Source organism: Vibrio sp. 378, from assembly GCF_033339435.1.
This window is the reverse complement of record NZ_JAWOUO010000003.1, coordinates 57,672-115,342: the sequence shown is the minus strand read 5'-3', so window position 1 is coordinate 115,342 and position 57,671 is coordinate 57,672. Positions and strand designations below refer to the sequence as shown.

Sequence of the window (57,671 nt, the reverse complement as noted above, 5' to 3'; positions counted from 1 at the left end):
AATCATGCTATAGAGTGTATTTTGAAATTTCTGTGCTAACGAGGTCCAGTCAGTACGGGCACTTTCTAACCCTTTAAATACAATCCGTTCTTGCTCTCCTTCACCGATTAAACCCGCATAGCGCTTTTTCGAGCCAGTTTCTGCGCCACGAATCGTTGGCATAAGGAATCTGCGATAATGGGTTTCATACTCGATTTCCAACATAGATGTTAGGTTGTACTCAGAACGCAGGTGTTTTTGCCACCAAGAGTTGATGTAATCAACTAATTGATTTCCAACAGCGTCAGCTTCTACTTGACTGTATGGTCGATTCAACGACACGAATGTGGAATCCGTATCGCCGTAAATCACTTGATATCCTTGCTCTTCAATCAGCACCTTAGTTTGCTTCATGATTTCATGTCCGCGCATGGTAATACTAGAAGCTAACCGAGTATCAAAGAATCGACATCCCGATGAGCCCAGTACGCCATAAAAGGAGTTCATGATGATTTTGATTGCCTGAGAAAAAGCTTTTTCATTGTTCTTCTTTGCAACATCACGTGCTGCCCAAAGCTTTTCAATCATTTCTGGTAAAAAGTGTTTCGTACGATGGAACTGCCCACCGCGAAAGCCAGGTACAGCCTGATTTTCTTCTTTTCCAATATCGAGCAATAACCCCTCAACTAACCCCATAGGATCAATCAAGAACGAGCGAATAATCGATGGATATAGACTCTTAAAATCCAATACTAAAACAGAATCATATAGGTTAGGGATGGAGTCCATCACGTAACCTCCGGGGCTGGCAATCCAATTTTCAGGGTGTAGGTTTGGGGCAACGTAGCCTGCTCGGTGTATCTGAGGCATGTATAGGTTTGTGAATGCTGCAACCGAACCGCCGACACGATCCAGTTCGACACCAGTGAGACGAGAGCGCTCTATTGCAAAGTCTAGCAGGTGAGTGTGATTGAAAATCTTATTCACTAACACGCAGTCTTGTAAATTATATTTAGCCAGCGATGGTTTGTCGGAGCGGTACATACGATTGATCTCATCCATGCGGTCATGAACGTTATGGATTTCTTTCCCTTCCCCTAAGAGTTCTTGAGATACAGACTCTAATGACCAAGACCGAAAGTGATAAGTCGCCGTTTTTAACGTATCGATACCGTCCATTACAACTCGCCCTGGAATGGAAATAAACCCTTGTTGGCTTTGAGATGAACTTCTGAAAAAGCTGGCTTGGTCTGCTCTACCAAGCATTAGCTTCATGTTGTGCCATTCTGCTCGTTTGTGCAGTAGACGAAAGTCAAAATCAATGACGTTCCAACCGACAATGACATCGGGGTCGAATTGTTTAAACCAAACGATGAGTGCTTCTAGAAGCGCTTTTTCATCCTTAACCCATTGTATCGGTGTCTCCGAAGGTTCTGGTTCTCCGATCATGATAACGCGGGAATCCATGACGCTGTCTAATCCGATTGAGTAAAGAATGCCTTTCTCAGAGCATTCTAGATCTAGCGAGACAACGTTTAACTTCGGCTCATATTGCCCCGCACGGCATTTTGCGCTCTGGACGCGTTGGTAGCCATTGGTGCGAGTCACATTGCCTGTAAACTCGATACTGCCTTTGATAAAACGCTCCATTAGGTAGCGATCGGCGAGGCGAATATCACTTTCATACGTAGTGATATCTTTTTGAGCGAATGTGTCTTTGAGTGCGAGAGCGTCTTTGGTTACATTGGTATAGCAGGCAGCAAGAGGCGTATGTTCAAACGTTTTGAGATCCAAAAGGCGGATGTCGACGAATATGTTTTTTTCTCGTGCGAGTGTCTTTGCTTGCTCTGAGTGTTTCTGAGCGATGAAAAAGACTGGCTTCTCACCATTAATAAGTAACTGAGTAGGACCTGCTTCTGTCGAAAGCCACAGCTCGATTTGAGTTTGACCTTTGATGTCTCGTGCCTGTCGAGTTAGCAGGAAGCCTTGTTGAATATTCAAATGTGAGAAACCTTAGAAAACTTGAAGAACGTTAGTCTAACACTAAGAACTGTGAAAATAACCAGTAAAGAAAGCGTCTCAAATTTTTGCTGGAATTAGTGATTACAAGTTAGTCTTTGGTGCAAGAGGGACAGTGTCATTTTAAGTTATAGCGTGTTTCTCTGGGCAATATGAAACCTAGTTACTTGATTTATTGTACTTAATGTTGTTAATTGTCTTTTCTTAGATTTCGGTTCTGCTCATCACGCTCTAAAATAATAGAGTGGTTTATGAATAAGTTCTTGCTAAAGTTTGCGTTTCAGCACATATTCATAGAAAGCAATTTTTTGTCGATTACGTTAGTATATAGGCAGTCATACTGATATCCACATTTAACAAATAATGGTTATGTGGGTGCAGAACCAATACAAAGTGTGGAGATACAAGTTTGATAAATGTTTTCCTTGTAGATGATCACGAGCTGGTTCGCACAGGGATACGACGTATTATTGAAGACGTCCGTGGAATGAACGTAGCAGGAGAAGCTGACAGCGGTGAAGATGCAGTAAAATGGTGTCGCAGTAATCATGCTGACGTCGTTTTAATGGACATGAACATGCCAGGAATTGGCGGCTTGGAAGCCACTAAAAAAATTCTTCGCGTGAATCCTGATGTGAAAATCATCGTACTTACCGTTCATACAGAAAACCCGTTTCCAACCAAGGTGATGCAGGCAGGTGCGTCTGGTTATTTAACCAAAGGTGCTGGCCCTGACGAAATGGTGAATGCGATTCGTGTAGTTAATAGTGGGCAGCGTTACATCTCGCCAGAGATTGCGCAGCAGATGGCATTGAGTCAATTTTCTCCAGCCTCTGAGAACCCTTTTAAAGACTTATCCGAACGTGAATTGCAGATCATGCTTATGATCACCAAAGGCCAAAAGGTAACGGATATTTCTGAGCAACTTAATTTAAGTCCAAAGACAGTCAACAGCTATCGCTACCGACTCTTTAGTAAATTGGACATTAATGGTGACGTTGAGTTAACTCACTTAGCGATTCGCCACGGAATGCTGGACACCGAGACCCTTTAGCGTGAATCCTCCTTTCGATTCGGCTTCCTTTCTCAAGACAGTAACTCATCAGCCCGGCGTTTACAGAATGTACAACGCCGAAGCTGTTGTAATCTACGTAGGTAAAGCCAAAGACCTTAAAAAGCGCCTTTCAAGCTACTTTCGAAAAAAAGTAGACAGTGAGAAAACTCGCGCGCTTGTCAGTAATATCGCCAAAATAGACGTCACGGTGACTCACACTGAGACAGAAGCGTTGATCTTAGAGCATAACTACATCAAGCAGTATTTGCCGAAATACAATGTGTTGCTGCGAGATGATAAGTCTTACCCTTATATCTTTATTAGCGGTCATAAGCACCCACGGCTTTCTATCCACCGTGGCGCCAAGAAGCGCAAAGGTGAATATTTTGGCCCCTACCCAGATTCTGGTGCAGTAAGAGAAACATTGCATTTGCTGCAAAAGATATTTCCTGTGCGCCAGTGTGAAGACACTGTCTATTCCAACCGAACGCGCCCATGTTTGATGTACCAAATTGGTCGCTGTGCAGGACCATGCGTTAATACCATCATTTCTGATGAAGAATATGCAGAGTTGGTTGGCTTTGTGCGCATGTTTTTGCAAGGCAAAGATCAGCAAGTACTCAAACAGTTGATTGAGAAAATGGAAGTTGCCAGTCAGCAATTGCGCTTTGAAGATGCCGCTAAATTTCGCGATCAAATCCAAGCGATTAGGCGTGTTCAAGAGCAGCAGTACGTCTCAGAAGACAGCATGGATGATATGGATGTACTCGGGTTTGCTCAGGAGAATGGTATCGCGTGTATCCATATCCTGATGATACGCCAAGGCAAAGTGCTTGGTAGCCGTAGCCATTTTCCGAAAATCCCACAAAATACAAGCCAGCAGGAAGTGTTCGATAGTTTTCTGACTCAATACTATTTGAGCCATAACGAAGCACGTACAATTCCTTCTCGTATTATTTTGAATCAAGAGTTGGCAGAAGATATTGCGCCAATACAGAAAGCGTTAAGTGAAGTGGCAGGGCGTAAGGTTCATTTTCATACGTCGCCAACTGGCTCTCGAGCAAGGTATCTCAAGCTTTCGAACACGAATGCACTAACGGCGATTACCACAAAAATCAATCACAAGATGACGATTAATCAGCGTTTTCATGCGCTTCGCGAAACATTGAAGTTGGAGTCTATAGCTCGAATGGAATGTTTTGATATCTCCCATACGATGGGGGAAAGCACGATTGCGTCATGTGTGGTGTTCAACAACGAAGGCCCCGTAAAGCAAGAGTATCGTCGCTACAACATTACTGGGATTACCGGTGGTGATGATTACGCAGCAATGGGACAAGCGTTGGAGCGCCGTTATTCGAAGCAATTGGACGTAGAGAAAATTCCCGACATCATCTTTATCGATGGCGGTAAAGGTCAGTTAAATCGTGCGCATGACATCATTTCGCAATATTGGGGGGATTGGCCAAAGCGTCCCATCATGATTGGTATTGCAAAAGGCGTTACTCGCAAACCAGGTTTAGAAACGCTGATTACAGTCGATGGGGAGGAGTTTCATTTACCAAGCGATGCTCCTGCGCTGCACCTTATCCAACATATTCGTGATGAAAGCCATAACCATGCTATAGCGGGGCACCGTGCTAAGCGAGGTAAAACCAGACGTACGAGTGCACTCGAAGGGATTGAGGGAATCGGCCCTAAACGACGTCAGGCGTTACTCAAGTACATGGGTGGGTTACAAGAACTTAAACGTGCAAGTGTCGAAGAAATCGCCAAAGTACCGGGAATAAGTCACTCTTTAGCAGAAATTATTTTCCAAGCATTGAAACAATAAGGAAAATCGCGCAACATTAAGCCGCAATGTGTAAGAGAATAATAAAATGCGTTTGAATATCCCGAACATTCTGTCTCTTCTTAGACTGTTCCTAATCCCTGTTTTTGTGGTTGTCTTTTATCTACCTTATTCATGGGCACCGTTTGCAGCAGCAATGGTGTTTTGGGTAGCGGGTTTTACTGACTGGCTTGACGGCATGTTGGCCCGTAAACTTGGTCAAACTTCTCGTTTTGGCGCGTTTATTGATCCTGTCGCTGATAAAGTGCTAGTGGCAACGGCATTGATTCTAATCACGGAACATTATCATTCAATTTGGGTGACCATTCCTGCGGTAACGATGATTGCGCGAGAAATCATTATCTCAGCATTGCGAGAATGGATGGCTGAAATCGGTAAGCGAGCAAGTGTTGCGGTATCTTGGGTTGGCAAAGTAAAAACTGTTTCGCAAATGTTCGCCTTATGGGTGTTGATATGGCGTTACGATGAATGGATGGTTTGGCTAGGCTTTGCGGCCTTGTATGTGGCAACTTTCTTGACATATTGGTCAATGATTCAATATTTGGCTGCTGCGAAAGACGATCTGTTGAATGAAGAGCACCATTAAATTCTGATGTTAGAAAGCAGGCTTAATAGCCTGCTTTTTTGTATCTAAGACAATCTACAGCATTTTTTGGCTTCTCTCGCTTTTCAATGCTTGCTAACGGCCATGTTTGCAATTTGTATCTGGGGCTTTTGCTTCGATAGGGTTCTATTTGTGATCTAAGTCTTGTTTTTGTCCTTGGAGAGTCTTAGAGAGGCGAGTCTTCTGATTATTAATACTTCAATGCACGCAACGCACGGCCAGCAGTGTAAGGCGTAGCCAAAGTTTTATGATAAACAAGTGTATTTAAGCGATTTTTAGTATTAAAACTAAGCAATCCATCGTCTTTCGCACAAATTCTAGTCAAACGATTTAAAAAAATAAAAATAGTGTTGACTCGATCGCTCGAATCCGTAGAATGCATCCCGTACCCAAGAGAGCACGGCTCGAAAGGGTGGTGAAAAAGCTTAGCTTTATTCACAAATGAGGCGCCTTGGCAGAGTGGCTATGCAGCGGATTGCAAATCCGTGGACCTCGGTTCGACTCCGGGAGGCGCCTCCATTATTATTTTGAGAGCGAATGGCTTTCGAGAAAAATGCGACACTAGCTCAGTTGGTAGAGCGCAACCTTGCCAAGGTTGAGGTCACGAGTTCGAACCTCGTGTGTCGCTCCAAATTTTATTGATATGGCATTGGCGATATCAGATGGTGTTTTACTTTTCTGTAAAGGCATCACAAAGAATATTTGTGTGCCCTGGTGGTGGAATTGGTAGACACAAGGGATTTAAAATCCCTCGACGTTCGCGTTGTGCCGGTTCAAGTCCGGCCCGGGGCACCATCTCATATTAAATGCGACACTAGCTCAGTTGGTAGAGCGCAACCTTGCCAAGGTTGAGGTCACGAGTTCGAACCTCGTGTGTCGCTCCAGATTTAAGGCCTAACATGAAAATGTTAGGCCTTTTTCGTATTTTTTGAAAATCTCAAACTTCTTTTCTGTCACAGGCTTCGTTAAGTAACGAACCCTTTGTCTCATTGACTCAAGTGATTGCTCATTCTGCCATTGCAAAGCATCTTAGCCATTCCTACTAGCCTATGTTTAAACCATCACTTGTGGAGAATAACCACTCTTAATCCAGGCAAAGCTGTGACGAGAATGCTATCTTTTTAAATGTTCCGGATATAGAAAGGAATGTTTTACGATTAAGCAGTACAACCTTAAACCTCTGTTGGATGAGGTGATGATATCTCAAGAATATTTGTTTAAATAACAGCTGTTTGAGAGAAGCAGAAAAGCATAGCTCATGAATATGAACATGTGAGTTACGATGGGGTATGTTTTGTTGTGATTTACATCACTGCTACTAATATGAAAAATCGTTGCCAGAAGATTTTATTTTGTGATAAATTCGCGCGCAATCTCGGAGCGTAATTAACAACGTTTGATCTCTGGGGGATACGCGTAGTGACCATTCAAGCTGATTGTGACACTGCGTAGGGTAGGTATCGGCAAAGCCTTTTGTCGATAGACGGGATACTAATGCTGTAAACGCGGCATATTAATGGGAAACCCAACATTGAAACCTTTGAATAAACACACACTAATCAGCTTCATACTGCCGAAATGTCCTGTTTTACAAAACGGGTGCATTACAGAACCTTGATTAATCCCTTTTACATATAAAGTCGCGAGTATCGTGGCGGATGATCTGTATTTGTCATTTATGCACTGACAAATGCGGAGGGGTATTCACACCTCCTGTAATTTCATTCTAATGATTATTAATACAGGATACAGAATTATTATAATTCAAGGGATTATGTAGTATGAGCACTGCCTTTGAAGTCGATAGCAATATCGCAAACATTTTTTCGTCTCAGGTTCCTATCGTTGAGGGAACGTATGACTTAACGCCAGATCAGGTATTGATTGATCAGGCTGAGCATGAATCTGAAGTACGTTCTTATCCACGTCGTTTGCCGATCGCAATTAAACAAGCCTTTGGGTGCTTGGTTGAAGATACGCGTGGACAGATCTTTCTAGACTGCCTTGCGGGGGCAGGCACTCTAGCTTTGGGGTATAACCATCCTGAAATAAACCAAGCGCTGAAAGAACAATTAGATTCAGGACTGCCATATCAGACGCTAGATATTGCAACATCAGCAAAAACGACGTTTATTCAATCCGTTAAGTCTTTTCTTCCTCAAGAGTTAAGCGAGAACAGCGTTATCCAATTTTGTGGCCCGTCTGGAGCTGATGCGGTTGAAGCTGCGATCAAGCTAGCGAAACAAACGACAGGTCGTAATACCATGTTTGCTTTCCGTGGTGCATACCACGGTATGACAAACGGTACGATGGGCATGATGGGTAACTTAGGCACCAAAGCTCGTCGAACTGGTTTGATGTCGGATGTGCACTTTATGCCTTTCCCATACAACCTGCGTTGTCCTTTTGGGCTTGGCGGTGATGAAGGTGCTAAAGCAAGTATCCGCTATATCGATCGTCTTTTAAACGATGATGAGTCAGGCATTATGAAGCCTGCCGCGATTATCGTGGAGCCAGTGCAAGGTGAGGGTGGTGTTGTTCCTGCGCCAGCATTCTGGCTACGAGAGTTACGTCGTATTTGTGATGAACACGGTATCTTACTGATCTTCGATGAGATCCAGTGTGGTGTTGGTAAAACTGGCTACAATTTCGCGTTCGAAGAGTCGGGCATTGTTCCAGATATTCTGTGTTTATCAAAAGCAATTGGTGGTGGTTTACCAATGTCGCTATTGGTTATCAACAAGCAACATGATACATGGAAGCCGGGCGAGCACACAGGTACATTTCGTGGTAACCAGCTAGCTATGGTCTCTGGTGCGAAAGCATTAGAAATTATCCAGCGTGATAACCTTGTTGAGCATGCCAATGTTGCGGGTCAGTACCTGCGCTACGGCCTTGAAAGTATTCAAAAGCGTGTGAACTGTATCGCAGAGGTTCGTGGCAAAGGTTTGATGCTAGGCGTGGAGATTAAAACTCCAAACGGTGAGCTCAATAAATTTGGTGAACCTCAAGCGGATAGTGAACTCACACTTTCTATTCAACGCGCAGCACTCGAGCGTGGCTTGATCGTTGAGAAAGGTGGACGCGAAGGCGCAGTAATTCGTTTCCTTCCTCCTCTTATCATCTCGTTTGAGCAAATCGACTTTGCTTTACGTGTATTTGAAGACGCGATTTTAGCCGCTGGCGGTAGTCACATCGAAACTCAGCCACAAGATGAATGGAAGAAGCATTTCATCCACACTGGAGAGATGGGCAGCAATGAATTTGCTTCGGTGATGAATCACACTACTACGGCAATGAAGTCAGTGTTTGAACAAGTGACTGCACCGTATTCAGGTATGGATCCAAAAGCATTGGAAGCAGCGATTCACGACGTTGATCTTGATAATGGAAATGCGCCTCTTAAATCCGTTATCGACGATGCTGCTGATCTGGTCGCGAAAAACGCAATTTTTACTCAACATCCAGATTGTATTGCTCACCTGCATACTCCACCGTTGATGCCAGCGATTGCGGCAGAGGCAATGATTGCGGCTTTGAACCAGTCGATGGACTCATGGGATCAAGCTTCATCAGCGACTTATGTTGAACAGAAAGTTGTGAACTGGCTATGCGATAAATATGAGTTAGGTGAAAAAGCGGACGGTATCTTCACGAGCGGCGGCACGCAAAGTAACCAAATGGGTTTGATGCTTGCGCGAGATTGGATTGCTGACAAACTCAGTGCACACTCAATTCAAAAGCTTGGCCTTCCTGAATACGCAGACAAGCTACGTATTGTATGTTCGAAAAAATCCCACTTCACGGTTCAAAAATCAGCGTCTTGGATGGGATTGGGTGAAAAAGCGGTCATGACCGTCGATGCTAATGCCGATGGAACGATGGATGTCACTAAGTTAGACGAAGTTCTCAATCAGGCCAAAGCAGAAGGTTTGATCCCATTTGCCATTGTTGGTACAGCGGGTACAACGGACCACGGTGCTATTGATGGCTTAGACTTTATCGCCGATATCGCAGCGAAACATGACATGTGGATGCACGTCGACGGTGCATACGGTGGAGCTCTGATTCTAAGTAGCCAAAAAGCGCGTCTGAAAGGTTGTGAGCGTGCACATTCCATCAGCGTAGACTTCCATAAGCTGTTTTACCAAACCATCAGTTGTGGTGCGCTATTGGTAAATGACAAGTCTAACTTTAAATTCCTGCTTCACCATGCAGACTATTTGAACCGCGAACACGACGAACTACCGAACTTGGTGGATAAGTCTATTGCGACAACTAAGCGTTTTGATGCGCTCAAAGTGTTTATGACGATGCAAAGCGTAGGGCCAAAAGCCCTAGGCGATATGTATGATCATTTGCTTGAACAGACGCTTGAAGTGGCGGACATGATTCGAGATAACAAACACTTTGAGTTGTTGGCTGAACCATCACTATCTACGGTTCTGTTCCGCGCGACACATGAATCAGCGGATCTTGATGAACTGAACAAAACGTTGCGCTTAGAAGCGTTAACACGCGGTATCGCGGTATTGGGTGAAACCATTGTCGACGATAAAACTGCATTGAAATTTACGATTTTGAACCCGTGTCTGACGACGGCGGACTTTGAATCTTTGCTCTCAAAAATCAATACGCTAGCGGCAGAGCTAGTTTAACAAAGGTAACGGAAAACTATGGCAATTCTACAGATTGGTGCAGGCGGCGTTGGCTGGGTAGTTGCACATAAAGCAGCACAAAACAACGACGTTCTGGGTGATATCACAATCGCATCACGTACCGTAGGTAAGTGTGAGAAAATCATCGAATCGATTCAGAAGAAAAACAATCTGAAAGATTCAACTAAGAAATTAGAAGCGCGAGCGGTAAACGCGGACGACGTAGATTCTTTAGTTGCTTTAATTAAAGAAGTACAACCTGACTTAGTGATCAACGCAGGTCCTCCTTGGGTGAACATGTCTATTATGGAAGCATGTTACCAAGCTAAAGTGTCATACCTTGATACATCTGTTGCGGTTGATTTGTGCTCTGAAGGCCAACAAGTACCTCAAGCTTACGATTGGCAGTGGGGTTACCGTGAGAAGTTTGAAGAAGCGGGCATTACAGGTATTCTTGGTGCTGGTTTCGATCCGGGCGTAGTATCGGTGTTTGCCGCATACGCAGTGAAGCATCTGTTCGATGAAATCGATACTATCGACGTAATGGATGTAAACGCAGGCGACCACGGTAAGAAGTTCGCAACTAACTTTGATCCAGAAACGAACATGCTTGAGATTCAAGGCGATTCGTTCTACTGGGAAAACGGCGAGTGGAAACAAGTACCTTGTCACTCACGTATGCTTGAGTTTGAATTCCCGAATTGTGGTTCACACAAAGTGTACTCAATGGCGCACGACGAAGTTCGATCTATGCAAGAGTTCATCCCGGCGAAACGCATCGAATTCTGGATGGGCTTTGGTGACCGTTACCTAAACTACTTCAATGTGATGCGCGACATCGGTCTACTCAGCCCAGATCCACTAACGCTTCACGACGGTACGGTTGTTCAACCTTTGCACGTGCTAAAAGCACTACTACCAGATCCAACATCACTCGCGCCAGGCTACACTGGCCTAACGTGTATCGGTACTTGGGTTCAAGGTAAGAAAGATGGTAAAGAGCGCAGTGTATTTATTTACAACAACGCTGATCACGAAGTCGCATACGAAGATGTTGAACACCAAGCTATCTCATACACCACTGGCGTACCAGCGATCACTGCGGCTTTGCAGTTCTTCCGTGGCAAATGGGCAGACAAAGGCGTGTTCAACATGGAGCAGCTAGATCCAGACCCATTCCTAGAAACCATGCCATCTATTGGTCTAGATTGGCATGTTCAAGAACTGGAGCCAGGACAACCTGTTATCCATAAATTGAAGTAAGAATTTAGCGACTCTTATTTGTACGTTTAAGCCGATGCACTTGCGTCGGCTTTGTTCGATTTTATAGTGTCTTTGCTAAGGCGAAGGGACGTAAGGTATCAAAATGCAACAAAACGAACTAAAAACGCCATACTTCATGATCAATGAAGACAAGCTGATTGAGAATCTAGAGAAAGCAAAACAGCTAAAAGACATCTCTGGTGTGAAGCTTGTATTAGCACTGAAGTGCTTCTCAACATGGGGTGTATTCGACATCATCAAGCCTTACCTAGACGGAACAACAAGTTCTGGCCCGTTTGAAGTGAAGCTTGGCTACGAAACGTTCGGTGGTGAGACACACGCATACAGTGTGGGTTACAGCGAAGATGACGTTCGCGATGTGGCGGACATCTGTGACAAGATGATCTTTAACTCTCAGTCACAGCTAGCGGCTTATCGTCATATTGTCGAAGGTAAAGCATCGATTGGCTTGCGCCTAAACCCAGGTGTGAGCTATGCAGGGCAAGACTTAGCAAACCCAGCGCGTCAATTCTCTCGTCTTGGGGTTCAGGCTGATCACATCAAACCGGAAATTTTTGATGGTATTGATGGCGTAATGTTCCACATGAACTGTGAGAACAAAGACGTGGATGCGTTTATCGGCTTACTCGATGCTATTTCAGATCAGTTTGGCGAGTACCTAGATAAGCTGGACTGGGTGAGCATGGGCGGCGGGGTATTCTTCACATGGCCGGGTTATGACATCGAAAAGCTTGGCCTAGCGCTGAAAGCGTTTGCTGAAAAACACGGCGTGCAAATGTACCTAGAACCGGGCGAAGCGATCATTACCAAGACGACTGACCTAGTGGTCACTGTGGTTGATATCGTTGAGAACGTAAAGAAGACGGCGATTGTCGATTCAGCCACAGAAGCTCACCGCTTAGATACGTTGATCTACAATGAGCCAGCGTCAATTCTTGAAGCATCTGAAAATGGTGAACACGAGTATGTGATCGGCTCGTGCTCTTGTTTGGCTGGAGACCAGTTCTGCGTGGCGAACTTCGAACAGCCTCTAGAGATAGGACAGCGTCTGCATATTCTAGATAGTGCCGGTTACACCATGGTGAAACTGAACTGGTTTAACGGTCTACGTATGCCGTCGGTCTACTGTGAACGCTCGAATGGTGACATTCAAAAACTGAATGAATTTGACTACTCTGATTTCAAACGTTCACTGTCTCAGTGGTCAGTGAAATAAAACGTATTGAGTATTAGAACGACAAAGAGCAGCTGAATTGCTGCTCTTTTTATTGGGGAAGCGTTAAAGGTGTGCAGTTAGCTTTCTACAATTACACGAGTGTCTTCACTCAGAGATTCTAACTCATTGGCTATGTCTTCAATTTCTAGCTCGCTAGGCAGTTTTATCGCCATTTTAGCGCTGAATAAGCTAGAGCTTACCCCTCCGCCTCCAGCAATGAATACACGCTGACAATCCATATCTAAAATTGAGATACCTTGATTATCGAGAACGTGAGTAATTTCATTCACAATACCCGCTCTATCGTTGGCATCTAAACGAAGTTGGAAGATAGTGTCTTCACGATATGAATGAGGCTCAGAGTCGACGAACCTAACAACAAGAGTCTGACAAGAAGAGAACGCCTGTTTAACGATGTCGGCATTTTCTCTTGGAAGCTCTACTTTGATGACACCTGCAACTTGGTCTTCGATAAAGTTTACTTTGCTGATCAGCCATTTCCCGCCGTTTTCGTGTGTGATTGCAGCGAGCTCTTTAATCGTGGCGGGTGACGCTTGTCCGACAAAATTAACAATAAATACGGTGTTCATAATGTCCCCTCCTGGAATCAAGGTTTGGACGCAGTACGAATAAACGTGCTACTTAAGTTATTGGAATAAATCCTTTTATTTAGTGTAGGTGCTAAGGGCGGGTAATGTTTGATGAAAGTCAATTTTTAACACTAATTCGTGATGGAAATAATTAAAACAATGTTCAGAGCACAAAAAAGCAGCCATCGTAAGGCTGCTTTTTACCGAGTATCAACTTAGGATTAGAAGGTTACTTTTAACTCGACACCATAAAATTGACTGTCGTAGTTTGCGCCTGCGTCCATGGCGAATTTTGCAACATCTTGGTTTCCAAACCAAGGTGATGAATTGAATTGTAGTTCTGCACTACCGCCCCATGCATCAGTTACCCAATAATGAATATGTCCAACAGGGTTTAAGAAGAAGAGCGAAACATCACCTGCGGTTTCAGAGCCCATAACTTCGCCACCGTTGGCAATAATGTCTTGCTCAGCCGTTAACATCATTTCACCAACAACAGCACCAAAGAACGGTGTGATAAAAATATCCTGCCAAGATGGTACTTCTGCGAACGCCTCTACGCCATACTCCCAAAAGAACGTCGACATAGTTGCGGAGTACAAAAACGACTGAAATTCATTATAGCCAGCGTGACGTGCTGCCGTGTAGTAAACGCCGCCAAAATATGGGTGCATGATGTAGTTGAGGACATGTTCATCGCGATCCCAAACGGGGCCGTCAGAGACATTATCTTTCCACTTTTGCCCCAACTTACTCATGTCTCGGTCTTCTTCGTCCCATTTGGTGATACTTTCTGGAAGAAAAGTCATCATGCCTACGGTCGCGATACTGAGACCTAGAATGGTGTAGGTTTGACCCATCAGATAATCCCAGTCTTTATCTTGAGGGATGATGAGATGTTTAGGCTGAAGCCCTGCGTCAAGGTTTAGCGAATCATCATTATTCTGTTCATACATAACACCGCGATTTTGAGCCTCGAAGGTGTACAGAGTCGTCGTTTCGCAGTAACCTGACAAACAATCAGGTGTGTAAGAAAACTCTGTATGACGGCTTAGGTCATAGTGACTTGCGTGCGCAAGCGCTGACGAAGCCAAGCAAAGGCCTGTTAGAGTCGTCTTGAACATGGATGATTTTGACACAAAGGTCTCCGAGTTAATGGTGTATGTTCGGGCTCGTAATTATCCCTCAAAACATCAATCATTTAAACACTTGACCCTTATTTAGTCCCAACAAACCTCGGCGAGATTTGTCCAAATAAAAAGAAAAATAAGCGCTATAACGAAAATAGGATTGTGCTTACGTTCAGGAGTCAGTTGTGAAAATAGCAATGCTTAGTACTGGTGAGGAAGTCCTCCACGGTGATATTGTTGATACTAATGCGGCATGGTTGTCTAGCCTGTTTTATCAACATGGATTTGGCTTAACAAAGCGCTCAACGGTTGGCGATAGCCTATCGAGTTTGGTTGAAGAGTTTTTAATGCTCAGCTTTAACAACGATGTGGTTATTGTTAATGGTGGTTTAGGCCCTACAACGGATGACATGAGTGCCGCCGCCGCCGCGAGAGCCGCCGATTGTAAACTGGTGCTATTCAAAGAGTGGTTGCAGCATCTAGAAAGTTTGTATGCTCGACGTGGCATCCCTATGCCGGACAGTAATTTAAAGCAAGCAATGCTGCCAGAAACGGCAGAGATATTGGACAACCCGATAGGCACTGCTTGCGGTTTCAAAATGCTGATTAATGATGCCATTTTTTATTTCACACCGGGTGTACCAAGTGAATTTAAGCTCATGGCAGAGACGCAAATTCTTCCCGATCTGAGAAGAGTGTTTCCCGATGTGCAAGGTTCATGTTGTAGCCGAATCTACACGTTTGGTCTGTCTGAATCCGGTATTTCAGATAAGCTAGATCAGCTAAAACTTCCTCAAGGCTATGAGCTAGGGTATCGCTCTTACTTGCCTTTTATTGAAGTGAAACTTTTTGGTCCTTCAGATCAGCTTGAAAAGCGTTTGAAACTCGTACAGATAATTAATAAACACCTTGAGAGTAATACCGTTAGTATTGACTTACCTATGGTTGAAAATGTCGGCCAGTTGTTGGTCGATAAAGGACTAACAGTGTCGACCTCCGAAAAAAGTAGCGGAGGATACTTAACGTACTGGCTAAACGGTGATGAAAACGCTGAAAAGCAACTAGGGCATGGTTGGATACTACCGAGCCTGACTCAAGCGATGGCCAACAGCGGAGATCCATTAGCAGAAACGTTTGCTCTGGCTGGTGCTACACGAGAGAAGTGTGGGACGGATTTATCACTCGTTACTGGCCATATTGAAGAGGGTGTTTTTTCCGTCGCTTTATCGACACCGTCAGGCGAGTGGGGAGCGTTATATAAACTCTCGAAAAAGTATCAGCGCAGTGATCAAGTTAAAGTGATCAGCACGGCAGCACTAGACTTGTTGCGTCGCTACCTAGAACGTAAACCGATGTTTGCGCATTATGCATTTTTAGAGAAAGTTAAAGAGATGCACCTCCCGAGCAGTGCTTTATAACCAAAGCTCTATACAGTAGTCTGAGAGACAAAACACAGAGACAAAAAAGCCAAGGTGATTGCCTTGGCTTTTGCATTTTATACCGTCGAGTCAACGTTATGCGCGCTGCTTTTCTTTCATCGCGTAGTTAACGCCGCTAAGTGACAAATCTGATTTTGCTTTACAGATACAAGGTAATATTTCATCACTTTGTGTGTAAGCCATGGCAAAACCAACATACTCCACTTCACCAGACTCCAATTTGCAGCGACAGGCGCCGCAGTGCCCATCACGGCAGTTATATTCTGGTAATAGGCCAGCTTGCTCCATTGTTTCCAAAATCGTATTGGAAGGGTTGGATTCAATGCTGATCAGTTTGTTGATTTTGAGTGTTGCCATTACAGCTCGAATCCTTCGAAGTCATCTGCGCGAACTTCATTGTCAATTTGACCCACAAGGTAAGAAGAGATTTCTGCTTCTTGAGGCGCAACTTGAACGTTATCTGAAGACAACCAAGCGTTAATCCATGGAATTGGGTTGGTTGTTGCTTCTGGATACGCTGCTGGTAGACCTACCGCTTGCATACGAATATTTGTGATGTATTCAACGTATTGGCTTAGGATGTCTTTGTTTAGACCGATCATAGAGCCATCTTTGAATAGATACTCTGCCCACTCTTTTTCTTGCTCAGCCGCTTCTTTGAATAGGTCAAAACAGTCCTGTTTTGCCTCTTCTGCGATTTGCATGAAAGTGAAGTCATCTTGACCGTTACGTAGCAGGTTGATCATGTGCTGCGTGCCGTTTAAGTGAAGTGCTTCGTCACGAGCGATCAGCTTGATGATTTTCGCGTTACCTTCCATTAGTTCGCGTTCTGCGAAAGCGAAAGAACATGCGAAACTGACGTAAAAACGAATAGCTTCTAATGCGTTAACAGACATCAGACAGATGTACAGCTTCTTCTTAAGATCGTACAGACTAACCTTAACCGTTTCACCGTTAAGGACATGCTCACCTTCACCGTAGCGATGGTAATCATTCGTCGCTTGAATCAAATCGTCGTAGTAGTGCGCGATGTCTTTTGCACGCTTCAGAATGTGCTCGTTCTCAACGATATCATCAAACACTACAGCAGGGTCGTTCACGATGTTACGAATAATGTGTGTGTAAGAACGAGAGTGAATCGTTTCAGAGAAAGACCAAGTCTCAATCCAAGTCTCTAGTTCTGGCAGAGACACAAGCGGCAGCAGTGCCACGTTAGGGCTGCGGCCTTGGATAGAGTCAAGAAGCGTTTGGTACTTCAAGTTAGAGATGAAGATGTGCTTCTCGTGATCTGGCAGTTTGTTGTAATCGATACGGTCGCTAGATACGTCTACTTCTTCTGGACGCCAGAAGAAAGAAAGTTGTTTCTCGATAAGTTTTTCGAAAATCTCAAACTTTTGTTGGTCGTAACGTGCAACGTTTACTGATTGACCTAGGAACATTGGTTCCTTCAATTGGTCATTCTTTTTTTGGTTAAAAGTACTGTAAGCCATAATGCCTCAATTCCTTTTAAACCTCCCCGTAAGGGGGAGGTTATCGATAGTCTGTCTTTACGGGTTCGCTAGGTACGGGAAGATTAAATCTTACAACCGCCGCCAGCACAATCGTCATCTTGTGGTTGAACAGCGTCTTTCTGTTCATCTTTCGCGCCATCACGAGTGTTGTGGTAGTAAAGCGTTTTCACACCAAACTTATACGCTGTTAGCAGGTCTTGAAGTAGTTTCTTCATTGGAACCTTGCCAGTCTCGTAACGTGACGGGTCGTAGTTAGTATTAGCAGAGATAGCTTGGTCAACAAACTTCTGCATAATACCCACAAGGTGCAGATAACCGTCGTTCGAACCGATATTCCAAAGCAGTTCATAGCTGTCTTTAAGTTCTGTGAACTCTGGTACAACTTGCTTCAGGATACCGTCTTTCGAAGCTTTTACTGAAACGTAACCACGTGGTGGCTCAATACCGTTAGTTGCGTTTGAAATCTGAGAAGAAGTCTCAGAAGGCATTAGCGCAGTCAGTGTTGAGTTACGTAGGCCGTGCTCCATAATTTCTTTACGTAGGCTGTCCCAGTCGTAGTGCAGCGCTTCGTCACAAATTAGGTCGATATCTTTCTTATACGTATCAATCGGCAGTAAGCCTTTCGCGTAGTTCGTCTCGTCGAATGAAGGACACTTACCTTGTTCTTTCGCCAGTGCTACAGATGCTTTCAATAGGTAGTACTGCATTGCTTCGAACGTACGGTGAGTTAGGCCGTTCGCGCTACCGTCAGAGTATTTCACGCCATTCTTCGCTAAGTAGTAAGCAAAGTTAATCACACCAACACCTAGCGTACGACGGTTCATAGTCGATTTGTATGCCGCTGGTAGAGGGTAATCTTGGTAATCAAGCAGTGCATCTAACGCACGAACAACAAGATCGGATAGCTCTTCGAAATCATCTAGAGACTTGATAGCACCTAAGTTGAATGCAGAAAGCGTACACAGTGCGATCTCGCCTGAGTCATCTTCAACGTTAGTTAATGGTTTCGTTGGCAGTGCGATTTCTAAACATAGGTTCGACTGACGAACTGGAGCGACTTCAGAATCAAATGGGCTGTGAGTATTACAGTGGTCCACGTTCTGGATGTAGATACGACCCGTTGATGCACGCTCTTGCATTAGCAGAGTGAACATTTCAATCGCTTTAACCGTTTCTTTCTTGATTGAAGGATCGTTCTCGTACTTCACGTATAGACGCTCAAACTCTTCTTGGTTTTCGAAGAATGCGTCGTACAGACCAGGTACATCAGATGGTGAGAATAGCGTAATATTGCCGCCTTCAACTAAACGTTGGTACATCAGTTTGTTTAACTGAACACCGTAGTCCATGTGACGAACACGGTTTTCTTCAACACCACGGTTGTTCTTAAGTACCATTAGTGAGCGTGCTTCACCGTGCCACATTGGGTAGAACACAGTAGCTGCGCCACCACGTACACCACCTTGTGAACAACATTTTACTGCTGTTTGGAAGTACTTGTAGAACGGAATACAACCAGTGTGGAATGCTTCACCACCGCGAATCTCTGAGCCTAATGCACGGATACGACCTGCGTTGATACCAATACCAGCGCGCTGAGATACATAACGAACAATTGAGCTTGCTGTTGCGTTAATAGAATCAAGACTGTCTCCACACTCGATCAGAACACATGAGCTGAACTGGCGAGTAGGGGTACGCACGCCAGACATAATTGGCGTAGGTAGAGAAATCTTAAATGTCGATGTCGCATCGTAGAAACGTTTGATGTAATCAAGACGTGTCGCTTTTGGATATTTCGCAAATAAGCACGCTGCTACAAGGATGTATAAGAACTGAGCACTTTCGTAAATTTGGCCCGTAACACGGTTCTGTACGAAGTACTTACCCTCTAGCTGCTTAACTGCCGCGTATGAGAAGTTTAGGTCGCGTTTATGGTCGAGGTACGCATCAAGTTCGTCGAGTTCTGCTTTTGTGTAGTCTTCTAGAATATGTTGATCGTACTTACCCATATCGACGAGGCGAGACACGTGATCATAAAGCGTTGGTGGCTCGTATTGGCCATACGCTTTTTTACGCAGATGGAATACCGCTAGGCGAGCAGCTAGGTATTGGTAATCCGGAGTCTCTTCAGAGATCAGGTCTGCCGCAGACTTGATGATTGTCTCGTGAATATCTGTCGTTGTGATGCCGTCGTAAAACTGGATGTGAGCGCGAAGTTCTACTTGAGAAACCGAAACATTATCTAGACCTTCTGCAGCCCAAGTGATAACGCGGTGGATTTTATCCAGATCGATACTTTCTTTACGGCCATCACGCTTGGTGACGGTAAGTTGTTGGTTCATTCTGCTTTATTTCCCTAAGAAAACTGATAAAAGCCGTATTTTTGTTTGTTTATGTGCAATATGAGTAAAGCTTGCGGCGGCTTTGTGATCAAAGTCTATCTATATATTGTCGCTTAAACACAACATATAGGGGTTCATTTGTTTGCGGGTTACAAGATAGTGCTATTACACTGATTTATCAAGGTACAGTTCGGGGATGACTTGTGGATAACTGACAAAATGAAAAAAATCAGTAAGTGAACACTAACCGATGAGAAAAGGGCAGACTTGAATGGTTAAAAGTACGGTTTCGAGATCGGTTTAGAAATAACCGCATGCAAAAATATTTTCCTTGATCTTTGGCCGTTTTTATCTACGAAAAATGGCTTGGTCAAAATGGAATCTAGAGCACGAATTTTAGCCATAAAAAGACAAAAAAAGCGGCAACTTTGTGCTACCGCTTCCGATTCATTTTCTTTAAAAAATGTCAATCACAAAACTCATTTTTTAACTTAATAGCGTTCAGTATTTTTTAGTATGAACGATGTAGTTTACATCTACATTACGACCGAGTTTGTAGCTGTCATTTAGAGGGTTGTAATGAAGCCCAGTAATGCCCATTTCCGTCAGGTCAGTTTGGTCTATCATCTTCATCATTTCGGCTGGCTTGATAAACTTATCGTGCTCATGAGTGCCTTCAGGAACAATCTTAAGAAGCTTCTCAGCACCGACAATAGCAAATAAGTACGACTTAATGTTTCGGTTCAAAGTTGAGAAAAACACGTGACCACCGGGTTTGACTAGCGCAGCACAAGAGCGGATAACGGAGAGAGGATCTGGAACGTGTTCAAGCATCTCCATACAAGTCACGACATCGTAAGTTCCTGCGTTTTCTATAGCGTGGTCTTCTATTGTGCTCTGAATGTAGGTCAGTTGAGTACCTGTTTCTAATGCATGTAGTCGCGCGACTTCTAATGGTTCTTTACCCATATCAAGTCCAGTCACAATAGCGCCTTCTTTTGCCATGCTTTCAGCAAGAATGCCACCACCACAGCCGACATCAAGTGCGCGCTTGCCAAACAAGCCATTTGCTTTTTCAAGTACATAGTTCAAACGAAGTGGGTTAATTTGATGAAGTGGCTTAAACTCGCCTTCTAAATCCCACCATCGAGAAGCCATGTCCTCGAATTTCTTAATTTCACTTGGGTCGACGTTTTGTGCTTTAGTCATAATTGGTTTTATTGCATTCAATCTGAGTCCTTTAGAGGGCGCCAGTATACTCCAACGTTTTATACCCAAACAACCTCGATGTGCTTAGTTAAGGGACAATGACAGAGTTCACTGGCGCGGCAATAGCGACAGGTTCCTGTATTTTTGAAAGCGCTCGCTATTGTTTTTGGTTCATCCTTGAACTGGTGCCAGTGACAATAACTCTAAAACCTGCATTTTCGCGTTGTGTAGTTAAAGGAATTTACCTCGCTTTTCCGCGTAAAGAGTCCGATTTTGCTCAATGTTGACCGAAATATAACCACTAATCAGAAAGATATGGGATTAGTGTGCAAATTCTCGACATTTGATTCATAACCAAGCTCACAACCTGATAAAAGGAGAGGGAAAGTGATGCCGAAGTGATGAATTGTGTGTTATATTTTTGCACCTTACACGTATCGTAATTACGATCAGATAATAGAGGGATAATGGCTCTATGAGCGATTTAGCTAAAGAGATCACGCCCGTAAACATTGAAGATGAGCTTAGAGGTTCATACCTAGACTACGCGATGTCAGTCATCGTGGGTCGTGCTCTTCCAGATGTGCGTGATGGCCTAAAACCAGTACACCGCCGCGTTTTATTCGCGATGAACGTACTAGGCAACGATTGGAACAAACCATATAAAAAATCAGCCCGTGTTGTCGGCGACGTAATCGGTAAATATCACCCACATGGTGATAGTGCTGTGTACGACACAATCGTACGTATGGCTCAGCCGTTCTCGCTTCGTTACATGCTGGTCGATGGTCAAGGTAACTTTGGCTCGATCGATGGCGACTCTGCTGCGGCAATGCGTTACACCGAAGTTCGAATGGCAAAAATTGCCCATGAACTATTGGCTGACCTAGACAAAGAAACCGTAGACTACGTACCAAACTACGACGGTACTGAGCAGATCCCAGCGGTTCTTCCAACTAAAATTCCAAACCTATTGGTTAACGGTGCTTCTGGTATCGCAGTAGGTATGGCAACCAACATCCCGCCTCATAACCTTGGCGAAGTGATTGATGGCTGTCTTGCATACATCAATAATGAAGAAATCACTATTGATGAACTAATGGATTACATTCCTGGTCCTGATTTCCCAACGGCGGCGCTTATCAGCGGTCGTAAAGGCATTGTAGACGCGTACAAAACAGGTCGTGGCAAAATCTACATGCGTTCGAAAGCGGACATCGAAGTGGAGAAGAATGGTAAAGAGACCATTATCGTCACTGAAATTCCTTACCAGGTGAACAAAGCTCGCTTGATCGAAAAGATCGCTGAGCTAGTTAAAGATAAGAAAGTAGAAGGTATCAGTGCACTGCGCGACGAGTCAGATAAAGACGGTATGCGCATTGTTATTGAGTGTAAGCGCGATGCTGTGGGCGAAGTAGTTCTAAACAATCTTTACGCTCAGACTCAGCTGCAAACCACTTTCGGTATCAATATGGTGGCTCTAAACAATGGCCAGCCACAGCTATTCAACCTAAAAGATATGTTGAAGTGCTTCGTTGATCACCGTCGTGAAGTTGTGACACGTCGTACTATCTTCGAACTGCGTAAAGCTCGTGAACGTGCTCATATCCTTGAAGGTTTAGCTCTAGCGCTTGCTAACATTGATGAAATCATTGAGCTTATCCGTAAGGCACCTACACCGGCTGAAGCAAAAGCGGGTCTTATCGCTCGTGGTTGGGATTTAGGCAACGTTTCAGCAATGCTAGAGCGTGCTGGTACAGATGCTGCGCGCCCTGAATGGCTAGAGCCTGAATACGGTATTCGTGATGGTCAGTACTTCCTGACTGAGCAACAAGCACAAGCTATCCTAGATCTACGTTTACATAAACTAACAGGTCTAGAACACGAGAAGATTCTTGGCGAATACAAAACACTTCTAGAAGAAATCGCTGAACTCATGCATATCCTTGCGAGCACTGAGCGTTTGATGGAAGTTATCCGTGAGGAACTTGAAGCGGTTCGTGACGGCTTTGGTGACGCTCGTCGTACAGAAATCACAGCTGCGAGCCATGATATTGACATGGAAGAGCTGATCGCACGTGAAGACGTTGTAGTTACTCTATCTCACGGTGGTTACGTTAAGTACCAAGTACTGAGCGACTACGAGTCACAGCGCCGTGGTGGTAAAGGTAAGAGTGCGACTAAGATGAAAGATGAAGACCATATCGAGCGTCTTCTAGTGGCGAATACCCACGATAACATTTTGTGTTTCTCTACTCGTGGTAAGACATACCGCCTGAAAGTTTACCAATTGCCTCTAGCGAGCCGTACTGCGCGTGGTAAGCCAATTGTGAACATCCTTCCACTCGAAGAAGGTGAGCGCATTACCGCAATTCTGCGTGTTGATGAATTCTCTGAAGACAAATTCATCTTCATGGCAACAGGTGACGGTACGGTTAAGAAAACGCCGTTGAACCAGTTTGCAAACGTACGTTCAAACGGCCTAATCGCTGTGAACCTACGTGAAGACGATTCGTTAATCGGTGTGGATATCACTAACGGCGAAAACGAAATCATGCTGTTCTCTAAAGCGGGTAAAGTGGTTCGCTTTAAAGAAGCAGAAGAGATTCCAGTACTTGATGAAAATGGTAAACCAGTTCTTGATGAGAATGGTCAGCCAGAGATCAAGTTTAAAGGTGTTCGTCCTATGGGTCGTACCGCCTCTGGTGTTCGTGGTATGAAACTGGCTGAAAATGACCAAGTTGTATCACTTATTGTTCCTTCGCACGAAGGCGACATCCTAACGGTTACAGAAAACGGTTATGGTAAACGTACAGCACTTAGCGAGTACCCGACAAAAGGTCGTGGCACTCAAGGTGTAGTTTCTATCAAAGTTTCTGAGCGAAATGGCCCGGTAGTTGGTGCTATCCAGGTTGTTGAAGGTGATGAAATGATGATGATCACCGACGCTGGCACGTTAGTACGTACTCGTGTGGGTGAAGTTAGCCAGGTTGGTCGTAACACACAAGGTGTAACGCTTATCCGTACTGCGGAAGATGAATCAGTTGTTGGTTTGCAACGTATTGAAGAAGTTGATGATGAAGAGCTGCCTGCTGATGAAGATGCAGAAGCGTTAGAGTCAACAGACGAAAATACGCAGCAAGACGCTTCAGAAGCTCCAGCTGCTGATGATGCAGAGGAAGGTAACGAAGAGTAATCTTACATCGTTATCCTGATATGAAAAGCCGAGCCTTAGTTGCTCGGCTTTTTTGTATCTGTATCAACGCATTTAAAGTAAGAAATGCGTACACTGACGTTATCTTTGTTTACAGGACGTGTTATGTCTGTTTGGTTTTTCGCTGCCATCACTCTGATGGGGCTGTTTATCGTACTCTTATCACTGAGTGCATCAAAAGTTAAACCTGCTCAATGGTTTGGCTTTTGCCTGTTAGTACTTGTCGTGACGAGTGCCAGTTTCTTATTGCTGCATCAAACTCCGCCTAAACCAATACAAGCGGAAATGTCACGAATGATGACTGCTCGTGACATCATGAAAGAGATTCAAGACCAGTTGCGTGAAGATCCGAACAACGCTGAATTGTGGTTCCAACTCGGGCAGGGCTACCTGCTAGAGGGGGAATTTGATGGCGCGCTGATTTGTTTTGATTACGCGATCCAGCTGACTGAGCCAGTCAGTGCCACGCAACTTGCCGCAAAAGCGACGACCTTGTACTACATTCACCAGCAATCAATGACGCAAGAAGTTAGCTTGCTTTTGGAGCAAGCTTTGCAGATAGAACCGCACAATGAAGCCGCTTTGTCTTTGATCGCAAATGATCATTTTCTGTCATTCCGATTTCAGGAAGCGATTGATGCCTGGGTACTATTATTAGATTCTGATGATCCAAATTTAGATAGGGTGCAAATCATTAACTCTATTAACAAAGCAAAAGAGCTGTTGTAAGCGTACAATTTAACAAGCAATAGAGGGAAAGGTGGGCAACGAATGAAAAATAAAGCACTAAGCATATTGGTTTTGCTGTGCGGCTCTGTGCTGGCGGGTTGTAGCTCTTCCGATCATTCTGGCTCTTCCTCTACGGTTTATTATTCATCGGGTTACTACGACCCGTGGTGGTACGATCATGACGACTACTGGATTTATTACTATCCGGGCTGTTGCGATAACGACGATGAATACAAAGAGAAACTGGAAGAGTGGTGGAATGGTTTAGATGAAGACCAACAGCAATCCATCAAAGACAAAGTCGAAGATTGGAAAGACGATGATATGTCCGCCAATATCGATAACATGAAACGCCAACTCGACGATCATTGGCAATCACTGCCAGACGAGCAAAAGCAAGAGATTCAAACCAAGTGGGAGAATCGTCCGGAGCGTATTGAGCCAGCGGCTTTACAAGACAAAGCGGTAAAAGAAAAGGTTCAACAAAGAAAAGCATTACCGGAAACGAAGATCCAGCGTCCAGTTGCTCGTCCAAATGTGCAGATACCTAAAGCACGTCCAAATATTCAACCTAGACCTAGGCTTCCTCGTCGCTAGTACATTCGATTTTTGTCTCTCGATAGAATCAGGATGAAGAGATAAAGATAATAAAGAAAGAAAAGGGGCGTTCAGTACGCCCCTTGTTGTATCTATAAGTTAACCGTTGCCAGTTAGACTAATACGTGGCTTCGCGTTCAGCCGCTGCTTTATCCCATTCTGGTGCCACCGTTTCTAGGAAGTGTTTCTTATCTGCGTTCATCTTTTCCATATCCATGCCCAGTGCTTGTTGTGCTTTCGCTTTGGTCGAGATATCTGGAATTTGAACAGGATCAGTAATGCCTTTGGTTGCCAGTAAACGAACCAATTTGGTACGGGCGTCAGCAGCGCGATCAACTGCAGTACCTAGTACTTCAAGTGCTATCTCAGGAGCATGCATGTGGACACCGTGAGAAGCAATCGCGTAGTCCCAACGCCATTGTGCATGGCGAATATCTTGTAGGATAGATTCCATCTCTGCTTCTGTTGCACCTGCTTTCCACGCTGCGCCTGCTTCAAAGTGTGCCGCTACGATTTGCTTCTCGGCGGTTAGCTTCATGTTCAGTACTTGCGCTTTGCGAGTCGAGACGATGCCTTGTAGCTGCTCTTTAGTTTGGGTATGGCATTGCGCACAGGTGTCTTCAAAACGATCAAATGGGTTACCCACTTTGTGGTCTGTGTACACCGTACCGTCTTCTTTGGTCACTTTAGGCATGTGGCAGTCCACACACACCACTTTGTTTTTACCATGAATACCCGCTCTCCAAGTTTCGAAACCCGGGTGTTGTGCTTTTAGCATCGGCGCTTTAGATACGGCATGCGTCCAATCTTTGAAATTCAACGCGTCGTAGTATTTCTCCATGTCATTAACGGTGGTGCCCATATCCCATGGGAATTTAACCGCTTTAGTTGGGCCGGTGAAGTAGTATTCAACGTGACATTGAGCGCAGACCGATGCTTGCTTATCTAGGCGAGACTGTTCATCAAAGTTTTTACCAATAGTATCAAAAGCACGCTCGACGTATGGGCGAGTCAGTGCTAGCGCAGGTTCGCCTTTCTTGAAGGCTTCAGAGCCTGTGTTGTGGCAATCGGAACAACCGATAGGGTTGACGATTTCTGAGCCTAAGCGTGCCCATTTACCTTCGAAATAACCGTCTTCACCACGTTCATCAATCACGCGAGCAACGTCTGGGCTTTTACAGCTCCAGCACGCCATCGGCATAGGCCCGGACTTCTCGTCGGTTGGTGCGCCGGTACGTAAGGTTTGGCGAACATCATCAAGTGCGTAAAAGTGACCGCGCGCTTTGTTGTAGTCTTTCGCGAAGCCATAACCTGCCCACAGGATAACCATGTTTGGGTCTTCACTTAGAGCATCTTCAATGTGCTCACTTTCGGATGTTGCTTTCCAAGAATGGTATTGATCAGGGTGGTTCTGTTCAAAGACATCGTTACGAGGATCGATAAAATCCTTCTCTTCTGCCGCTAACGGAGCGTCAACCAAAAATAATTGGCTGGCGAATAAGGTCGCAACCGCAATAGGTGCGCTCATCCAGTGTTTTATGCTCACAGTGTTATCTCCATATTCGTTTTTATTAGCAGCGTTGTGAGGAGCTATTCCAAATAAGAACTGGAGATCTACGATTAATAATATTGCTTAATTGGATAGATGAAATAGTGAGTGAATCTTGTCTTGTTTTAGATCAATTTACACCAGTGATCTCAGTCATGTTTGAATTCATATACCCCTAAAGTAGTAGTTGTTAAGTCATTGTTCTGCAATGCTTTGGGTTTTTAACCTTTTTAAAAATAGGGTGATTTAGTTCGCTTTTTGAGCAGGCGTTTCTACCCCTTATGAATAATAGAGGTATTATAAATATAGGTTTAGCGTTGTGGCTTTCCGAAATAAGAATTGATGTCATTTGAAGATCTAAAAAATATCTTCAGAGGAAATTAATTGTCGCTCAAATAAATAATTGAGAATAGTTATCAATTATTATCGAGCTAAGGAAAGAACAATATGGGCAATATAAAATTGACCATAGAGACAATGCTGAAACTTCTCTTCGTCTTTGCCATCTATGGTTTCTCCATCGCCGCCCATGCGACTTCTTCAGAGCCGATTGAAGGTGCTCAAGCTGAGCGTCATCAAGTCGAGTTGATCCGTGACCGTGACTACAAGTGTCTGCAATGTCATAAGGATGCAAAAGAGACTCTGAACCTTTCGCATGACCCGCAAGCTCTACTCAGCCAAGGGAAGCAACTTAATTGCACCAATTGCCATAGCAACATTGGTCCCGACCATCGTGAGGGCGCGCCTGATGTAATTAAGTTTTCTGCCGCGCAATCGAAAGAGGTACACGACAAAGTGTTCCTTGATCCAAGTATGATTCTTAAAGCCAACAGCCAATGTGTGGATTGCCATGCACCGACACAACTGAGAGAAAGCCACTGGACGCACGATGTGCACGCCAAAAACCTCACTTGTTCAAATTGCCACGATGTACACGCAGCGAAAACCAAAGCGTTGTCGTACGACAGAAAACAACTGATCAAGCAGTGTGTGGATTGTCACTCTGAATTTGCCGTCGAACCTGAACTTGCCAAAGAAGAGGAGAGATAGCATGAAATGTTCGAGAAGAAACTTTTTAGCCGGCAGCGGCGCGTTGATTTTAACTACAGGCGTTGCAGGCACTTCCGTTGTTAGCTCCTCTCTTTATGCCAGCAACCGTGAACAAGCGAAACGCATGGGTATGGTTCATGATGAAAATGCCTGCATTGGCTGTACCGCTTGTACCGATGCTTGTCGCGAAGTAAATAAAGTCCCTGAAGGCGTAACGCGACTTAAAATTCATCGCAGTGAACCGATTGGCGAATTTCCAGATGTGGAATACCAGTTTACTCGCGAATCCTGTCAACACTGTGATAACCCTCCATGTGTATACGTTTGTCCAACAGGCGCTGCATACAAAGATGAAGCGACCGGCATCGTGGATGTACACAAAGAGAAATGTGTCGGATGTGGTTATTGCCTTGCTGCTTGCCCTTACCAAGTGCGCTTCTTTAATCCAGTCGATCACTCTGCGGATAAATGTAACTTCTGCCGTGATACCAACCTAGCGCAAGGTAAGCAGCCAGCTTGCGTGGAATCTTGCCCAACAAAAGCACTCATCTTTGGTGATTTGAATGACCCAACTAGCGAGGTGAGCAAAGCTATCGAAAGCCATGTTGTCTATCGCGATAAATCGCATTTAGGTACGCAACCTAAACTGTACAAAATTCCGCATAGCAAAGGGGAGGTGTCATCATGAACGGCTTCGAAAGTGTATTCCACTTTGACTCGTTAGTCTGGGATTGGATCATCGCGATTTACTTATTCCTTGCTGGGATGTCAGCGGGTGCGGTGATGATTTCAATCTATTTAAAACGCAAAGTGATTGAAGGTGATCCCGCAAAAAACGGCATCATGAAAGCGATGGCTTGGCTCGCACCATTTGGCATCATTGCTGGGTTGGTAATTTTGATTTTCCATTTAACCAAGCCTTTAGAGTTTTGGAAGATCATGATCTACTACAACCCAACGTCTGTGATGTCGATGGGCGTGATCTTGTTCCAAGTGTACATGATCGTGTTGTTTGCTTGGATTGGCGTTATCTTCCGCCATCAAATCATCAGCTTCTGTGAAGGGAAGTTACCAAGCAAACTGCTGGATTTTGCCGATGGCATTTTGATTAAGGCGGGGAAAGCCAACAACGCCATTGAATTGTTCTTGGGCTTCTTAGCCATCGTGCTTGCAGCGTACACTGGCTTTCTATTGTCTGCGTTGAAGACTTACCCAATGCTAAACAATCCAGTACTGCCAATCTTGTTCCTGTTCTCTAGTTTGTCCTCGGGCGCAGCAGCATGCTTGATGTTCGGCATCTTGGTGTTTAAAGAGTCGACTAGCAGCCCAAGTGTGTCTTGGGTACACGGATTTGAACGCCCAGTAGTATTGTTTGAGCTGTTTGTCTTAGTGACTTTCTTTACTGGACTGATCTTCAGCGGTGGTCAGAACGAAGTCGCGGCTTGGAATGCTATTTCGAGTGGATTCTGGGCTCAATGGTTCTGGGGTGGGGTAGTGTTCATCGGCATGATAACGCCTTTGACTCTCAATTGGTTGACGCCTTCTGAAGTGCGCCACAAAGGCAGTTACGTTTTTGTGGTCACGACGTTGAGCTTGGTTGGCGTACTTATGCTGCGTACTTTCATTCTCTATGCCGGTCAAATGACCGTAGTGTAAGGGGGATAAATGGAAGCTGAGCTAGGGTTCTTCTTACTGATATTGGTGGCTGTAACATCGACTTGTGCATCGTTGCTGCATTGGCTACGTCTTGCTTTGGGTAAGAAGGCGACATTGCCGCATCAAGTCGCGATGTCCCACATGATTAGCTTAGCTTCCATCATTTGTTTAGCACTTCTGATCGTCTGCTTCGTGCAAGACAACTTCGCGTTGGAATATGTTGTTACGCATTCCAACAGTCAACTTCCCGTGGCGTTCAAAATTGCTGCCGCTTGGGGTGGGCACCAAGGCTCCATGTTGTTTTGGGTCGTCACCTTGAGTTTATGGGCGTCGTTTATTGCATTTAAGTCACCGCTCAACGCCCAATATACTTGTGACTGTTTAGGAATCATGAACGTTCTTATTGCGACATTTGCTTGGTTCACGTTAATGACCTCTAACCCGTTCGAGTATGCCCAAGTATTGGCGTCGGAAGGACGAGATCTAAACCCAATGTTGCAAGATGTTGGGCTTATCATTCATCCACCATTGCTTTATCTCGGTTATGTCGGTTACGCAGCAATATTAGCTTTTGCATTAGCAGCCCTATTGGGTAAACAACCGATGAGCGATTGGTATGTGGTTGCTCGAAGCGCAGCGTTTTTTGCATGGGGAACGCTCAAGTTGGGTATCTTGGTGGGATCATGGTGGGCGTACAATGAGCTAGGGTGGGGCGGCTGGTGGTTTTGGGACCCTGTGGAGAACGCTTCTCTACTCCCTTGGCTTACTGGTACTGCTTTGTTGCACAGCGGTGTTGTCGCAACACGTAACAGAGGCGCAATTTGGAGTACCTATGCACTGGCGTTTGCTACGTTCAGCCTAAGCATTTTAGGGACATTCGTGGTGCGCTCTGGCGTGCTGACTTCAGTGCACGCTTTTGCGGTGGACCCAACTAAAGGTTTGGTGCTGATTGGTGTATTGAGCTTGCTTGTCATTATCACTTTTGGCGTACTGATTTTGCGAGGAGAACAACTCCCTCGTTTCAAACTTCAATCTCTAGCGAGCCGAGCTTACACTGCTTATATCGCCAAAGGGCTGCTGGTTATTGCGACTGCCATCGTTTTTCTTGGCACTTTTTATCCGATGGTTTATCAACTGCTCGGTTTAGGGAACATTTCGGTTGGCGCACCTTACTTTAATAGTCTGACCTTTCCATTAAGCATACTGGCTCTGATTGCCTTAGCATTCATGCCAGTGCTGAAATGGACAAAAGGCGCAGTGCCGAGTGGAAGCACTGATATCGCGATCAGTATTGCGTTATCTCTTGTCTCTGGGATCGGGTTTATCTTCTTAGTGCACGCACTGCATTTCGAAGTATTGCTAACCATAACGTTGGCTACTTGGGTGATTGTGGCGCATCTCGTTATGCTGTTTCGTTGTTCCAATAAGCGCAAACTCATGCCAATCGTGATGGCACATATCGGTTTTGCGCTGGCGGTGAGTGGAGCTGTATTCAACAGTCACTACTCATATGAACACAATTTACGTGTCGAACCCGGCAGTTCTCAACAAAGGGCGGGGATCACTATCGATTATCATGGTATCGAATGGCTGGTGGGGCCAAACTACACCGCGGAACAAGGACAGATCACCTTGCACTTGGGAGATGGCCGCATGCTCAATTTCAACCCGCAAAAGCGTCATTATCCTGTGCGAGTGATGAATATGACCGAGCCTGCGATTCGTTCACTATGGCATGGCGATTATTACGTGACATTGGGTGACAAAGTCGATACTCATGCTTATGCGATTAAAGTTCAGTACCGCGCAGGTATTTGGTGGATATGGTCTGGCGGGCTACTAGCTGTGTTTGGTGCGCTATTAACCGGCCTAAAGAAAAGGAGAGAGGCTATCAATGCGATCGAGAAATACGCTTAAACTCGCAGGTCTGTTTGTGGCTGTTGCCGTGTTTGCTGTAGTAACTTCGGTGGCTTTGTCTGAGCGACCACATGTTGAATTGTCCCCACAACGAAATTTAGAGACACCTAATTTTCGCTCTACTTCTCTGATCTCTGATGACATGGTTTCTGAGCAGTTGTTCAAAAGCGACGGATATAAATTATTGAATGTTTGGGCATCTTGGTGCGGAGTATGCAAACGAGAGCATGAAGAATTATTGCAGTTAGCAGAACTCGGTGTGCCTATTATTGGGCTGAATTATAGAGATCAAAAACAAGCCGCTCGTGAATATTTGAGCTCTAAACGAAATCCATATATTGAAGTAATTAGTGACCCTAATGGAAAGCTCGCTGTGGAGCTAGGTGTTATCGGAACGCCGGAAACTTACTTGATTGATCCAAATGGTCGTATATTGATCAAATATCGTGGAGAGCTAACGGCAGATAAATGGAACGATATATTTTCAGGATACTTGAATGTTTCGATTTAATAATCTTCTCCTCACTTTAATCCTATTTATACTATTTTCTCCTTTCACGAGAAGTGCGGATATAGAACAGAATGTTGATCTGTTTGAATTTCATTCTGTTGAAGTGCAACAGCGTGCAACCTCGTTAGCCAAGACATTACGCTGCCCGCAGTGTCAAAACCAAAACCTTGTCGAGTCTAATGCACAAGCGGCTAAAGACCTGAGGTTGAAAGTGTATACGATGGCCAATGAAGGCAGCTCAGATCAAGAAATAAAGGACTATCTAGTTGCTCGTTATGGGAATATTGTTCTGTATCAACCACCATTAAATTATTCCACGGCGCTGTTGTGGATCTTTCCTGTGCTATTTTTGATCTTTTTTGTCTTATATTCGATCCGAATGGTGAAGCGTAATTAATGTGACCGTTATTCCACTATTAAAAATAAATTGTGCACTTAACAAGCAGAATGTTATCATTTTTCCGAATTTATGAAGTTTCCAGTATAAAGAAAATAAAAATTTTGAGCTGGATAAGTAATAAAAGAACGAAATAGGTGCACGCAGTGGATTCAGTTATATTACAACTTAAAAAAGACTTCTATTCGCAGATTCGTGCATTGCAATCACCGAACCTGCCTCAAGTTACTTCAACGCTCGCCGTGTTGACCGACGAGGAAATCCAAGAACTCGAAGCAGTTTGGATTGAACTCGCCGTTTGGAAGCGCAGTCAGACCCATTAAAAGATAGACCAAACGACCTTCTTGAAACCCCAGACAAAATTTGTCTGGGGTTTTTTATTGTAGTTTTTTTAAATTGTTATAATATAACAATTGTTCAGTTGGAGAGTGGTTCTCTTTTACTGTCTTGAGTGGATAACTGCCCTCAATTGTGATCTCTATATTGCAAAATGCGGTATCAGTCCCCATAGTTGAAGAGCAACGAGTAAATCCCATGAATGCAATAACGAAAACGCATCAAGCGCATCAAGCAATAAATCGAGTGAGTATAGATATGGCGGAAGTACGTGCCAGAGTAGATTTTAAAGTCGGGGCAAAAAGTAACATTGATGCCGAAATTCTGTCTTTCCATGGTCTGAAGACAGACAAAGAGCATGTTGCTATTATCTTTAAACAAGCGGACCAAACTCAGGACATGCCTTTAGTTCGTATGCACTCTGAGTGTTTGACAGGCGATGTGTTCCACTCTTCACGCTGTGACTGTGGTGAGCAACTAGAAGAGACGATCAATCGCATGGGCGAGTCCGGTGGTATCATCTTGTATCTCCGTCAGGAAGGTCGTGGTATTGGTTTGTACAATAAGATCGATGCATACCGCTTACAAAGCCAGGGCATGAACACGTACGAAGCTAACAACCATTTGGGCTTTGATGATGACCTGCGTGATTTCACAGAAGCAGCACAAATGCTAGAAGCTTTAGGCGTGAATAAGATCCGCCTCGTGACGAACAACCCTAAGAAAATTCGTGAGTTATCTGAGTACGGAATTGAAATTGGCGAGGTTGTCAATACCTCTGCACATATCAAAGATGGCAACGAAAATTATCTGAAGGCAAAAGTCTCTCACGGAAAACATGACCTAAAGGTTTAATCCTAAAGATAAAACTGACAATAAAGTCTGTGAAAAACCTCATTTTTATGAGGTTTTTTTGTATCTGGAGTTGCAAATAAATTGTAAATTTGTATTATCTCGAGACTAAAGTGCAAATAAGAATAATTAGCACTACCAATACGATAATTGAAAAGCTCAACAAGGATGCTTCAGATGAATGCAAAAAAAGTTTTAGTCCAATCTATTGCTGCATCACTCCTCATTGCCAGTGGTTCTACCGTTGCTGCCACAGTAACTAAACAACAAGTAGTCGAACATTACGCGGACGTTGCCCATGCTGTATTTGCTGATTCAGTAACAACAGCGAAAGCGCTTGATGTGAAAATCGACGAATTTCTACAATCACCATCAGCGAAAAAGCTTGAAGAAGTAAAACAAGCTTGGCTAGATTCTCGCGTGCCTTACCAACAGTCTGAAGTTTTCCGTTTTGGTAACGCGATTGTTGATGATTGGGAAGGTCAGCTGAACGCATGGCCACTTGATGAAGGTTTGATTGACTACGTAGCGGCTGATTACCAATACGAATTGGGTAACGAGGGCGCTGCTGCCAACATCATCGCGAACACTAGCCTACAGATCGGTGCTTCTAAACTGGACGTTTCAAAAATCACTCCAGAATTGCTAGCGGATCTAAACGAAGTAGGCGGTTCTGAGGCAAACGTTGCATCAGGTTACCACGCGATTGAATTCTTACTTTGGGGTCAAGACCTAAACGGTACTAACGCGGGTGCAGGTCAACGTGCTTACACTGATTTCGTTGTGGGTTCTGAGTGTACGAATAGCCATTGTGAGCGTCGTGGAGAGTACCTAAAAGCAGCCGCTGATCTACTGGTTCAAGACCTTGAGTGGATGGAAAAGCAGTGGTCTGCTGAAGTAAAAGGTAACTACCGTGAAGAGCTACTGAACGACTCAGCGGACAATGGTCTACGTAAGATGCTATTCGGCATGGGTTCTCTTTCTCTAGGTGAGCTAGCGGGTGAGCGCATGAAAGTGGCACTAGAAGCGAACTCAACTGAAGACGAGCACGATTGTTTCTCAGACAACACGCATAATTCTCACTACTACAACGAGCAAGGCATCTACAACGTTTACACAGGTACATACAAAGGTGTAAACGGCAAAGAGCTATCTGGTCCAAGTATTGCTGATCTTGTTGCTCAAAAAGATAAGAAAGCCGCGACCGACATTCAAAAGCAGTTTGATACAACACTTAGCCAAGTTGGTGAGCTAGTGACTTCTGCAGAGAAGAATAACCAGCATTTTGACCAACTTATTGCGGCGGGTAACGCACAAGGCAACGCGCTGGTAAACGACACCATCATGTCGTTGGTAGCGCAAACTGGTGCGATTGAGCGAGCGGCAAACATTGTCGGCATCGACAGCCTAAGCCCTGATACTGCTGACCACGAGTTTTAATAAGAAAACCATAATAAATAAGGGCTCTTTGTGAGCCCTTTTGCCGTTTGAGCTCGTTGTTATCACCCTTGTTGTCTATGTAGAGCAATGATATGAAGCCATACCTAATTTCTGCGCTAGCCGCGATCCTTTCTTCTTCTGCCATGGCTTACGATGTTAAGTCTGGTGGCAAAACCAGTGTTAAAAAAGATGGCGCGAATGCCTATTCTCTTCCTGCTGCCAACCTGCCGATGAGCAAACGCCTAGATTTTAGTGTGGGTAACAGCTTTTTCCGCAACCCTTGGGTACAAGCGCCAGCGTCAACAGACGCTCGTGATGGCCTAGGTCCGCTTTTTAACACCAATGGTTGTCAGAACTGTCACATCAAAGACGGTCGTGGTCATCCGCCAGAGAAAGATGATTTACATGCCGTGTCTATGTTAGTGCGCTTAAGCATTCCTGCGATGACGCCAGAACAAAAGAAAGCCTACATCAAAGACGGTGGCATACCTGAGCCGACTTATGGTGGCCAGCTTCAAGATTTCGCCCTGCAGGATCAAACGCCAGAAGGCAAAATCGAAATCACTTACACCGATGTCCCAGTGAAATTTAAAGACGGTACGACGGTGACACTAAGAAAACCTCATTTGAACATTACCGAACTGGGTTACGGCGATATGCACCCAGATACCGAGTTCTCAGCACGCGTGGCACCGCCAATGATCGGCCTTGGTTTGTTAGAGAGTATTCCCGACGAAACGCTACTTGCTTGGGCTGATGAACAAGATGCCGACAAAGACGGTATCTCAGGCAAAGTAAATAAGGTGTGGGATATTGAGAAGGACGACTTCTCGATTGGTCGCTTTGGCTGGAAAGCAGGACAACCGACGCTAATGCAGCAAAATGCAGCAGCATTTAATGGTGATGTGGGTCTTACGAGCCATTTATTCCCAAATGAAAACTGTACCTCGAAACAAAGCATTTGTGACGACATGCCAAATGGCGGCAAACCTGAAGTGAGTGAAAATATTCTCGACTTCGTAGAGTTTTACAGCCAACACTTAGCCGTACCTATTCGCCGTAACGTCAATGATCCTAACGTGAAACTTGGTCAGCAAATCTTTGCTGCGTCTGGCTGTGAAAGCTGCCACAAGACCAGTGTTAAAACGGCGAAACGACCAGAGTTACCAGCGCTTTCTGAGCAGCTTATCCACCCATACACCGACATGCTTTTGCATGACATGGGTGAAGGCTTAGCCGATAACCGTCCGGAATATCAAGCAAACGGCCGCGAGTGGCGAACAGCACCGCTATGGGGCATTGGTTATACCGAAGAAGTAAACGGACATACTTACTTCTTACATGATGGTCGAGCTCGTAACCTGATGGAAGCAGTGTTGTGGCACGGCGGCGAAGCTGAAACTGCGAAACAAAATGTTTTAGCTCTGAACAAAAAAGAACGTGATGCTCTCATTGCGTTTCTGAACTCTCTATAAGGACCTAACCATGAAAAAGACACTGTTAGTGAGTGCGATTGCCGCAACGTTAAGTTTGGTTGGTTGCCAATCGACCATCGGTTCGAGCTCTGCCAAGCCTGAGAGTACAAGCCATATTTCTCAAAGCGTGTACGAGGTCGAGTTTCAATCAGCTCAGACGTTTTTAGCGCAAACCACAGAACTTGAACAGCGCTTCGCGGATTACTGCGCATCAGAGTCGAAAGATGATGCACAAGTAAAACAGCAGTGGCATCAAACTATGCTTGCGTGGATGGCATTACAAGGTCAAGAACGTGGCCCTGCTACGGCATTGGAGCAAAGCTGGAATGTTCAGTTTTGGCCAGATAAAAAGAACACGACTGGTCGTAAAATGTCTGTACTGACGAAATCTGATCAAGCTTGGAGTGCAGAAGATATCTCCACCCAAAGTGTCACCGTGCAAGGTTTAGGGGCTCTGGAATGGCTGCTTTACGATAAAGCGTCGACCTTATCTAGCAACAGCAATACCTGTGTGACAGGCGTAGCGATTGCAGAAAACCTCGATAACAAAGCGCAGATCATCGCGGATTCTTGGGCAGAGAACCCTTGGAAATCGCTAGAGATGACGGAATGGGAGTCTGAGTACATTTCACTGCTCTCGAATCAGCTTGAATACAGCATGAAGAAGTTGAGCCGACCGCTAGCGAAGATTGGTAAGCCTCGCCCGTATTTCTCAGAATCGTGGCGTTCAGAGACCTCGCTTTCAAACTTAAAAGCCAACCTTCAAGGGATGGAAGCGTTGTACTTTGCTAACGGGAATGGTCTAGATGCGCTACTTAGAGAGCAAGGCCATGCAGATCTCGCAGACCGTGTCGTTCATCAGTTTGAAATGGCGTTAGAAACTTGGCCAGAGGATAAGAGCTTGTTTGCTGCACTACAAACAAAAGAAGGCTATCGCATGGTGCTCGCTCAATACAACAAGCTAGAGCAATTGAAGTACCTGATTCACGAAGAAGTGGCGATCGAGCTTGGCGTAGTTATAGGATTTAATGCAACCGATGGTGACTGATCAAACCCGCCGAACTTTGCTGAAAGCCGCTCTATTCGGGGCGGCTACACCTATGATGCCATTTGGTTGTTCTTCAACAAGCTCACGTGAGCCTGCGTTGATCGGCTGCTCTATCATTGGCCGAGATAAATATGCAGCGGTGGTGGCGGATGAGCATGGTATGCCGCTATCTTCATTGCCGATTCCTGAGCGTGGTCACGGTGTGGCAACCAACCAACAAGGCCACGCCGTAGTTTTTGGTCGTCGACCAGGTACTTTCTTCATGGTATTTGATTATCGCTCAGGGCAGATGATCAAACTGCAACTAGCAAAGTCAAATCGTCATTTCTATGGGCATGGCGTTTACTCCCACGATGGCACGTTGCTATTTGCCACAGAAGGGGAGAGGGGGACAAGTCGTGGGATCATTGGTGTTTATGATGTGCAGAAGCAATATCAAAAAATCGATGAGTTAACGGGTTTTGGTCTTGGTCCTCATGAAGTGATCATGATGCCTGATGGCGCATTAGCGATTGGCGTCGGTGGCGTACACACCAACGGCCGTGAACCTCTCAATCTTGATAGCATGAGACCGAGTCTGAGTTACCTTTCACAGGAAGGGGAGCTATTGGATCAAGTGTCTTTACCGGATCATAAGTTGAGTATTCGCCATTTAGCTCATGATGGTGCGGAAACCGTGCTTTGTGGTCAGCAATATCGTGGTGAGCCGGACGAGTATCCAGCCTTGATCGCCATGCACACGCGTGGTGGTGAAATGCAAGATCTTCAAGCTGAGCCTGAAGAGTGGGCGCGTTTCAATCACTACGTTGCGAGTATTGCAGCAACCGATGAATGGATCTTAGCCACTTCCCCTCCGGGCAGTTGTTATGGTATGTGGTCTAAATCTACGGGCAAATTGGTAGAGCTAAGTGCGTTACCAGACGCCTCTGGTGTTGTGGTCTATGGCGATGAGTTCCGAGTCAGCTCTGGGGCGGGAAAAGTGGTAGAGCAAAGACCAGAGGAGTCAAAAAGTACCTTCGCAAGCGGAGTGCAATGGGACAACCATTGGTCGAGAATTATCTAGAAAGATCATTGAGTAATTACTTATAGAGAGTTTTGTTGTCGTTTTCGGCATCAGATTCTTAATTTTAAACCTGCAAGCTGTGAGATATTTGCCATACTTTTTATTATGGCAAGTAGCGCAAGGATCATTTCAGTGTTTGCTAGGGTTTTAATCATGACGGCACTTCTGGTGCCGTTTTGCAGCTTTTCCACCGTCGTTTCTCTCGAAGCTTCAGCGCAAGTCGAGCAAGAGGGAGCGGTACAAAAGCTGTCTGTAGAAAAAATGATCCATTATCCAGAGGTGATTGATCAACTGTATCAAAGCACCAATTACCGTTTGAACTGGGAAAATGAAAGTGATATTGAGCAGTTTCTTTTTCAAGTAAACCTGGTTGCACTTGCGGATGTCACCGATGAATTCGAAAATCAACTTCACCGGATAAACCAAGTAAGGTGGCAGGGAGATAATCTCGACTTCGATTTAGTGATGACAGATTCACTCTTGATGTACCTTAGTTATCTTGAGCAACTCCCCGAAGAAGGGATTAATTGGCTATTTACAGACAAAGCCCATGTTACGTTACCCGCTCCTAGCATCGATACTTTATCGGTTCTGAGTAATGAGATTACGGTTGGCAAACTTGGTCAGTTTTTGGCAAGTCTCCGGTCTCCATTACAAACAGATGATGCTTTCTACTCCGCCTATTCTTCGCTATCGGAACATTCTCAGTACCAATATCCTGCCTATCAACAAACTGGGCTAGCACGTGTTGGCGATATATTGGAAAACAGACCCCTATTGATTGAGCGAATGGAGATCGTAGGCGTAGATGTTTCTTACTTGGATTTAGTCACTGAAGAATATGACGAACAATTAGAGCTTGCGATAAAAGAGTTCCAGCGTATTCATGGTTTGAAAGAAGATGGCGTTATCGGCCCGAATACCATTCGATGGATCAACTTTTCTCCTCAAGAGCGATTGCATCTGTTGGCGTTGAATTCTGAGCGTTCAAGAATTTGGTCGAAAGAAAGGGATAATGTTGTCTTTGTTAACGTGCCTGGATACGAAGTCACGTATTGGCATGACGGTCAACCCTTGTTTGAGTCTAAAGTCGTGGTAGGGAGAGCATCAAGAAAAACGCCCATCATGTCGGTAGCACTGGATTCAGTTATTCTCAACCCAACTTGGAACGTGCCTTGGACTATCATGGTTAAAGACATTATTCCTAAAGTAAAACGTAATCCGATGTATTTGATTAACCATAACATTCAAATCATTCGGTCTTGGACTTCGAACGAAATTATTGACCCTACAACCATCAATTGGGCAACGGTGAATCCGAGAACATTTCCTTATCGTATGCGACAGGCGTCGGGCTTACAAAATGCACTGGGATTGTACAAGTTCAATATGCCTAACCCACAAGCTATTTATTTGCATGACACGCCAAGTAAGAACTTGTTTGAACAGGACAGACGCGCATTCAGCTCAGGATGTGTTCGTGTAGAACATGCAGACCAGCTAGCAGAACTTCTGTTCAAAACTCAGGGGTTGGAAGAACGTTTAGCGAAAAAGCGAGAAAGTTCTCGTCGGTCTAACACGTCAGTTCCTTTGGGAGAGCGCATTCAAGTACACATCATTTATCAAACAGCATGGTTGGAAGAGGGAACGCTTTACTACCGTGATGATATCTATAAGTACGATCACCGCAGTTGAAATCTTTAAGGAAAATTTACAAAACGAAGAATTCTCTTTTCGTTCAATAATTAAACAATAATTACTGCGTCTGAAAATCAAGATGGAGTGTTTTATGCGTTTGACGTGACAAATGTGTTTGGTTAATGTCCACGACTTGTCTAGTTGTTGAGCACTGTATTTTGAAATGGTAAGTCGTAACTTTTCCCGCCGAGATTTCCTTAAAATGACCGCTGGTGGTGTGGTGTGGTGTTGGCGTCTGCCCTGCCATCATTTTCTTGGGCTTCACTCCCTGACGAGCCACGTGCGCTGGCGATGAACAATCTTAATACTGGAGAGATCCTCGAAACATGCTATTTCGATGGAAAACGATACATTAATGATGAACTTCAAAGGCTGAATGAGTTTTGTCGAGACCATCGACGAAATGAGGTTCATCCCATGGATCGACGCTTGTTCGATCAAATAAGCCAAATTCAAAAGTTAATTGGTACAGAAGCAGAGGTGATCGTCATTTCAGGTTACCGTTCTCCTGCCACTAATGCCTCGCTGCGCAACGGGTCTTCTCGTGTAGCGAAAAAGAGCATGCACATGGAAGGAAAGGCCATTGATTTCCGTTTAGACGGTGTGAAGCTTTCAACAGTTCGTGATGCTGCATTAAGCCTAAAAGCCGGTGGCGTGGGTTATTATCCAGGCAGTAACTTTGTTCATATCGATACGGGTGCTGTTCGTTCTTGGTAGTGCCAGTTGAGACAAGGTTTCTAGTCTCAGAACGTCGTCGATTACCCACAGTTCAAAGCTTGAAGTCGCTAGGCCTTAGTGTCATAGTTGCGGCAGTTTTCACGCAAATTTATTCGGTATAGGTTATCTATGGCTCTGAAATACCAAGTTGTTCCAGTAACATCTTTCTCTCAAAACTGTTCTATTGTCTGGTGTGACGAAACCATGAAAGGTATTGTGGTTGACCCAGGCGGCGATGAAAAGCAGCTCGCTATGCTTATCAAAGAGCTGGGTGTTGACGTGGTAAACCTAGTGCTAACACACGGTCACTTGGACCACGTAGGTGGCACGGAGCCGCTGTCTGCACTGCTTGGCGGTACAGAGATTGTTGGCCCTCACAAGGCAGATAACTTCTGGTTGCAAGGTTTGGAAGGTCAGAGCCAAATGTTTGGTTTCCCGCTGACAGAAGCGTTTGAACCGCACCAATGGCTAAATGAGGGTGACACTGTCACTTTTGGTAATCAAGTGCTGAATGTATTCCACACACCTGGTCATACACCTGGTCACGTTGTGCTTTACAGTGAAGAAGCGCGTTTAGCGTTTGTGGGTGACGTTTTGTTTAACGGTAGCATTGGTCGAACTGACTTCCCACAAGGTGATTTCAATACGTTGATTAGCTCTATCAAAGAGAAATTGTGGCCTTTAGGCAATGATGTCACGTTTGTCCCTGGTCACGGCCCTCAATCGACTTTCGGTCATGAGCGTAAAACTAACCCGTTCGTTGCTGACGAGATGCCGCTTTACTAAAAGTGCGTGTACTAAGCATTATTCTGGCTCGGCGGCAGCTAAGTATCGCCGAGTCAGTCCCACAAAATCCTCAGCCTCACGATCTAGATCACTTGCTGATATAAATAGATCATAGCCATAAAAGCCTCTCTGATACTTCATCCGGTTGGCGAGCATCGCTAACAAACCTTTGTACTCAATCCCATCTCTGTTTATATACGGTTTAGGGTCAAGCACCATATCCTCAAACTTATCTTCACACTGATTTTGTTTTGCGCCTAAGTAAAGCAGTGCTCGCTGGCTGAGGAGAATTTCTGTCGCTATACGAGGGCAGATTGAATTTAAGTAGGGTGAGTAGTGTTTTAGACGAATACCGATCCAAGGTAGCGGTTGGTGCCACCCTTCCTGTTGGTAGCTACAAATACCGATTGACTCAATATTTCGCCATCTGACGACCCAACCCCCTTTAAAAAGGTGTTGCTGAAAGTGAGAAGCTGTCAGCGTAAAAGTGACTTGGCTTTTCTTAATCATCAAGATGGCGAAACCAACGATTGCAGACATCAAAATGACCGACAACATGGCTTGCTTCCATCCCGGAGAAATGGCAACCAAAAACAAAGTGATGAGTGCAACGAGTAACAAAAGTATTCTGTTGATAGGGGAGTCGGGTTTGAAATGTGAATTTGTTAGGTGCAGCGTTTCCATGCTTATAACCTCATCGAATACTTGTTCAAAAATGAGTGGGCAGCTTTATGTGCATTGACTTGCATTTAAAATAAAACAAACCTCTGTTTTTATACCCAGTATTCAATAAATCCGTTCATAAAATATCTGATTAAATAGTAGACGTTCTATGCTTTGAGCGCATTTTTCATCGCGTTTCGCCGCTAAAACCTACAAATTGCTTGTGAATTTTGGTATAAAACGCGCTTCAAATTTTCATCCCTGCTGAGATGCAGTGAACTGGAGAAATATTCAATGAGACTTGCTCATAAGCGTAAAGTGCAGATGAAACTGCAAAAACGCATTAAAGCGACAGTAGCAAACTTAGCTGCAGCACCTAAAGCAGTGAAGCCTGTTGCGGAAAAAGCAGTAGCACCTTCTGTTGCTGAAAAAGCTGTTGTGGAGAAAGTAGTAGCTGATAAAAAAGTAGCTGCAGTGAAAACAGTTGATGTTGCCCTTACTCCTAAGCAACAACAAGTATTAGACATCGTTATGGCGAATGCTGAAGGTATTAACCCTAAAGGCATCGGTCTAGCTGCAGGTCAAGAAGATACTAAAGCGGCATCATGGGCTACTGGCGCACTAAAGAAGCTTCTTGAAGAAAACCTAGTTCAAAAAGAGCAGTTAGCAGGTAACAAAGTTATCTACAAAGCAGTTTAATTACCGCTACCGTTCTAGATTGAATACCTCGGCCGATGCCGAGGTATTTTTTTATCTTGGTATTGGAAATAATGCATTAAGTACTCACTTTAACACTGCCAATAAGTGGTTTGTCACATTTTCTTAAATACTATGTAAATTTTTTGGCAGAAAAATACGTACGTATTGTCTTTTATTTTTATTCATAGATAAAAATATAATTTATTGATTTTGCTATTAACAGTCTTTTTTCATGACGGTTGTCCTACGTACTTGTACGTAATACCTTAGGCTAATGCCTTATTGATGAATCACTCGCTTCCGTGTTCATGCCCATTTCGCATTAGAAAACATTGTTACATCTTTTATACCGAATACAGCCAATCCTAATGAAATGGATGACAACAATAACCTTGGTGATAAAGGACGTGAACGATGAGTCTAATCCAAAAATCTTTAAAACGAGTGCTCAAAACAACCGCTGTCGCTGCCGCGATGGCACTCGCGGCGACTTCTGTAAACGCTGCTGAAAAAGTCTATCGTTTAAAGCTTGCTGAAACTTGGGGGCCTAATTTCCCAATTTTTGGTGATACCACAAAAAACATGGCCAAAATGGCGGAAGAGATGTCCAACGGACGTTTGCAAATCCGCATTGATTCCGCAAACAAGCATAAAGCGCCTTTTGGGGTGTTTGATATGGTTAAGTCGGGTCAGTATGACATGGGTCACTCAGCGTCTTATTACTGGAAGGGTAAGGTTCCAAACACACTTTACTTCACTTCTATGCCCTTCGGTATGTTGCCAACTGAGCAGTATGCATGGTTTTACTACGGCGGTGGTATGGAGCTGATGGAAAAAGTGTACTCTCCACATAACTTGATGTCTTTCCCTGGCGGTAATACCGATACTCAGATGGGCGGGTGGTTCCAAAAAGAGATCAAGTCCGTCGAGGACTTACAGGGTTTGAAAATGCGGATCCCAGGGTTTGCTGGTGAGATTTTGGCTGAATTAGGTGCCAAGCCAACGAATATCGCCCCTGGTGAGCTATATACCTCTCTAGAGCGTCGCACAATTGATGCCCTGGAATGGGTTGGTCCATCGCTGGATCTACGTATGGGCTTCCACAAAATCGCGCCTTACTACTACACAGGTTGGCATGAGCCAGCGACTGAGCTTCAGTTCCTCGTTAACAAGCGCACCTGGAACCGTCTACCTGATGATCTAAAAGCGATTTTGCAAGTAGCCATGAAAACGGCCGCTTACGATATGTACACGCAATCGAAACACGAAAGCGGCAAAAACTGGGCATCTATTAAGTCTGAATACCCAAATGTTGAAGTAAAAGATTTCCCACCTGAAGTCGTAGCTGCGTTGCGAGAAGCAAACGATCGTTTGTTGAAAGAACATGCAGAAAAAGATGCTTTGGCGAAAGAGATTCAAGAGTCGCAAGCGAACTATATGAATCAAGTTCGACCATGGTCAGATATTTCGCACCGAGCGTACTTAAACAGTCAAGCTCAACAATAACGTTATGAAGCAGGCGACGCTGAGAGGTTTAGCCTGCTATCGAAGCCCAAGAAAACTTCATAATGAATGCTCCGCACCATAGCGGAGCGCATCTAAACGTTCCACGGAGTTCGGAATGAGAAGTCTTATTTATATTGAGCGATTATTTAACCGCTTTAGCGATTTTCTCGGATGGTTATCCAGCATCCTGTTTATTTTGTTGTTAGCAAACGTTGTGTACGACGTTGTCATGCGTTACGTGTTTAATGATGTGTCTATCGCATTCCAAGAAATGGAATGGCATCTATTCTCTGCCGTGTTCTTGCTTGGTGTGCCTTACGCAATTAAGTCCGGTGGCCATGTTCGCGTCGACATTTTTTATGAACGCTTATCTTACAAAGCACAATCCATCATCGACATCATAGGCACACTATTTTTCTTATTCCCTTTTTGCCTACTGGTAGCTTGGTTTGGTATTGATTTCGCCAAGGAAAGTTACGCGTTAGGCGAGACGTCTGGTGACCCAGGTGGCTTACCATATCGTTGGATTATCAAAGCGATGATTCCGCTGTCATTTTTCTTTATGGCGGTGAGTGGTATTGGATTGTTACTTCATTCAATCAACAAAATTGTCAACCCTCATCTCATCTATGCCGGTAATAACGGTAAGTCGTAAAAGGAAGTCATTATGATCGGTATAGTGATGTTTTTTGTTGCGCTCTTTGCGCTTCTATTGGGATTTCCCGTTGCCTTTACTTTTGGTGGTATCGCGCTGATTTTTGGTGTTTGGGCTGAAGGCATCGAGATGTTTGCTTTTATGCCATATCGAATTCAGTCCATTATGGAAAATACGGTGCTAATGGCCGTACCGCTGTTCGTTTTTATGGGGCTAGTGCTACAGAAAACGAAGCTTGCTGAACAGCTACTAGAATCAATGGGGCGTTTGTTCGGTGGCGTTCGCGGTGGTATCGCTATTTCTACCGTGTTAGTTGGCGCATTGCTTGCAGCTTCAACGGGTGTGGTAGGCGCATCAGTTGTTGCGATGGGCTTAATATCTCTTCCTGTGATGCTCAAGTACAATTACGACAAAGGTTTAGCGTGTGGGACTATTTGTGCGTCTGGCACGTTGGGCCAAATTATCCCACCTTCTATCGTGTTGATCTTGTTGGGTGATGTACTTGGCGTACCGGTAGGGGACCTATTTCAAGCTGCGATCTGGCCCGGTATTACACTTGTTGGCGCCTATGTGATCTACATTCTCATCTACGCGAAGTTGAACCCTCAAGCCGCACAGGCGATAGAGCGTGATGAGTCGATCAGTCGTAAACAAGAAGTGCTCACCGCACTGAAAGCTGTATTGCCACCTTTAGCATTGATCATCGTGGTATTGGGCTCCATCTTTGCAGGGATTGCAACACCAACAGAGTCAGCGGCACTGGGCGGTGCAGGTGCGATAATTTTATCGCTATTGTATAAACAGTTTAGTTGGTCGATGATTTATGATGCATCAAAAGAGACAGTTAAGGTAACCGCAATGGTCTTTGCGATCTTACTTGGTGCGACCGCCTTCTCAATGGCATTTACCTACACCGGTGGTGATTATTTAGTTGAAGAGTGGATGTTAGAACTGCCGGGTGAAAAGTGGGGATTCCTTATTATTACCATGGTGGTGATTCTGATTTTAGGTTTCTTTATCGACTTCGTTGAAATCTGTTTTATCATCGTGCCAATTATTGCGCCAGTCGCTGAATTGATGGGCATTAATATGACGTGGTTTGCGATTCTTATTGCGATGAACTTGCAGACGTCGTTCCTCACACCGCCATTTGGCTTTAGTTTGTTCTATCTAAAAGGTGTCGCTCCAGCAGGGGTTACTACGCGTGATATCTACAAAGGTGTGATGCCGTTCATCGCGATTCAGATTGTTGTGTTGGCGTCTTTGCTGTTTTTCCCAGGTTTTTACGGTATGAGTTAATCACTCGATAATAAAGAGATTTTGTGAACTGAGAGTTTTTACCTTTTGAGACAAGTTGTTAAGCTGTTAATTATGTCTATGCAGACACAATCGATTCGTTTGTACTGCTAAGATAGTAAGCTGTAAAGGCAGCGTTTCATGGAGGGAAGGGATGCCTCTCAAAGCAAAGTTAATTCTGCTGACACTGATACCCGTGGTATTGGTGTCAGCGAGTATCAGCTGGATCTCTATCTATCAAACCAAGACCCTTGGCAAAAGGGAGGTAGAGATCTTTCATCAAAACCTGATCCAATCAAAAGAAGCGGCGCTGAAAGATACGGTCGACGTCGCTTTTGACTCCATTTCTTACATCTACAACGATCCGACTTTAGAAGAGAGTGTTGCCAAAACGCGTGTGAAAGCGATTTTAAATCGTTTGAGTTATGGGTCGGACGGCTATTTTTTTGCTTATGATAAATATGGTACCAACCTTGTACACCCAGTTCTTCCGGAGCTTGTCGGGGAAAACTTACTCTATCTTGAAGACGAAAATGGCGATCGCTTAATCGAAGCTCTATTGTATCAAGCGCAATCCGGTGGTGGATTTCATCAGTACCTGTGGCAAAAGCCATCTACGGGTGAAGTTGTCCCTAAGCTTAGTTACGCTGCATGGCTCGATAAGTGGGAATGGATGATAGGGACTGGGCTGTATATTGAGGATGTAAGCCGAGAAGTCGCCAATATGCGCGCGGCGGTGAACAAAAATATCGAAACGACATTTTTCTCAGTCGTCGTGATCTTAGCGGTGACCGTTGCTGTAATCATTGTTCTCACTCTGGCGATCAATCTGCATGAGCATCGCCTCGCTGATAAGAACCTGAAAGAATTGGCACATAAAACCGTGATGTTCCAAGAAGATGAGAAAAAGCATTTAGCGCGAGAACTGCACGATGGAATCAATCAGTTGTTAGTCTCCAGTAAATGTCATTTAGACTTAATGAGTCATAGACTGGAAGACGAAAAACTCAAATCCCACTTAGATAAATCACAACGATCGCTCGTCACCGCGATAAATGAGGTGCGGCATATTTCTCATCAGCTCCGTCCAAGCGCCCTCGATGATATCGGTTTAGAAGCAGCACTGACGACCTTGCTACAGGATTTTCATTCCCATTCCGGGATTGATATCGAGAGCAATTTCGATACTCAGCAGCACAAACTGACTTCGGAAGTCGCAACGACGCTATATCGCGTCGCTCAGGAGTCTTTGAATAACATTGAAAAACATGCGCGAGCGAAAAAAGTAACGGTTACTTTGCAAAAAATGGGCAATATGCTGCAATTACTCATACGTGATGATGGCGTTGGATTTGTGGTTAACCAAGCAGTGCACCAACAAGGGATTGGGTTAAGGAACATGCAAGAGCGTGTAGAGTTCATCGGTGGTGAATTTGAGCTAATGAGTGAGCTTGGCTTGGGAACAGAGATTACTGTGCTGCTTAATTTGGATGAAATAGTTTATGGATAAACCGATTAGTGTAGTGATTGTCGATGATCATCAAGTGGTATTGGATGGCTTCATGGCTCGTTTGGAGTTAGAGCCTGACATCGAAGTGGTGGGTACAGCAAGTAATGGTTTGGAAGCGATAGAGGTCGCAAAGCACTTGCAACCGGACGTCATATTGATGGATATCAGCATGCCTATAATGAACGGTATTGAAGCGACTGGTGTAATTAAAGAAGCGCGCCCAGAGAGCAAAATACTTATGTTGACCATGCACGATAATCGCGAGTACATCATGAAGGTCATGCAAGCTGGTGCCGTAGGATATATGCTCAAGGAAATCTCGGCCGAGAAAATGGTGCAAGCAATAAAAACGGTGAACCAAGGTTCGACGTATTTCTGTGAATCCGTCACACAAACACTCTTTACCCAAGAAGTGGTGCCTGCCACGCAAAAAACGAATCCTCTCAGCCGCAGGGAAGAAGCGGTACTTAAATTAGTTGCTCAAGGAAACAGCAGCAAGAAAATCGCCACTTTACTCAATATTAGTTATCGAACGGTAGAGACGCATCGCCATAACATTAAGCACAAGTTGGACTTACATTCGACGGCAGAGTTAGCAAAATATGCGTTTGAAACTGGGTTGACTGAGTAGGAGAGTAGTGCCCGCAAAAAGCGAGCACGTGGGAGCGAAACTAATCGGCTTTGGTAATACTACCAAGCTCTAGCATTGGAGCAACATCGATGTCCTCTGCATTCATCATCGTCGAGATGCGTTGAACGGAAGACAGTAGAAGGGATTGCTCCCATTCTTCCAATTTTTGGAATCGATTAATGAAGTGCTCTTGCAGCGGCGTTGGTGCTTGTTTTAAGGCTTCTTGGCCCTTGCTCGTAAGTACAGCATGCACTTTACGCTTGTCTTGAACACTGCGCTGACGCTCAACAAACTGGCCTCGTTCTAGTCTATCTAGAATGGTCGTTGCGGTCGCTTGGCTCATGTTAGTGTGGCTAGACAACTGTTTAATCGTCACGTTATCTAAGTCATTGATAGCGCGCATCAAAATCAACTGTGGAGCAGTCAATCCAGACTCTTTGCTCAGCTTTTTAGAATGTAAATCAATAGCGCGGATGATCTGACGAATCGAGACCAATACTTCTTCGTACTTTTCCAATTTATTCATCCAGTCTGTAGGGAACATTTATCGAGGCGACACTAACTTAAATGCGCCCTTATTTAAAGGGGGGAAATCAAAAATTACCTCTACAATTTTACGCCGTGTCCTCAATACCATTTTGTCGCGCCTTTTCGACAAAATAAGAAGAGCTAAAATTATTATAGCAATAAATGTTTGTGGTCTAACTATTGTAGTAGTGATTTGTTCTATCAAAGGCTGTAACCACACAGTGAAAAGTAAGTTATTGGATTTTTTAATAGCAAAAAGATAGACAAAAACGTGTCAAATGATAGGATCTTGCGCCTTCACGGAATGCAAAACGTATCGTGTTCGAAAGATTTTTTTGTTTGGTACGTAAAAACACTACAAAAATAGAGAGGAACGATGACAAAGGGTATAGATAAGTACAGTATCGATAGTACCGACTATACGGTAGGTCAGGACAACGTTCAAAAATGGGGTTTTGATGTTCATAACCCAGTTTTTGGTATTAGTGCAGGTTTAATTGCGCTGTTTCTTGTCGCTGCATTAGTTCTAGATGCACATACCGCAAAGACGGCACTTGATGGGCTGAAGTGGAAAATTATTGGTTCATTCGATTGGTTGTTCATTATTGCAGGTAACATTTTCGTTATTTTCTGTTTGGCGCTTATCGTCTCACCAATGGGTAAGATCCGACTAGGTGGTAAAGACGCTGTTGCCGATTACTCGTTTATGTCATGGCTTGCAATGCTATTTGCAGCTGGTATGGGTATCGGTTTAATGTTCTGGAGTGTTGCAGAACCTGTCGCTTACTTCACCGGTTGGTATGAAACGCCACTTGGTGTTGAGGCAAATACACCAGAAGCCGCGAGATTGGCACTGGGTGCAACGATGTTCCACTGGGGCCTTCACCCATGGGCAATTTACGGTGTTGTAGCACTTTCTTTAGCATTCTTTGCCTACAACAAAGGTTTACCGCTATCTATGCGTTCGATCTTCTACCCACTTCTGGGTGATCGTGCATGGGGTTGGGCTGGCCACATTGTGGACATTCTGGCTGTGCTTGCGACTTTATTTGGTCTTGCTACATCCCTAGGTCTAGGTGCGCAGCAAGCAGCAAGTGGTATTCATCACGTATTTGGTGTTGAGCCAGGCCTAGGTCTGCAAATCGTCGTTATTACCGTGGTGACTTTACTTGCTGTTGTTTCCGTCGTACGCGGCATCGATGGTGGTGTTAAAGTCATTAGTAACATCAACATGGTTGTGGCGTTCTTGCTACTTCTCCTTGTTGGTCTTATCGGTTGGGCGGCGAGCCTAGGTTCGATCCCAACCACACTTATGGCATATGTAGAGAATATCATCCCACTAAGTAACCCGTTTGGTCGTACGGACGAAGCTTGGTTCCAAGGCTGGACAGTGTTCTACTGGGCTTGGTGGATTTCATGGTCGCCATTCGTAGGCATGTTCATCGCGCGTGTTTCTCGTGGCCGTACCGTTCGCGAGTTCATCACAGCAGTTCTGCTGGTTCCAACTGCGGTTACCGTTGTTTGGATGTCTGTATTTGGTGGCCTGGCGATCGAGCAAGTTGTTGATAAAGTAGGTGAGCTGGGCACAAATGGCTTGACTGACGTATCACTTGCTATGTTCCAAATGTTTGATGTTCTTCCATTTGGTAGCATGCTTTCTATCATCGCTGTTGTGTTGGTACTTGTGTTCTTCATTACGTCTTCTGACTCTGGTTCACTTGTTATCGACAGTATCACGGCAGGTGGTAAAGTCGATGCACCTGTACTTCAACGTGTCTTCTGGGCATTCATGGAAGGTGCAATTGCGGTTGCTCTGCTATGGATTGGTGGCTCCGAGGCGGTTCAAGCTCTTCAGGCTGGTGCCATTTCTACAGCACTGCCATTTACCTTCATTCTGCTTGCAATGTGTGTGAGCTTATTGATGGGTATGCGAACTGAGCGTCAGTAATTCGGCATTTTATAAAACCGTTTACTAACAATTAATCAAAAGGCCAGCAATTTGCTGGCTTTTTTTGTGCGGTTTTTATGACGATCGAGACAAAAAAATGACACATGAAAGTTCATATTTTACAAAGAGTTAATGTGCTATTTTGTTTTTTAAAAATTAGTGAATAGTCGTAAAAAAGTGTGTAATATTCATGCACCTTAACTGTTCTCCCAACTCAAAAAACTATAAATATGAAATTATCATTAAAACAAAAGCTTATAGGCGCAAGCCTTTCTGCTGTTGTTGTGATGGCAACAGCACTTACTTGGTTGTCGGCTGGTCAATTATTTGATCAGACTCGTTCAGGTGTCTATTCACGTGCGCAAAGTCTTAGTACTACTGCGTCAGAGGGAATTTCTGATTGGGTCAATATCCGTAAAGATATTGCCACTGCGTTCAACGACTACTCGACCGAGCAAGACGTTGTTCCTTTCCTACAACAAGCTCGCAAGGCTGGTGGCTTCGATGACATCTTCCTTGGTACACCAAACGGTGATATGTACCGCTCTCATCCGGAGCGTAACCGTGCTGATTATGACCCTCGCACACGTCCTTGGTACAAGGATGCTGATGCCGCGGGTAAGCAAATCATCACAGCCGCATATCAAGACGCAATCACGAATGCACTACTTGTGACCATTGCTGAGCCAGTAATGAAAAATGGTCAGTTTGTTGGTGTTGTTGGTGCGGACGTACTGATCGATCAGCTTATCAGCGATGTGATTAACTTAGATGCAGGTGAAAACGCGCATGCGATGCTAATCGACATGAATGAAGGCACCTTCTTAGCGCATCCAGATAAAAGCTTGACGCTTAAGCCTATCACCAGTGTTCTAAAAGATTTTTCAGAAGAGGCAATTGAGCGCGCCGCCGATGAAGGTCGTATCGAAGATACGGTAATCAAAGGAAAAGAGAAGCTTTACTACTTCAATAAAGTTCCTGGTACGCATTGGATGTTTGCGATTGAAATGGATCGCGCAACAGAAGAAGCAGGTCATGCGGTATTGCTACGAGATCTATTGTTTACTGCTGTGGCGATCACGATTGTGGTTATTCTTGCAGTTTCTTGGCTAGTTGGTTTCTTGTTCCGTGACTTGAACCGCGTATCAAATGCACTGGAAGAAATTGCATCTGGTGAAGGTGACTTAACGCAACGCCTAGAACCACGCAGTGATGATGAAGTAGGTAAACTGGCGGAAAACTTCAACCGTTTTGTTGGCAACATGCACACAATGGTTACTAAGCTTAGCCACGTATCTTCTGCGCTTTCAGAACAAGCACGCACGACAGCACAGCAAGCTGAGGAGCGTAGTCAGCGTATCTCTTACCAGCAAGATGAAATCAACATGGTGGCGACGGCTGTGAACGAAATGGCAGCAGCGACACAAGAAATTGCAGGTAATGCTGATAGCACGGCAAGTAACTCAGAAGAAGCGGTTCAAGCTTGTTCACATGGTTCTAGCCAAGTAACTCAAACGCAAGGCTCTATTCAGAACTTAGCGCAAGAAGTTCAAGTTGCTACTGATGTGATTCAAGAGCTAGAAGCACACGGAAATAGCATCAATACGATTCTATCAACGATTCAAGGCATTGCAGAGCAAACGAACCTACTTGCACTGAACGCGGCGATCGAAGCGGCACGTGCAGGTGAGCAAGGCCGTGGTTTTGCTGTGGTTGCAGATGAAGTCCGCGTATTGAGCCAACGTACTCATGCTTCAACGCAAGAGATTCAAGAAACTATCGAGATGCTACAAGGCACAACAGCCAAAGCGGTCGGTATTATGGGTGACAGTCGTCGTCTAGCTGATACCAGTGTTGATGATGCCAATGCGGCTGCAGCGAGCTTGACGCAAATCCACACTGCTGTTGAGCGTATCAGTGATATGGCAACGCAGATTGCTTCAGCAGCAGAAGAGCAAGCATCGGTAACCACTGAGATCACTCGTAACACTGAAGGTATTCGTGACGTGTCTAACGAGTTGTCAGTCGAAGCTCATCAAGCAGCAGAACAAGCTGCTCACCTGTCTGAGCTATCACACGAACTTGAACAAGAGATTCAACGCTTTAAGCTGTAATCTTGTCTCAAGCTAAGCAAAAAAAAGGAGCCATCTGGCTCCTTTTTTGATCGCTATTAAGCGTGAAGTATATTACAGCCAGAACTCACTGATGGGTTGCTCTTCACTGTAATGATGGGCGATTTGCGCTTGCAGTAGCTCTGCGGTAGCAATTGCATCGGTTAATGCATGGTGAGGCGTATAGTCTGGCAGCCCATAACGGCGTCGAGATTGCGCTAGCCGAACCGATTCTGGTTTTTTCCCTTTTAAACGCTCCCAGAGAGAGCCTGAACGTTTCTGTTGAATCGTTTCTTCAAGGTGCAGCGTATCTAAAACAGGAAACTCAATACCTTCCCCTAAACGGCTTTTGAGCGCTTTATCCAGAAACTCTCTCTCGATACGACGGTAATGAACAACAATGATTTTCCCGCTTAAGCATGGTAGCAGCTCGCTTAAGATATCGCCTAAGTCAGGTGCATCGATCAATTCGCTGTGAGTAATACCGTGTATAATGACTGAATCTTCATCGAGTGCACGCTGTGGACGTACCTTCCAATGACGCGAGTTACGTAGGAAAATTCGCTTCAGGTTAAACGGTACCAAACCAATAGTAATGATGTCATGTTTTTCAGGATTCAAACCCGTCGTTTCGAAATCTAACGCCACGAACTCCACCTCAGATAACGGTGTTTCTGGAGCAGGCGGCTTGTTGCTATAAAACGCAATTAAATTCTCATCCTTCGCCATCTCCAGCTTTTGTTCAAACTTCGTTGGCCACTGAATGGTTGGCTTCTGAAAGAGCTTTTTAATCATGCTAAACCTCACTTAAAGCTCTTGTTCGCTTGGTAGCGGAACTTAAGGAAATTTTGGCCATTGCTTAGGATCTGGAATGCATCCTTTAGGTTGCGACGTTCAAATTCAGAGAGGTTTTCCGGTTCGATATTGTTATCAGGCTCAATGCCTAGTTCCACATCCGTCGCTTGGTGACGAATACGTACCATGGAAATAAATTCTAACGCGTCTTTTAAGTCTTGTGCTCGACCTTTTGGCAAAATGCCAGCATCAATAATGTCGTCAAGACGCTCAAACGAGTTCTGTGCACGTGAACCAACCGCCAGAGAGTGAACGCGAATTAAGTCGACCAGAGGAGCAGTACCGCGACGTTTGAGGTTGATGGAGTTGTTGTGTCTGCCATCTTTTTCCATCACGAAGTCTTTAAAGAAGCCCAGAGGTGGTGTTCTGTTTAGTGCGTTACGAGCCAAACACGCTAAGAAGCGGTTGTTCTTTCGAGCGCGACGAACAATAAAGCTAGTTAACTGTTCTGCCCATTTTAAGCGGCCATAGACGCCATCCAAGTCGAAAAAGATGGAGGCGTTGAGTAGTGCTTTCGGGTTCGGGTTATCAATCCAGTCAGCAAAACACTCTTCCCACTCTGAACGAGTCATGCGCCATAGTGGGTTGGTTGCCATAATATCGCCTGTGCAATATTTGTAGCCACAGGCATCTAACCCATCGCTGACGTATTTTGCTAGGGCTTCGAAGTATTTACCATGTTTCTCTTCTTGATAGGTCTCATCTAGAATGATGGCGTTATCTTGGTCAGTCACCAACAGTTGCTCATCTCGTCCCATTGAGCCAAGTGCAAGGAAACAATAAGGAATTGGCGGTGGGCCAAGCTCTTCTTCTGCCATTTCTAGCAGACGCTGTTTGAAGCTTCGGCCAATGACCGACATCGCGCTACCCACCATGTGAGAGTTGGCATCTTCATTGACCAGACGCACGAAGCTGCTTTTCACTTCTTCGGCAACAACGGCTAAATCTTCGATAGTCTGTTGTTGGAAAATACTACTCACCAACAACAACGAATTCTGAGATTCATAACGAACAATGTCGGTGGTTTCGATAATACCGATTGGTAATTGGTTTTTTACCACTGGTAGGTGATGTACGTTGTAACGCAGCATCGTTAACATTGCTTCATAGATGTAAGCGTTGTGGTCAAGAGACATGACCTCCGTGGTCATCACACTGGACACATCGTCCTGTGGGGACAAACCTTCAGCTAACACACGGGTACACAAGTCACGGTCAGTAATGATACCAAGTACTGGGGACTGTGGATCGTCTTCGTCACGAACGAAATCTGGGTCGACGATAAGTAAAGCCGATACGTTGTCATTCGCCATTTGCTGCGCGGCTTGCTGGATTGTCTGACCACGATCAATCGTATGAGCATCGCCAGTCAGCAAGGTTTTCACTTTCGACGTCGTCAGGTCATTGGCGTCTTTGTTTTCTGAAATGGCTTGGCGTAAACGAGCGCTATTTTCAACTTCAACAAAATCCGCAAAGGAATCAAAGTTATCGTAAATTTCTTGGAAAATGTCACCAGGAATACAGTAGAGCAGGGTATCCTCAATGGCTTTTACCGGAAAGCGGACTTTGTTATTGGTGAGCATGCCCATCTGGCCAAATAGGTCACCTTCGTCAAGGCGATTATACAGCTCACCTTTGCGTCGATAAACTTCAACAACACCGCTTCGCACCACGTATAAATCTTGGATATAGTCTCCAAAATGGATGATGGGGGTATCTTCTCGGTAGTACGAGATTTCGACACTCTCTGTCACCTTGTTTAGTGTTTCTTCAGGGAGTTCATTGAACGGGGGATACTTGGCGAGAAAGTTGTAAATCTCGAGAAGTTCTGCATCCATCGAAGGCGCCTTTTAGTTCGCAAATAATAAAGTAATCTTAACTTAGTTTTAAAACAGAGTCTTATCTGAACCGCGATTTTCGTGCTCAGTCATAAGATTCTGACATATCGCACGATAAGGGAGCTTCATTTTTACTACTATATGGTCACCTCAATTGAAAAAGACGTCGTCGATATGTTTTCTTCGTGATGACTGATTAGATCTTTGGCTGTTTCAGATCGTTATCACGTCTTTAGATTAAGCTATTCTTCTTGAGCCAAGTAGCTCAGGCGATGGAATACAGTGTTTAGATAATTCTCATGAAAGGAAGTCGAATGGTGAGAAATTTATTGCTTGTTTCTTTAGCTGCTTTGCCGGCGATATCAAGCGCAGCGGTCATGGACCAAGCAGAAAAATTTGGGTACGAACACATTCATTTGGATGTTGGTGCCGGAACGACAAACGAAGAATGGTTAGATAACTCTAATGCGACCACAGTTGGACTCGGTGGTAACTATTTGTTTACTGAGAACTGGTTGTTTAATGTTGATTACTCAGCGCAGTTTTTCCATCCGGATGATTTTACTCTTCGCATTGACCGCCTTTTGTTTGGTGGTGGTTACCGTTACGGAGTTACAGAGCAATTCGATATCTACGGGATATATGGAATAGGCGCAATCAAAGCGAAAGCGACGGACGACAAAACGGATAATACGTTGTCTTCCGATAGCGAATTGATTCAAGCTGTAACTGTTGGGGTGAATTACTTGCTCAGTGAAAAGCTTATTGCGACAGCTGAAGTGGAGTTGAACCGTAGTGATATAGTTGATGAGAACAATTTTAAGATCGGTTTTAATTACCAATGGCATAAAGTCATCGGCACTGGTCTTTTTTATCAGTTTAGAGATACTGATTACAGCGGTGAAAGTTCAGATTACGTCAATGAAGTAGGGCTGAGTTTGAAGTTTGTCTACTAGATCGGACGGGTTCGTTTTTGGCGTTAAGTTAAAACCAAAAAGGTCAGCTTATGCTGACCTTTCCTTTTAATAAAGTATGCGACAGTCGATTATAAAACCGCTGCAATGCCTTTACACAGAGGGCCCATATTTGACTTCGTCATACCAGCAACACTGATTCGGCCAGAACCGACAATGTAAATACCGAACTCTTCTTTAAGGCGGTTAACTTGCTCTTTAGAAAGACCAGAGAAAGAGAACATACCATTTTGACGTTCGATGAAACTAAAGTCTGCGTCCACACCCTCTGCTTTTAGTGTCGCTACAAATAGTTCACGCATTTCTTGAATACGGTCACGCATTTCTGCTACTTCAGCTTCCCATTCCGCACGCATTTCGGCGTTGCCAAGAATGTGAGTCACGACAGCGCTGCCGTGTGCAGGTGGGTTAGAGTAGATAGAGCGAATAATGGCTTTAACTTGAGAAAATGCGGTTGTTGCGACTTCTTCTGACTCAGCTACTAACGTGAAGGCACCTACGCGTTCATTGTATAGGCCAAAGTTTTTCGAGA

Annotated in this window: 46 protein-coding genes, 4 tRNA genes and 1 pseudogene (2 of these 51 cut by a window edge); 38 read left to right on the top strand and 13 right to left on the bottom strand. The window is 44.6% G+C overall.

Annotation, left to right across the window (positions count from 1 at the left end; all coding sequences use genetic code 11):
- Positions 1–1,980, bottom strand: the 5' portion of a protein-coding gene (locus tag R7Q48_RS07040) for a DNA polymerase II (protein WP_256902915.1). Its footprint begins 384 nt before the window's first position; the window shows 1,980 of its 2,364 coding nt (coding positions 1–1,980); its start codon is at positions 1,978–1,980; the stop codon falls past the left edge of the window.
- A 427-nt stretch (positions 1,981–2,407) separates the two neighbouring features.
- Between R7Q48_RS07040 and uvrY the strand changes: the two genes are divergently transcribed.
- The 10 genes from uvrY to nspC all read left to right on the top strand — a co-directional run bounded on the left by uvrY (position 2,408) and on the right by nspC (position 12,666).
- Positions 2,408–3,052, top strand: coding sequence for a UvrY/SirA/GacA family response regulator transcription factor (gene uvrY / locus R7Q48_RS07035; RefSeq protein WP_005386783.1), 645 nt, complete (start codon positions 2,408–2,410; stop codon positions 3,050–3,052).
- Between the two features lies 1 nt (position 3,053).
- Positions 3,054–4,886: an excinuclease ABC subunit UvrC gene (gene uvrC, locus R7Q48_RS07030; RefSeq protein ID WP_025998705.1), complete on the top strand. Its 1,833-nt coding sequence runs from the start codon at positions 3,054–3,056 to the stop codon at positions 4,884–4,886.
- Between the two features lie 46 nt (positions 4,887–4,932).
- Positions 4,933–5,490: a CDP-diacylglycerol--glycerol-3-phosphate 3-phosphatidyltransferase gene (gene pgsA, locus R7Q48_RS07025; RefSeq protein WP_005394805.1), complete on the top strand. Its 558-nt coding sequence runs from the start codon at positions 4,933–4,935 to the stop codon at positions 5,488–5,490.
- Positions 5,491–5,953: 463 nt separating this feature from the next.
- Positions 5,954–6,027, top strand: a tRNA-Cys gene (locus tag R7Q48_RS07020).
- A gap of 36 nt (positions 6,028–6,063) precedes the next feature.
- Positions 6,064–6,139 (top strand) — tRNA-Gly (locus tag R7Q48_RS07015).
- 77 nt (positions 6,140–6,216) lie between these two features.
- Positions 6,217–6,303: transfer RNA gene (locus tag R7Q48_RS07010), tRNA-Leu, on the top strand.
- A 13-nt stretch (positions 6,304–6,316) separates the two neighbouring features.
- Positions 6,317–6,392 (top strand) — tRNA-Gly (locus tag R7Q48_RS07005).
- Between the two features lie 897 nt (positions 6,393–7,289).
- Positions 7,290–10,166, top strand: a complete 2,877-nt coding sequence (locus tag R7Q48_RS07000) for a pyridoxal phosphate-dependent class III aminotransferase (RefSeq protein WP_256902914.1) — start codon at positions 7,290–7,292, stop codon at positions 10,164–10,166.
- A gap of 18 nt (positions 10,167–10,184) precedes the next feature.
- Positions 10,185–11,429: a carboxynorspermidine synthase gene (locus tag R7Q48_RS06995; RefSeq protein WP_012841628.1), complete on the top strand. Its 1,245-nt coding sequence runs from the start codon at positions 10,185–10,187 to the stop codon at positions 11,427–11,429.
- A gap of 103 nt (positions 11,430–11,532) precedes the next feature.
- Positions 11,533–12,666: a carboxynorspermidine decarboxylase gene (gene nspC / locus R7Q48_RS06990; protein ID WP_213962751.1), complete on the top strand. Its 1,134-nt coding sequence runs from the start codon at positions 11,533–11,535 to the stop codon at positions 12,664–12,666.
- A 77-nt stretch (positions 12,667–12,743) separates the two neighbouring features.
- Here the strand turns inward: nspC and R7Q48_RS06985 are convergent, their stop codons facing one another.
- Both R7Q48_RS06985 and R7Q48_RS06980 read right to left on the bottom strand, forming a co-directional pair.
- Positions 12,744–13,256, bottom strand: a complete 513-nt coding sequence (locus tag R7Q48_RS06985; RefSeq protein ID WP_005376814.1) for a glycine cleavage system protein R — start codon at positions 13,254–13,256, stop codon at positions 12,744–12,746.
- Between the two features lie 221 nt (positions 13,257–13,477).
- Complete coding sequence (locus R7Q48_RS06980) at positions 13,478–14,380, bottom strand: DUF3943 domain-containing protein (RefSeq protein ID WP_005376815.1); 903 nt, start codon at positions 14,378–14,380, stop codon at positions 13,478–13,480.
- A 191-nt stretch (positions 14,381–14,571) separates the two neighbouring features.
- Between R7Q48_RS06980 and R7Q48_RS06975 the strand changes: the two genes are divergently transcribed.
- Positions 14,572–15,804 carry a CinA family nicotinamide mononucleotide deamidase-related protein gene (locus tag R7Q48_RS06975; RefSeq protein ID WP_256902913.1) on the top strand — a complete coding sequence of 411 codons (1,233 nt, stop codon included), beginning with the start codon at positions 14,572–14,574 and terminating at the stop codon, positions 15,802–15,804.
- 96 nt (positions 15,805–15,900) lie between these two features.
- On the opposite strand, the gene yfaE is transcribed toward R7Q48_RS06975, so the two are convergent.
- The 4 genes from yfaE to ubiG all read right to left on the bottom strand — a co-directional run bounded on the left by yfaE (position 15,901) and on the right by ubiG (position 20,890).
- The gene (gene yfaE / locus R7Q48_RS06970; protein ID WP_005376817.1) at positions 15,901–16,182 is read right to left on the bottom strand and encodes a class I ribonucleotide reductase maintenance protein YfaE; all 282 of its coding nucleotides are present in this window, start codon (positions 16,180–16,182) and stop codon (positions 15,901–15,903) included.
- Complete coding sequence (nrdB, locus tag R7Q48_RS06965) at positions 16,182–17,315, bottom strand: class Ia ribonucleoside-diphosphate reductase subunit beta (RefSeq protein ID WP_005376818.1); 1,134 nt, start codon at positions 17,313–17,315, stop codon at positions 16,182–16,184. The genes yfaE and nrdB overlap by 1 nt, the downstream gene beginning before the upstream one ends.
- 83 nt (positions 17,316–17,398) lie before the next feature.
- A complete protein-coding gene (nrdA, locus tag R7Q48_RS06960; protein WP_005376819.1) occupies positions 17,399–19,681 on the bottom strand; it encodes a class 1a ribonucleoside-diphosphate reductase subunit alpha in 2,283 nt (760 codons plus the stop codon).
- Between the two features lie 501 nt (positions 19,682–20,182).
- Positions 20,183–20,890 carry a bifunctional 2-polyprenyl-6-hydroxyphenol methylase/3-demethylubiquinol 3-O-methyltransferase UbiG gene (gene ubiG / locus R7Q48_RS06955; protein WP_005376820.1) on the bottom strand — a complete coding sequence of 236 codons (708 nt, stop codon included), beginning with the start codon at positions 20,888–20,890 and terminating at the stop codon, positions 20,183–20,185.
- A gap of 475 nt (positions 20,891–21,365) precedes the next feature.
- Between ubiG and gyrA the strand changes: the two genes are divergently transcribed.
- From gyrA to R7Q48_RS06940, 3 genes are all read left to right on the top strand, one after another.
- Complete coding sequence (gene gyrA, locus R7Q48_RS06950; RefSeq protein ID WP_213868126.1) at positions 21,366–24,086, top strand: DNA topoisomerase (ATP-hydrolyzing) subunit A; 2,721 nt, start codon at positions 21,366–21,368, stop codon at positions 24,084–24,086.
- Between the two features lie 123 nt (positions 24,087–24,209).
- Positions 24,210–24,833: a tetratricopeptide repeat protein gene (locus R7Q48_RS06945; protein WP_165401636.1), complete on the top strand. Its 624-nt coding sequence runs from the start codon at positions 24,210–24,212 to the stop codon at positions 24,831–24,833.
- Positions 24,834–24,875: 42 nt separating this feature from the next.
- Positions 24,876–25,430 carry a hypothetical protein gene (locus R7Q48_RS06940; protein WP_213971098.1) on the top strand — a complete coding sequence of 185 codons (555 nt, stop codon included), beginning with the start codon at positions 24,876–24,878 and terminating at the stop codon, positions 25,428–25,430.
- Between the two features lie 118 nt (positions 25,431–25,548).
- Here R7Q48_RS06940 and nrfA read toward each other — a convergent pair whose 3' ends face one another.
- Positions 25,549–26,976, bottom strand: coding sequence for an ammonia-forming nitrite reductase cytochrome c552 subunit (nrfA, locus tag R7Q48_RS06935; protein WP_256902912.1), 1,428 nt, complete (start codon positions 26,974–26,976; stop codon positions 25,549–25,551).
- Between the two features lie 450 nt (positions 26,977–27,426).
- Between nrfA and nrfB the strand changes: the two genes are divergently transcribed.
- From nrfB to R7Q48_RS06860, 15 genes and pseudogenes are all read left to right on the top strand, one after another.
- Positions 27,427–28,029, top strand: coding sequence for a cytochrome c nitrite reductase pentaheme subunit (gene nrfB / locus R7Q48_RS06930; protein ID WP_009706898.1), 603 nt, complete (start codon positions 27,427–27,429; stop codon positions 28,027–28,029).
- A 1-nt stretch (position 28,030) separates the two neighbouring features.
- Entirely contained in the window at positions 28,031–28,717 is a 687-nt protein-coding gene (nrfC, locus tag R7Q48_RS06925; RefSeq protein ID WP_086046905.1) for a cytochrome c nitrite reductase Fe-S protein, read from the top strand.
- Positions 28,714–29,685 carry a cytochrome c nitrite reductase subunit NrfD gene (gene nrfD, locus R7Q48_RS06920; RefSeq protein WP_213960502.1) on the top strand — a complete coding sequence of 324 codons (972 nt, stop codon included), beginning with the start codon at positions 28,714–28,716 and terminating at the stop codon, positions 29,683–29,685. The genes nrfC and nrfD overlap by 4 nt, the downstream gene beginning before the upstream one ends.
- 9 nt (positions 29,686–29,694) lie before the next feature.
- Entirely contained in the window at positions 29,695–31,602 is a 1,908-nt protein-coding gene (locus tag R7Q48_RS06915) for a heme lyase NrfEFG subunit NrfE (RefSeq protein ID WP_318132218.1), read from the top strand.
- Positions 31,580–32,113 (top strand): DsbE family thiol:disulfide interchange protein, encoded by a 534-nt coding sequence (locus tag R7Q48_RS06910; protein ID WP_256902910.1) that lies wholly within the window; start codon positions 31,580–31,582, stop codon positions 32,111–32,113. The genes R7Q48_RS06915 and R7Q48_RS06910 overlap by 23 nt, the downstream gene beginning before the upstream one ends.
- Complete coding sequence (gene nrfF, locus R7Q48_RS06905; protein ID WP_025767282.1) at positions 32,100–32,510, top strand: heme lyase NrfEFG subunit NrfF; 411 nt, start codon at positions 32,100–32,102, stop codon at positions 32,508–32,510. Before R7Q48_RS06910 ends, nrfF begins: the two co-directional genes overlap by 14 nt.
- 146 nt (positions 32,511–32,656) lie before the next feature.
- Positions 32,657–32,833 (top strand): hypothetical protein, encoded by a 177-nt coding sequence (locus tag R7Q48_RS06900; protein WP_020480909.1) that lies wholly within the window; start codon positions 32,657–32,659, stop codon positions 32,831–32,833.
- 271 nt (positions 32,834–33,104) lie between these two features.
- Positions 33,105–33,701: a GTP cyclohydrolase II gene (locus tag R7Q48_RS06895; RefSeq protein ID WP_025767283.1), complete on the top strand. Its 597-nt coding sequence runs from the start codon at positions 33,105–33,107 to the stop codon at positions 33,699–33,701.
- A gap of 174 nt (positions 33,702–33,875) precedes the next feature.
- The gene (locus R7Q48_RS06890) at positions 33,876–35,138 is read left to right on the top strand and encodes an imelysin family protein (protein ID WP_256902909.1); all 1,263 of its coding nucleotides are present in this window, start codon (positions 33,876–33,878) and stop codon (positions 35,136–35,138) included.
- A gap of 92 nt (positions 35,139–35,230) precedes the next feature.
- Positions 35,231–36,613 (top strand): di-heme oxidoredictase family protein, encoded by a 1,383-nt coding sequence (locus R7Q48_RS06885; protein ID WP_226083566.1) that lies wholly within the window; start codon positions 35,231–35,233, stop codon positions 36,611–36,613.
- Positions 36,614–36,623: 10 nt separating this feature from the next.
- Positions 36,624–37,661 carry an imelysin family protein gene (locus R7Q48_RS06880; RefSeq protein ID WP_033905647.1) on the top strand — a complete coding sequence of 346 codons (1,038 nt, stop codon included), beginning with the start codon at positions 36,624–36,626 and terminating at the stop codon, positions 37,659–37,661.
- Complete coding sequence (locus tag R7Q48_RS06875) at positions 37,642–38,724, top strand: DUF1513 domain-containing protein (RefSeq protein WP_256902908.1); 1,083 nt, start codon at positions 37,642–37,644, stop codon at positions 38,722–38,724. The genes R7Q48_RS06880 and R7Q48_RS06875 overlap by 20 nt, the downstream gene beginning before the upstream one ends.
- Positions 38,725–38,877: 153 nt before the next feature.
- Positions 38,878–40,419, top strand: a complete 1,542-nt coding sequence (locus R7Q48_RS06870) for a L,D-transpeptidase family protein (RefSeq protein ID WP_005376852.1) — start codon at positions 38,878–38,880, stop codon at positions 40,417–40,419.
- 166 nt (positions 40,420–40,585) lie between these two features.
- Positions 40,586–41,139: pseudogene (locus tag R7Q48_RS06865) on the top strand (DUF882 domain-containing protein).
- A gap of 129 nt (positions 41,140–41,268) precedes the next feature.
- Positions 41,269–41,925 carry an MBL fold metallo-hydrolase gene (locus R7Q48_RS06860; protein ID WP_005376855.1) on the top strand — a complete coding sequence of 219 codons (657 nt, stop codon included), beginning with the start codon at positions 41,269–41,271 and terminating at the stop codon, positions 41,923–41,925.
- An 18-nt stretch (positions 41,926–41,943) separates the two neighbouring features.
- Here the strand turns inward: R7Q48_RS06860 and R7Q48_RS06855 are convergent, their stop codons facing one another.
- Positions 41,944–42,609 (bottom strand): DUF2982 domain-containing protein, encoded by a 666-nt coding sequence (locus R7Q48_RS06855; protein WP_005376857.1) that lies wholly within the window; start codon positions 42,607–42,609, stop codon positions 41,944–41,946.
- Positions 42,610–42,882: 273 nt separating this feature from the next.
- Here R7Q48_RS06855 and R7Q48_RS06850 point away from each other — a divergent pair, with 273 nt between their 5' ends.
- The 6 genes from R7Q48_RS06850 (at position 42,883) to R7Q48_RS06825 (ending at position 48,885) form a co-directional block, all read left to right on the top strand.
- A complete protein-coding gene (locus R7Q48_RS06850) occupies positions 42,883–43,287 on the top strand; it encodes a MarR family transcriptional regulator (protein WP_256902907.1) in 405 nt (134 codons plus the stop codon).
- Between the two features lie 414 nt (positions 43,288–43,701).
- On the top strand, positions 43,702–44,793 hold the full coding sequence (locus R7Q48_RS06845; RefSeq protein ID WP_017636112.1) for a TRAP transporter substrate-binding protein: 1,092 nt from the start codon (positions 43,702–43,704) through the stop codon (positions 44,791–44,793).
- Between the two features lie 115 nt (positions 44,794–44,908).
- Positions 44,909–45,448, top strand: a complete 540-nt coding sequence (locus R7Q48_RS06840; protein ID WP_005376869.1) for a TRAP transporter small permease subunit — start codon at positions 44,909–44,911, stop codon at positions 45,446–45,448.
- A gap of 12 nt (positions 45,449–45,460) precedes the next feature.
- Complete coding sequence (locus R7Q48_RS06835; RefSeq protein ID WP_005376871.1) at positions 45,461–46,747, top strand: TRAP transporter large permease; 1,287 nt, start codon at positions 45,461–45,463, stop codon at positions 46,745–46,747.
- A gap of 151 nt (positions 46,748–46,898) precedes the next feature.
- Entirely contained in the window at positions 46,899–48,254 is a 1,356-nt protein-coding gene (locus tag R7Q48_RS06830; RefSeq protein WP_005386831.1) for a cache domain-containing protein, read from the top strand.
- Positions 48,247–48,885 carry a response regulator gene (locus R7Q48_RS06825; protein WP_005376875.1) on the top strand — a complete coding sequence of 213 codons (639 nt, stop codon included), beginning with the start codon at positions 48,247–48,249 and terminating at the stop codon, positions 48,883–48,885. Before R7Q48_RS06830 ends, R7Q48_RS06825 begins: the two co-directional genes overlap by 8 nt.
- Positions 48,886–48,925: 40 nt before the next feature.
- Here the strand turns inward: R7Q48_RS06825 and R7Q48_RS06820 are convergent, their stop codons facing one another.
- Positions 48,926–49,402 carry a MarR family winged helix-turn-helix transcriptional regulator gene (locus tag R7Q48_RS06820; RefSeq protein WP_005376877.1) on the bottom strand — a complete coding sequence of 159 codons (477 nt, stop codon included), beginning with the start codon at positions 49,400–49,402 and terminating at the stop codon, positions 48,926–48,928.
- A 387-nt stretch (positions 49,403–49,789) separates the two neighbouring features.
- Here R7Q48_RS06820 and R7Q48_RS06815 point away from each other — a divergent pair, with 387 nt between their 5' ends.
- Complete coding sequence (locus R7Q48_RS06815; RefSeq protein WP_005376879.1) at positions 49,790–51,361, top strand: BCCT family transporter; 1,572 nt, start codon at positions 49,790–49,792, stop codon at positions 51,359–51,361.
- 230 nt (positions 51,362–51,591) lie between these two features.
- Positions 51,592–53,475 (top strand): methyl-accepting chemotaxis protein, encoded by a 1,884-nt coding sequence (locus R7Q48_RS06810; RefSeq protein ID WP_005376880.1) that lies wholly within the window; start codon positions 51,592–51,594, stop codon positions 53,473–53,475.
- Between the two features lie 72 nt (positions 53,476–53,547).
- On the opposite strand, the gene R7Q48_RS06805 is transcribed toward R7Q48_RS06810, so the two are convergent.
- Together R7Q48_RS06805 and R7Q48_RS06800 are read right to left on the bottom strand one after the other, a co-directional pair.
- On the bottom strand, positions 53,548–54,267 hold the full coding sequence (locus R7Q48_RS06805; RefSeq protein ID WP_005376881.1) for a 3'-5' exonuclease: 720 nt from the start codon (positions 54,265–54,267) through the stop codon (positions 53,548–53,550).
- Between the two features lie 8 nt (positions 54,268–54,275).
- The gene (locus tag R7Q48_RS06800) at positions 54,276–56,165 is read right to left on the bottom strand and encodes a DUF294 nucleotidyltransferase-like domain-containing protein (RefSeq protein ID WP_033905640.1); all 1,890 of its coding nucleotides are present in this window, start codon (positions 56,163–56,165) and stop codon (positions 54,276–54,278) included.
- 314 nt (positions 56,166–56,479) lie between these two features.
- Between R7Q48_RS06800 and R7Q48_RS06795 the strand changes: the two genes are divergently transcribed.
- Positions 56,480–57,121 (top strand): outer membrane beta-barrel protein, encoded by a 642-nt coding sequence (locus tag R7Q48_RS06795; protein WP_025767291.1) that lies wholly within the window; start codon positions 56,480–56,482, stop codon positions 57,119–57,121.
- A gap of 89 nt (positions 57,122–57,210) precedes the next feature.
- Here the strand turns inward: R7Q48_RS06795 and R7Q48_RS06790 are convergent, their stop codons facing one another.
- A protein-coding gene (locus R7Q48_RS06790) for an amino acid aminotransferase (protein WP_017636105.1) crosses the window boundary here: on the bottom strand, positions 57,211–57,671 show its end. Its footprint extends 730 nt past the window's final position; only the last 461 of its 1,191 coding nucleotides appear in the window; the start codon falls outside the window, past its right edge; its stop codon occupies positions 57,211–57,213.

What these genes read in the sequence shown, in the direction of transcription:
- pgsA (WP_005394805.1), top strand. Translation starts at nt 4,933, where the DNA reads ATGCGTTTGAATATCCCGAACATTCTGTCTCTTCTTAGACTGTTCCTA.
- R7Q48_RS07000 (WP_256902914.1), top strand. Translation starts at nt 7,290, where the DNA reads ATGAGCACTGCCTTTGAAGTCGATAGCAATATCGCAAACATTTTTTCG.
- R7Q48_RS06995 (WP_012841628.1), top strand. Translation starts at nt 10,185, where the DNA reads ATGGCAATTCTACAGATTGGTGCAGGCGGCGTTGGCTGGGTAGTTGCA.
- nspC (WP_213962751.1), top strand. Translation starts at nt 11,533, where the DNA reads ATGCAACAAAACGAACTAAAAACGCCATACTTCATGATCAATGAAGAC.
- R7Q48_RS06985 (WP_005376814.1), bottom strand. Translation starts at nt 13,256, where the DNA reads ATGAACACCGTATTTATTGTTAATTTTGTCGGACAAGCGTCACCCGCC.
- R7Q48_RS06980 (WP_005376815.1), bottom strand. Translation starts at nt 14,380, where the DNA reads ATGTTCAAGACGACTCTAACAGGCCTTTGCTTGGCTTCGTCAGCGCTT.
- yfaE (WP_005376817.1), bottom strand. Translation starts at nt 16,182, where the DNA reads ATGGCAACACTCAAAATCAACAAACTGATCAGCATTGAATCCAACCCT.
- nrdB (WP_005376818.1), bottom strand. Translation starts at nt 17,315, where the DNA reads ATGGCTTACAGTACTTTTAACCAAAAAAAGAATGACCAATTGAAGGAA.
- nrdA (WP_005376819.1), bottom strand. Translation starts at nt 19,681, where the DNA reads ATGAACCAACAACTTACCGTCACCAAGCGTGATGGCCGTAAAGAAAGT.
- ubiG (WP_005376820.1), bottom strand. Translation starts at nt 20,890, where the DNA reads ATGACTAAAGCACAAAACGTCGACCCAAGTGAAATTAAGAAATTCGAG.
- gyrA (WP_213868126.1), top strand. Translation starts at nt 21,366, where the DNA reads ATGAGCGATTTAGCTAAAGAGATCACGCCCGTAAACATTGAAGATGAG.
- R7Q48_RS06945 (WP_165401636.1), top strand. Translation starts at nt 24,210, where the DNA reads ATGTCTGTTTGGTTTTTCGCTGCCATCACTCTGATGGGGCTGTTTATC.
- R7Q48_RS06940 (WP_213971098.1), top strand. Translation starts at nt 24,876, where the DNA reads ATGAAAAATAAAGCACTAAGCATATTGGTTTTGCTGTGCGGCTCTGTG.
- nrfB (WP_009706898.1), top strand. Translation starts at nt 27,427, where the DNA reads ATGGGCAATATAAAATTGACCATAGAGACAATGCTGAAACTTCTCTTC.
- nrfC (WP_086046905.1), top strand. Translation starts at nt 28,031, where the DNA reads ATGAAATGTTCGAGAAGAAACTTTTTAGCCGGCAGCGGCGCGTTGATT.
- nrfD (WP_213960502.1), top strand. Translation starts at nt 28,714, where the DNA reads ATGAACGGCTTCGAAAGTGTATTCCACTTTGACTCGTTAGTCTGGGAT.
- R7Q48_RS06915 (WP_318132218.1), top strand. Translation starts at nt 29,695, where the DNA reads ATGGAAGCTGAGCTAGGGTTCTTCTTACTGATATTGGTGGCTGTAACA.
- R7Q48_RS06910 (WP_256902910.1), top strand. Translation starts at nt 31,580, where the DNA reads ATGCGATCGAGAAATACGCTTAAACTCGCAGGTCTGTTTGTGGCTGTT.
- nrfF (WP_025767282.1), top strand. Translation starts at nt 32,100, where the DNA reads ATGTTTCGATTTAATAATCTTCTCCTCACTTTAATCCTATTTATACTA.
- R7Q48_RS06895 (WP_025767283.1), top strand. Translation starts at nt 33,105, where the DNA reads ATGGCGGAAGTACGTGCCAGAGTAGATTTTAAAGTCGGGGCAAAAAGT.
- R7Q48_RS06890 (WP_256902909.1), top strand. Translation starts at nt 33,876, where the DNA reads ATGAATGCAAAAAAAGTTTTAGTCCAATCTATTGCTGCATCACTCCTC.
- R7Q48_RS06885 (WP_226083566.1), top strand. Translation starts at nt 35,231, where the DNA reads ATGAAGCCATACCTAATTTCTGCGCTAGCCGCGATCCTTTCTTCTTCT.
- R7Q48_RS06880 (WP_033905647.1), top strand. Translation starts at nt 36,624, where the DNA reads ATGAAAAAGACACTGTTAGTGAGTGCGATTGCCGCAACGTTAAGTTTG.
- R7Q48_RS06875 (WP_256902908.1), top strand. Translation starts at nt 37,642, where the DNA reads ATGCAACCGATGGTGACTGATCAAACCCGCCGAACTTTGCTGAAAGCC.
- R7Q48_RS06870 (WP_005376852.1), top strand. Translation starts at nt 38,878, where the DNA reads ATGACGGCACTTCTGGTGCCGTTTTGCAGCTTTTCCACCGTCGTTTCT.
- R7Q48_RS06860 (WP_005376855.1), top strand. Translation starts at nt 41,269, where the DNA reads ATGGCTCTGAAATACCAAGTTGTTCCAGTAACATCTTTCTCTCAAAAC.
- R7Q48_RS06855 (WP_005376857.1), bottom strand. Translation starts at nt 42,609, where the DNA reads ATGGAAACGCTGCACCTAACAAATTCACATTTCAAACCCGACTCCCCT.
- R7Q48_RS06850 (WP_256902907.1), top strand. Translation starts at nt 42,883, where the DNA reads ATGAGACTTGCTCATAAGCGTAAAGTGCAGATGAAACTGCAAAAACGC.
- R7Q48_RS06845 (WP_017636112.1), top strand. Translation starts at nt 43,702, where the DNA reads ATGAGTCTAATCCAAAAATCTTTAAAACGAGTGCTCAAAACAACCGCT.
- R7Q48_RS06840 (WP_005376869.1), top strand. Translation starts at nt 44,909, where the DNA reads ATGAGAAGTCTTATTTATATTGAGCGATTATTTAACCGCTTTAGCGAT.
- R7Q48_RS06835 (WP_005376871.1), top strand. Translation starts at nt 45,461, where the DNA reads ATGATCGGTATAGTGATGTTTTTTGTTGCGCTCTTTGCGCTTCTATTG.
- R7Q48_RS06830 (WP_005386831.1), top strand. Translation starts at nt 46,899, where the DNA reads ATGCCTCTCAAAGCAAAGTTAATTCTGCTGACACTGATACCCGTGGTA.
- R7Q48_RS06825 (WP_005376875.1), top strand. Translation starts at nt 48,247, where the DNA reads ATGGATAAACCGATTAGTGTAGTGATTGTCGATGATCATCAAGTGGTA.
- R7Q48_RS06815 (WP_005376879.1), top strand. Translation starts at nt 49,790, where the DNA reads ATGACAAAGGGTATAGATAAGTACAGTATCGATAGTACCGACTATACG.
- R7Q48_RS06810 (WP_005376880.1), top strand. Translation starts at nt 51,592, where the DNA reads ATGAAATTATCATTAAAACAAAAGCTTATAGGCGCAAGCCTTTCTGCT.
- R7Q48_RS06805 (WP_005376881.1), bottom strand. Translation starts at nt 54,267, where the DNA reads ATGATTAAAAAGCTCTTTCAGAAGCCAACCATTCAGTGGCCAACGAAG.
- R7Q48_RS06800 (WP_033905640.1), bottom strand. Translation starts at nt 56,165, where the DNA reads ATGGATGCAGAACTTCTCGAGATTTACAACTTTCTCGCCAAGTATCCC.
- R7Q48_RS06795 (WP_025767291.1), top strand. Translation starts at nt 56,480, where the DNA reads ATGGTGAGAAATTTATTGCTTGTTTCTTTAGCTGCTTTGCCGGCGATA.